We start from the raw sequence: 57,671 nt of genomic DNA on the forward strand, positions 1-57,671 counted from the left end.
ATCGATTCTTCCCCCTTCGTTATTGACGATCCGTCCTTGCCCGCATGACCTTGTTGGCATGCCGTTAATACTGCCAACAACAGCATGACCAGAAGGAACCAGCCCCGGGATACATGATATGTGCGATTCATGTATTACTTGGTTTGCAACTGAATGCCGTCCGCGGAAGCCCAAGCATTCGCCGGCGTTACTGTATAGGGTGTTCCGGATGCTAGTTTTGCGCCATTCTGCAATTCGAACACACCTGTTGCCACCTTGCGAGTCGTTACTTTGTAGGTAGCCGTTATTTTATTACCCGCTTGATCTGCAAGGATCACGCTGCGGCCGGAGAATATCTCATCCTTCGGATCCTGGGCAAGTGTAATGGCAATCGAAGTTTCATTTAACGGTTCCGCTGAAACTACTTTCAATGGCTCCACGGCCTTTGCTGTGAACGTTGCGTTTTCCATCGTAAACCAATCGGAGGCAATCGTGTATTTCATTCCGGGTTGCAGCGACTGTCCCTCCGGCAGTTTGAATTTGGGCGCTTGGCGTCCGTCCGTAGCTTGCGTATACGGAATATAGCTGGCAACGATCGGTTGACCGCCTTCAGGCGTTACCGTAACTTGTCTGGAACGAAGGGAGGAAATAACCTCATAAGCTTTTCCGCCTGCAACGTTATCCTCGTTCAAGCTCATTTCCAAGCCGTTACGATTGCCATAGTAAGCCTCAACAACGTTTCCGTAATCCGTTATGCCCTTCTCTAGAGAAGAACGAACTTCAAATGTATCGAATGCCACTTGTTCCGCATCCTGCATTGGAAGCTTGTTCGTCTTAGCTTCGAATGTACCCGCCGATTTACCTTTATAACTAAGCTCGTAAGTTACTCCCGGTTTCTGAACGGTTACAGGGACAATATAGGTGGAAACCGAGCCGGTTTTTAATTGAGGAACATTGACAATCGTCATCCCTTGGCTAAAAGCGAAATTTTTCGCAGCCTGCGGCAAACTTACATCTTCAGCGGTCAATGGTGCTGAGAACTTAACTTGCAATGTAATGGGATTCAGCGCCTCCATCTTTTCAATCGCCGCATCAGGCGATGCGATATGCGGCTGAGCCAGAATGACCAACCCTGTGGTCAATGCCCGACTAACCGTGGCATCCGCTTTATAACCGCCCGGCATCCAAGTTTGAACTACCGCTGGTTTTTTGCCTAGAACACCGCCCAACATGTTGGTAAAGTACTCTTGCGTTACTTCAGCGCGAGGTTGGAACAGCGTTTCATCTTTCGACAGCACCCCTTTGTTAACTAACGTTTCAACCGCATTGTGATACCACGCATCTGCAGGCACGTCCGTCATCGCGAGATCTCCCGCCGTATTGGTGTCGATCCGGAAAGCCTTAACCATAATTAACGCCAGCTCCGCTCTCGTAATAGCGCGTCCAGGCTTCAGCATCCCCTTCGCATCACCGGTTAAAACTTGCTGTTTCACCAAAGCTGTCATAGCCTCTTGATAAGCGCCGGCCTGTGCCAGATCTGCGAATTTGCCTGCCTGAGCATTCACACTCGCTGTTGTATAAGGTACAATCGCCGCGGAACCAATCGTAGCCGCCACCATCATCTTAAAAACCGTTTTCTTGTTCATCTTGTTATTGCCTCCTCTGAATGGGGTTTCTTTCTACTTCCCTATCATAAGAGGTTGATCTAAACTGCAATGAAACGAAAGATTAAATCTTTATAAACTCCGCTATACAGACAATCGATAGCCTGCTCCCCATACGGTTTCGATATACTGAGGATTGGACGGTTCCGCTTCGATCTTTTCCCGCACTCTGCGAATATGTACGGCCACTGTTGCGATATCACCGAATGATTCCAAGCCCCAGATTCGTTCAAAAAGGTCCTCCTTCGAAAATACCCGGTTCGGATGTTGAGCCAGAAAATGCAGCAAATCGTATTCCTTCGCCGTGAACATCCGTTCCTGTCCGTTCATGTATACCCTTCGTGCCGCCGTATCCACCAGCAAATCACGAATGCTGATCTCGTCTTTCGGAATCGCTTTGCCACCCGTCAGGCGTTCGTACCTCGCCAAGTGGGCTTTCACGCGGGCAACCAGTTCACTCGGTGAGAACGGCTTCGTAATGAAATCATCCGCACCCGCTCCTAATCCCCGGATTTTATCGATCTCCTCTTTTTTGGCGGACACAATTAAGATCGGGACATCCATTGCTTCACGAATTTGCCTGCACAGATCATAACCATTCAGACCAGGCAGCATTAAATCCACAATAATCAGTCCATAAGCTCCCGTTAAAGCTTCCTTCAAGCCTTCATCTCCGCGGGTGGAAATTGTAACATCGTATCCGTTTAGTTCAAAATAATCCTTTTGAAGTTCAGCAATAGCAGGTTCATCTTCAATAATAAGAATGTTCATGATTTTCCCACTTCCTCCTTGCTGTCTGCCATTTGGAGCGAAATCATAACCGATGTACCCTCTCCGGGCTCGCTTTCAGCCCAAATTCTGCCTCCGTGACCTTCTACAATTCGCTTGGCGATCGCCAGTCCCAATCCGCTGCCCCCCGATCGGGAGTTACGGGACACTTCCGCTCTGTAGAAGCGGTCAAAGATCTGAGTCAGAGCCTCCGCCGGAATACCTAGTCCATTATCACGCAGTGTCACAATGGCTTCAGACGGAGTCCGTTTCAGCTCCAACCGGATACGCCGGTCCGATTTGTCTGCAAATTTCACACTGTTGGCAATGATGTTGGACAGGACTCGTTTAAATTGTTCAGGATCCGCTCTAACCATCCACGGTTGAGGGGACTCGTCTATAGCCAGTTCCAGCTGGAACCCCCGATTTTCCAAGTCAAAACGCAGCTCTTCCGCAAAATCTCGTACATACCGTTTAATGTCGATCATCTGGAACGAGAATGGCACCTGGTTGAGATCCAGCTTGGAGTATAGAAACAATTCATCAATGAGCCTGTCCATATCATTCGTTTTGCTATAAATGGTATCTACATACTTGGCCATCTTCTCCGGTGTGTTGGGAACGCCGTCGCGGATTCCTTCGATATACCCTTTAATGGTCGTTAGCGGTGTCTTCAAATCATGCGAAATGTTGGAAAGCAGCTCCTTACGGTTCTCTTCATATTGAAGACGCATCTCTACTGAAGCCTTAAGCTTCAGCCTCATTTCTTCAAAGGACGTATAGAGTTGCCCAATTTCATTCCTTGGTGCGGTACCAATCTGAAAGTCCAATTGCCCCTCTTTAATATGCTCGGCGGAACGGCGCAGCTTCTCAAGAGGTTTGACCACACTCCGGGTTACGAAAGAAAACAGGAGGACGTTCGTCAGTACCAACATAATAAAAAGCAACGAAATCCAGATGGGCAACAGCCTGCGTGAAAGTTCAGCAAACGGGCTAAGTTCCCTAAATACAAACAAACGACCTGGCGTTCCGTCCCTATAAGCAAAATCAAACTTAGCATAAGCATAAAATCGCTTATCCTGCTCGACCGTATTCCGAAGCGTTCCGTTACGTTCGTCGTATGGCGGTAACAAGGCTTGAACAGGCACATCTTCCAACGCATAGGATTTAAATTGGATTTGGTCGTTCTTTAAAACCAACAGAGAAGCTTTTTCCGTACGGAGTCTATTCCCGTAATCTACCATCACATCGGGATTGCCCAGTTCGGAAGGGTCTTTTTTGGCGGCAAACTTCATCTCCAGATACAGATTATCAACTGCGGGGGGTAAAGGATTCAAGGAGAAGTGAATGCGATAAAAGTCCCGGAAGCCTTTGACATCGCCTGTTACAGCTGCGGTAACGAAAAATGCGATCGAGAAAAAAATCAGCAAAGTTACCAGCAAAGTCCATGTATAAGAAAGCAACAGCTTCATGCGGATCGACATTTAAGTAAGTCCTTTCTGACTAGAGCTTTAGGAAATATTCGTAAAAGTCCGTTTCCTTCTTATATCCAAGGGACTCATACAGATGTTGCGCCAAAAAGTTATCCTTCGCTGTCTGGAGCGTAATGCCCTTGGAACCCGTCTCTATGGCGTATAACCGAGACTCTTCCATTAGTGCTCGCCCCACACCACGACTGCGACTATCTTCGGCAATGTATAAATCGTTGAGAATCCATAGCCTTTTGGCGGAGACCGAAGAAAATGAGGGATACAACTGCGTGAACCCTAATAAGGTTCCGTTCGAATCTTTTGCGGCAAAAATGACAGATTCCTGAAGATCATATCGCTCCCGGATAAAAGTCTCGGCCAATTCCAGATTCGTTTCCTGACCATAAAACATACGATAAGCATTGAATAAAATGGCAATAGCTTGTAAATCTTCTTTTTGCGGGCGTATGATGGTGAAATCTGATGCAGTCATTCAGTGATCCTCCTTAAATTATGTTACATTAGATAAATACTCCAATAACCTTTATTCACAAAACCACCTTCTGTGCCTTATCCCGTCTAGTCAGTTATGTATGCTGTTTGCGTCTTGTCCCTTTTAATCAGTTATGTAAGCTGTTTGTGTCTAATCCCGTCCAGTCAGTAATGCAACTGCCTTTACGGTCTTATCCATCCAGTCAGTAATGCAACTGCCCTTTATGGTCTTATCCCATCTAATCAGTTGGAGGTTACCTCTTCATTCCCATGGCTTCTCCATCGAAAGGAATGAGGCTAATTCTTTGGCCTGGGTACGGCGAACTTTACGCATTTCCGCTCGGCTAGCACCGGTTTCATGCAACTTTCTCTCTTCATCTGTTTCCGGAGCAATCGGAGCAACTCGCTGAGGCTGTCCCGCTTCATTCACACTTACAAAAGTCAAAAAAGCGGTAGCCGCAATTTTCCGTTCCCCCGTATTCAAGTCTTCAGCAACCGCCTTCGTAAAAACCTCTATAGAAGTAGTGCCAGTCCAAGTTACGAACGATTCCAAACAAATAGAGTCTGTCGGCCGAATCGGATGCAGAAAATCCACGGAATCCGTTGAAGCCGTAACGACATCGGTTCGACAATGCCTGCGGGCTGCAATCGCAGAGTTCGCATCCATATTGCGCATCAGGATCCCGCCAAACATCGTATTGTGATTATTCGTGTCATTTGGCATAACCAGATCGGTGCGAATAACACGTGTTTCTTTCACTTTTTTGGCCTTCATGAGGCAGCCTCCTGTCTGTAACTATTTGCAAATATTCTATCCGTATTGTATCATATCCCTCCACCACTTCTACAAATTGCAAGTTCGATACCGAACCCTTACGCACCTTATCCCTTTCAGTCAGATATCGGGTTCATTTGAATATTTATCCCCATGAGTCAGTTCCATACCTCTTTTGCCTCTTATCCCCATGAGTCAGTCACTTAGCCTCCTTTGCCTCTTATCCCCTTGAATCAGCTCCATGACCTCTTAGTATCTTATCCCTTTTGGTCAGATCAAACTGAGAAATGGATAATTGAAAATCGAATACTAAACTTAAAAAAAATATACATATTAATCCATAAATTTATTGAAATAAGAACATTTGTTTGGTATAATTTAATTAAGAGATAGATCATAAATGTTGTTGGAGGCGATTGCTGGTGCAGGAAGGGTTCGTAGATTTTAATGAGTTTTGTAGAAAATTTGATACAGAGCATGTTTGTTTTGAAACGCTTTTTGCATATAAGTGGCCTACTGGCTACGCCTGTCCCCGTTGCGACCACCGACACGCTTCCAAAATAACCACGCGGCGAATCCCTCTATATCAATGCCTCAATTGTAACTACCAAGCTTCGCTGATTTGCGACACAGTCATGGAAGGAACTCGAACCAAGTTATATAAATGGTTTCAGGCGATCTTCCTGTTATCCCATCCTGCTGCCAATATTAACGCAACCAAACTCTCACAAATCATCTCCGTCACTTACAAAACAGCATGGCTCATTCTACATAAACTAAGAGATGCGATTCATCAAGCAGATCTACAGATTGTATTGACTCAAGCGGTTAAAGTAAACGCCGGCATTTATAATAAGCCTCTCTTCACAAGCACGCCTTATATTTTGCCTGGAGAACAACCCTTTATTGGAGCCGCTTCGGTTAACCAGCAAGGTGAGATGGCTTACGCAAAATTAAAGCATGTTGTCCATGAGAACAATGAGCTTCAAGAAGTTTCTAGATACGACATAGAACATTACATTAAACAACACGTTCGCACCAACAATGTCATTAATGAGAGCAGAATGTATTTCCGCCATCGCTATCAGCCTCTTTCCCGCCTCTGCAGAAATGCATCCGTTGAAATCAACAGAGTCTATCATGGAGTAAGTCCTAAACATCTACAGGCTTATTTTGATGAGCTTTGCTTTCGAATCAATTATTCTCTATCTAGTAGTCCCGCTACTTCTTTGTCCCAACTTCTACAAATAGCAGCAACGTCAATTACCATTACTTATCGTCAATTGACCTCTCCCACCCGCGATATTTCGACTACTCCATCTAAATTTTCTGCAGCATAATATAAGCACTCGCGATTCTTTCCTTTTCTCTTAAACATGTTATCTAATCCGATCAATAGACCTTCTCTGAAATTTTCACAGTTCATAATAATCGGGTGACCATACAAACTGAGCCTTCGGGATAACATTCATAAGGGATAATAAAATGATGTCCAAAATTAACCTTAAACACCTCCCAATATAAGAAATTATTTGAGCAATGTTTGAGCAATGTTTAAGCATTACTTGAGCAATAACTGAGCTATAACTGAGCAATATCTGAGCAATATCTGAGCAATATCTGAGCAATATCTGAGCAAAAGGGATAACGGCCAAAAGACTTCACTAATGGATTAGGCTAACATCCAGTTCTGACTGACATGTATTTCGGAGATGTAAGGAGCAACAAAAACAAGGTACCCATTGCGAGTACCTTGATTAATCATCGATATTAGGTTTTGCTCATTCAGCGTATATCATTTTCACAGTCATGCCCCCGTCGATGACCAGGTTTTGACCCGTGATGAAGCTTGCGTGTGGTCCTGCTAAATACAGACAAGCATGCGCGATATCGTCCGGGACGCCCACGCGGCCAACCGGATGCTGCAGCCGGTCCTCTTCGGAGTGGTGCGGCGTCTTCGCACGCTCCGAATACTGCCAATCCCCAGTTTCAATCCAACCGGGGGAGATTGCATGGACACGGATGCCGTGGCGACCGAGGCTCACCGCCATCGCGTGTGTCAACGCGAGTATGCCGCCCTTCGAAGCCGCGTAGGCTTCCGTGTCCGGCTCTGACATCAACGCTCGCGTAGACGCGATGTTGATGATTACCCCGCCGCCGCCGGAATCACGCATCCGGCGGGCCGCCTCTTGCGCGCACACAAAGGTGCCGCGCAAATTCACGCCCAGCACGCGGTCAAAGTCGTCCAAGTCTAGCTCCAGCATGGAGCCTCCTCGTCCTATGCCCGCGTTGTTGACAAGCACGTCGACCGTGCCGTATTCCTCGTCGGTGACTTTAAACCAGCGCCGCATCTCCTCGGCGCTCCCCGCGTCACCGCGCAGAAACAAGGCTTGGCCTCCAAGTTTATGTATATGCCGGACGGTTTCCAGTCCGGCCTCTTTGTCGGTATCGCACAAGGACACGCGATAACCTGCTTCCGCAAAACGAAGAGCGGCAGCGCGCCCGATACCTTGCGCGCCCGCGGTAATCATCACCGTCTTCATATCCGGATTCCGCCCTTTCCTCCTGCCTTAATACAGAGACAGCGCCAATGTGTCCGTTTCTTTCGAAGAATACAGAATGGCATCGCTGCCCACAATTTCAATGCTATCCAAAGAATTCAGGAACTTGGTTACTGTACGCTTTCCTGTTTTGATTTTCAGATTAATCACTTCGATTAGTTTATCCAAAGCTTTCTTGCTTTTTTCCTCGAAATATACAGGTACTTTCTTATTTTGAACTTCAATGACGGTTTTCATGTTTAAAGACCTCCATCGGACGACATATTTTTATAAAATCATAACGTACAGAATCTCAATTTGGTTCACTTCTTCACTCTATGAAAATAGTATAAATTACGAATATTAAAATAAACTTAAAAATCTTTTAAGAAAAAACGAACAACACGCATAATTTATCCATATTTTATGAAAAAAATCTCCTAAAACATGTTAATATAATGAAGTTAGGACTAAAGTGCTGTTTCTTAAGCACCATATAAGGAGAGAAGAGTATGCCAAAAGTAATCATTCTAGGTGGCGGAATCGCCGGAATGAGCGCCGCGCACGAACTGGCTGAACGCGGTTTTCAGGTTGAAGTCTATGAAATGAAACATTTACCGGGGGGTAAAGCGCGCAGCATACCCGTTCCGGGAACAGGCATCAACGGACGAAAGGATTTGCCTGGGGAACACGGTTTTCGATTTTTTCCTAAGTTCTATAAACACATTCCCGATACTTTGAAACGGATTCCTTACAAAAATAATAAAAATGGCGTATATGACAATCTCGTCGAAGGTACCCGGCTGGGTTTAGCCCGATACGGAATGGATCCCGTGGAGCTCTGCACCGAATTTCCTTTCTCGCTGTCGGATATTCGGACGATGATCATCTCCATTTTTGATAACAACCTAGGATTGACAGAACATGATGTTGAACAGTATGTCAGTAAGCTCTGGCAGGTTATGACCTCCTGCGATGAACGCCGCTTTCTGGATTTTCAGCGCATTGGCTGGTGGAACTTCATACAGGCGGACAAGCAATCGGAAGCTTATCGCAAAGTATTTACGGGACTAACCCGCATTCTGGTTGCCGCTAAATCCCGCGAGGCCAACGCTTACACCATTGGAGCCGTGTGCGGTCAAATTATGGTAGACATGATTACGCCCGGCAGCGCGGATCGCCTGCTTAACGGTCCGACCAACGAAGTTTGGCTGGAGCCTTGGTTGCGGCATTTGGTCAATATGGGTGTGGAATATCATATGCAAACCAAGGCTCTTTCTATTGAATGTATAGACGGCGTCATTCAAGGCGTATGGATTGAACTTGACGGTCAACCTGTCCGTGTCACAGGTGATTATTACATTGCCGCCGTCCCCGTTGAAGTGATGGCAGGTCTTCTGAATGAGGATCTCTGCAATGCCGATCCCTTGCTGGGCAGATTGCCTGAGCTGGCAGAATCCGTAGATTGGATGAACGGCATTCAATTCTTCCTGAACGAAGACGCACCTATCATTCATGGCCATATGATATACATGGATACCCCGTGGGCTTTGACATCGGTATCCCAAAAGCAATTTTGGCCCAACTCGAATTTATCGGACTATGGAGACGGCTTGGTCCAAGGTGTTCTCTCTGTAGATATTTCAGATTGGTCTACGGAAGGCGTTATTTACGGCAAAAAAGCGATGGATTGCTCTCCAGAACAAATTAAAGAAGAAGTTTGGGAGCAGCTGAAACGCAGTTTGAACCGGGACGGCGAGATCGTATTACGAGATGAACAAGTACATAGCTGGTTTCTTGATGATGATATTCATTATCCGAATCCGGAAGGAGCATGCTCCAACATGGAACCGTTGCTGGTGAACAAAATACATACATGGGACTTACGCCCGAATGCTTACACCCAGATTCCGAATTTCTTCCTGGCGGCTGATTATGTACGCACCAATACGGATTTGGCAACGATGGAAGGGGCTAATGAAGCGGCACGCCGCGCGGTGAACTGCATACTGGAGGCGTCCGGTTCTAAAGAAGATCCATGTAAAGTGTGGGAAATGTATGAACAGACGATGCTTGCCCTGTGGCGAAAACACGATCGGGAGCGATTCCAGCAAGGATTACCATGGAACGGGGCTTTGGCTTGATGTTTATCCTGTAAAAAGGTATGTTATACTAGGTTCGTTAGTTAACTAACTTATTTATAGGAGGTAATGCATATGTCGTACCAACCATCTTCTGAACGTTACGCAACCATGAAATATAACCGTTGCGGTAAATCCGGACTCCGGCTTCCGGCTCTGTCCTTGGGTTTGTGGCACAACTTCGGTGGCGTAGATACATACGAGAATGCTAGAGCCATGATCCGTAAATCTTTTGATCTTGGTATCACCCATTTCGATCTGGCCAATAACTATGGCCCCCCCGCGGGTTCCGCGGAGGAAACGTTCGGCAAAGTGTTGAAGGACGATTTGTCGGCACACCGGGACGAGCTGATCATCTCCAGTAAAGCCGGATATTATATGTGGGAAGGTCCTTATGGCGACTGGGGCTCCAAAAAATACCTGGTGAGCTCGCTCGACCAAAGCTTGAAACGAATGGATCTGGATTATGTCGATATTTTCTATCATCACCGTCCGGACCCGGAAACACCGTTGGAAGAAACCATGGCGGCCTTGGATCTGATCGTGCGTCAAGGTAAAGCTTTATACGTAGGTATCTCCAACTATCAGGCGGACCAGGCAGCAGAAGCCATTCGCATTCTGCGCGAATTAGGCACCCCGCTGTTAATTCACCAGCCTAGCTATTCCATGTTCAATCGCTGGATTGAAAACGGTCTGCAGGATGTTCTGGAAGAAGGCGGCGTAGGCTCCATCGCCTTTACGCCTCTGGCACAAGGGATGCTGACAAATCGTTATCTGGGCGGTATTCCTTCAGACTCCCGAGCAGCCAAGCCTGCTACTTTCCTTCGCGAAGGCGATGTAACCGAACAGAAGGTGGCTAAAGTTCAGCAGCTGAACGTAATTGCCCAAGAGCGCGGTCAGAGCGTTGCTCAACTGGCTTTAGCGTGGGTGCTTCGCGGCGGACGAGTTACAACCGCTCTGATTGGCGCAAGTCGTGTCAGCCAGATTGAGGAGAACGTTGCCGCGTTAAATAACCTTGATTTCACTGCAGAAGAGTTGGATCGGATCGAAGCGATCCTGAGAGACTAAGACGCTGCATTACAATGAGAAAGGCCCTTGAAGTGATTACACTTCAAGGGCCTTTCTTTAGTTGTATGCTTAAGGGCGATAGATTACGTAGCTCGTTGGCGTCTCCCGAACCAACACTTGTAAACAGGTAGCTTTATTCGGGAATTGCTGCAGGTAAGCCTCGACCGTCTCCCATACTTGTCTTGCCAGCACTTCAGTTGTGGGATACCGTTCAGGTTCGGAGCTGCTTTCACCTGTAAACTCTTCATGATCGTTCAATAACGTATGATCGTAACGGCCATGAATTAGTTTCTTCAGATCCGAGAAATTCACAAGAAAGCCCGCTTCATTAAGCTCATTGCCGGCAACAGTAATGTCAGCCACGTACGTATGCCCGTGCATTCTCGCACATTGCCCTGCGGAAGCAGCCGGAATAAAGTGAGCCGCCGAAAAATTCATATCTTTGTGAAGCTCATATTTGTAGTTATGGGCCGGAGCCGGATAGTATTGAAATAACAATGCATGTTCCTCCTGAAAAAGTATAAAGCACTACCCTAGTATAATGTATCCTGAACGTGAATGTAACAAGAATGCTATGAAAAAAAGGGCAATTTGCCGACGAATCAGCAAATTGCACCTTGGTTATAACGCTTTATTTAGAAAGAATAATGCGATGGTGCCAGGACCCGCATGAGCGCCGATCGAAGCACCGATCGAATGAATGACGAAATCCGTGCAACCGAATTTCTCTTGAATCGTGCGTCGCAACGCCTGCGCGGTAGCTTCATCGTCGCCGTGTGAAATGCCGATCGTCTGTGTCTTTAAGTCAGACGCGCCTCGGGCCTCCATTAATTCCGCAAGCCTGCTGAGGGACTTGGAACGTCCGCGCGCTTTCTCCAGCGGCACCAGCTTACCGTCTTCCATATGCAGCACCGGCTTGATATTCAATAAACCGCCGATAAATGCTGAGGTCTTACTGACGCGCCCTCCGCGGTATAAATACTCCAAATTTTCCACTGTGAAAATATGTTCCATATGTAACGCCGCTTCTGCAGCCACCGCCGCCACTTCGGCCGCCGATTTGCCGGCTTGCGCCGCCTGTGCCGCGCGCAACACGACAAGCCCGAAACCGAGCGATGCGCATTTGGTATCGATAATTTCCAATTGGAGCGATGGATGTTCCTCTTTCACCATGTCCCTTACAAGCAACGAGGTTTGATATGTGCCGGATAATCCCGAGGAAAAGGCCACATACACGGCAGGTAGCCCTTTAACCGCTATGGCGCTAAAAGCCTTATGGAACTGTTCGATGGAAACTTGAGCTGTTTTATAAACATGTCCTTCTCGCATACGATCGAATAATTGCTTAGGCAACAACGTTCCTCCGTCGGAATAAATGCCCGCAGCATCGGAAACGCTTAAAGGAACGACCTCAATGCCGTATTGTTCAATCAGGGACCGCGGCAAATCAGCAGCGCTGTCCGTAATAATTTGTACTGTCAAGGTTGACCACCCCGTTATTTTCTCCCCGATGCGTGATTAAAGAGGAAGACAATCCCTACCCTTGTCCCGACTCGGAGGCTCATAGCGTATATTATATCATGTTCATCATGAAACCGATGCTATAATCCTACTGATTTCTTCCTACCCCTGATCCCTAAGCCTTATCCCGCACATGATGATCCACCAGCTTCTCCAAACGGCTCACCTGAAAGCCGTAATCATATATAGCCGAGGCTACGATCGCCAGTCTTAACCGGCCGTCTTTGCGATCCGCGTAGGCATCCATAATTTTACGAAGAAAATCTTCATTATCAGCATCCATCGTATATTGGTCGGCGTGGTCCGGTTTTATTTTGCCATCAAATTTAAGCAGAACGTGCTCGTGGTATTTATTGACTTTCTCGAGAATCTGATCGAAATCCGCATCGGTTTCAATCTCTCTTGAAGCCTGGAAATAGTGTTGCTCCGCCGCTTCCAGAATTTCGTATCCTTTATGCAACGTGTTCAACATCTGCTTGTAAACCACCAGCAATCGGACATCACTGTACTTGCGTTGCTTGAGCTTCTTTTCTTCTTCCTCAAACAGCTTATATTTTCCGTCCAGGGAACGTATAGCTCCTTCCAGCTTATCTTTCTCTTCCTGGAACACGCTTTCCTTGATTTCATTGGAAATGAGCGTACGCAGCAATAATGATAAGTCGATAAACACTTGCTGTACTGTTGCGAAAAATTGTCCCTGCGGTTTGGGCGGCAGAAACAGTATATTGATTAAGAATGAAGAAACGATACCGATAATCGTCAGCGTAAATCGGTTGAGCGCAAATGTCCAATGTCCCGGCGCCTCCATGACTGCAATAACCGTAACCAACGTTAATCCAATTGAATCTTCCATCTTAAGCTGCCTGCAAACGACGATGACCAAAATACATGTTGCTCCGATCGCAATCGGATTGTTCTGAAAGAAATAACCGGCGATTAAAGCCAACGTAGCGCCTATGGTATTCGTTTGAAGCTGTTCAAGGAAATAGCGCCAAGACCGGTATATGGACGGCTGCATGGCGAATAAGGCAGCAACGGCTGCTATGATTGGAGGATTCAAGCCTAGCAAAGTGCTGGCATACAGGGCGAGAGCGACAGCGACTCCCGTTTTGAATACTCTTGCCCCTAACGTCACCATTGATGATCCCCTTTCCATTATATCTATAGTATGGACTAACCCACCTATTCTACATGCAAAACAGACGGAATGCAAAAAAAGAGCGCCCCCAGGGCACTCTCCGTTTAATTAGATGTTACACATGCTTCCATAGCGTACCTTCACCGCTAACGGGACAAACCGGGAAGTAGGCACCCTTCTCGAATGATCTTGTCTCTCCTGCGGAACATATATATTCGCCGGTCTCCGTCACGCGGTCTCCCGTACGATGCTCGTGCTCACTGTGTCTCCAGGTGGTTGGCGTGTCATCCGCAGGACATGCCGGGAACGTAGCTCCCGTTGAAAATTGACTTTTCACGCCGTTCTCGCTGATATAGGTGCCCGCTTCCAGAACGTGCTCTCCGGAACGGTGCAAATGAATTGTGTTTACCATATTGAACACACCCTTTAAATGGATTTGGTCCTCGACCATCTAAAAGTATTAACCACATAAATCACAAATGAAACAATTTAGCGCTGCATCTAAAGAAAAAAGACCGCCAAGGACGGTCTTTCATGATCATATTATGAAATTATCCGATAAATTCCTGTACCCACTCACCTTGATAATAGCCTACACCGATCTTCGTGAAGCCGCTGTTTAAGATGTTCGCGCGGTGTCCCGGGCTGTTCATCCAATCCGTCATCACTTGTTGTGCGCTAGTTTGACCTGTTGCAATATTTTCGCCGGCCGTGTTGTACTGAATTCCGTAAGTTTTCATCATATCAAACGGAGATCCGTACGTCGGAGAATTATGATCGAAATAACGATTGTTTTCCATGTCAACGGCTTTGTCATAAGCCATTTTCGCCAATGGCGCGTCTGAAACTAAAGGACTTAAACCCGCTTTAGCACGCTCTTGGTTCACAAGCGTAACGACTTGCTGTTCCAAAGACCCTTTGTTGGCAGACGGTTGTTGAATGTTCGTGTTCGGTTGTGTAACAGATTGTCCTGTTTGCGGTATGTTAAGCTTCATCCCCGGCCAAATAATGTCCGGATTCGTCACTTGCGGATTCGCTTGAATTAACGCGGTTAAGCTGACACCGTTCCGTTTAGCGATCAGATACATTGTATCTTGTGTTGCCACCGTATAATTCGCGTTTGCAGCCATCGCTGCGCCTGCTCCCAAAATTGGAGTTAAAGCAATAATACCTGTTAAAGCCAGTTTCTTAAAGTCCATAGACTTCATAAAATCCTTCTCCCTTCGAATTGGCCTGCGAGGTTAGCTGTCGGGTTAGGACGAAAAGAGAATGCCCCGCCGCGGAAAGATCGGCTTCACCCCAAATCCAAATACATGGGTTCCCCGTGCTTCATTAAGAGCTTCGGCCTTTATGTTGTGTTCTCGGACAAGAAACAGCTTAACATGACTTCGGAAGCGTTTCATTGGTTAAATAATGGTAATGCGAACAGGTACAAACACCCATCCGCTATAGCCCGCATATCGTATACCATGACTGACTACCGGTAAAGGAGTTATGCACAATGGTAAATTACGATTCTGAATTCTCGCAAGAACGCGGAATAGTTCCGACGCAAGAAACTCAATTCGGCACAACCGGCATCGGCGGCGGCATTATTGGCGGAGGTATATATATACCTGGCTTAGGCTGGTTTCCGGGAGGCGGCGGATTCCCAGGTCCAGGGCCAGGTCCGGGTCCAGGGCCTTTCCCTCCACCGCCGTTTCCGGGTCCGGGTCCAGGACCCGGTCCGTTTCCTCCACCGCCGTTCCCGGGGCAGAACCCCTTTGTAACTGTCGTCATCGACGGCGGTCAGGCCTATCCTTATATTCGGAATAGTTACCGCATTCGGTATTATCCCGGGTTGACTTTGTACCAAGCCCTGCAAAATACCGGCCAGGTACAATTCGGCGTAGGCGGCCGCATCCGGTCCGTATCCGGGGTCCCTATCGGAAGCAGCGTTGCTTATGAACTGCGCGTGAACGGCAGACTCATCTCCGGCAACTCCTTGTTCGTACAGTTGAACCCCAATGATCATGTATCTTTACGTTTAATTCTTGTAGGCGTACCTTATTAAGTCTCACACTGAAATAAAGCTCCCTGTCCCGAACAATCGGGACAGGGAGCTTTATTTCACACTTAATCGTTTAAGATCTGTACATTAAACAGCCTGGCATACGCTCCGTCTTTACGCATCAGCTCCTCATGCGTTCCTTGTTCCGTAATTTCACCATGTTCCACCAGTACAATCTGATCCGCATGCGTAATGGTGGACAAGCGATGAGCTACGATCAACGTGGTTCGGTCACGCGCAAGAGACTCAAGCGAAGCTTGGATCAAATGTTCGGATTCCAGATCCAAGGCGGATGTCGCTTCATCAAGCACAAGAATCCGCGGATCTTTCAGAAAGACCCGCGCTATCGCGATCCGTTGCTTCTGTCCGCCGGAAAGCTTAACGCCTTTCTCGCCGATTTCCGTATTGTACCCCTGCGGTAAGCTAAGAATGAAGTCATGAGCATTGGCCGCTTCGGCCGCCGCGTAAATTTCCTCCTCCGAGGCGCCCGGCCGGCCAAAGAGAATGTTCTCGCGCACAGAACCGCTAAACAACAGATTATCCTGCAACACCATTCCGATTTGGTTTCGAAGACTATGAATCGTGACGGATCGAATATCGTGACCATCGATGGAAATCGTTCCCTCCTGGATATCATAGAAACGCGGAAGCAAGGATATAAGCGAAGATTTTCCGCCGCCGCTCATCCCTACAAAGGCGATCGTCTGCCCTGGCTCAATTCGCAGATTGATTCCCCGAAGCACCCAATCCTCACTGGAATCGTAGCGGAATTTCACCTGTTCGAACGTAATGCCGCCTTTCACCCGCGGCAACGCCAAGGCGCCTTTAACATCCGTGATATCATAAGGCTCATGCAGCAATTCCATCACTCGGTCCAGGGAAGCAGAGGCTTGCGTTAACTCGGTTGAGGCATTTACCAGCCGGCGAAGCGGTGAATACAGCCGATCCAGGAAAGCAAAGAAGGCGACAAAAGAACCCACGGTTAAATTTCCTTGAATGACCTGGTAACCACCGTAGCTTATAACTAGCAACGGGGCTATATCCGTTAAGGTGTTAATGATCGCGTTCGTCATCGCATTCCAACGGGTCAGCGCAACCGCTCGGTCCAGAAACTGTCCGTTCTTGCGGTTAAAATGGTTCTTTTCATGCTCTTCTAGCGTAAAACTCTTGATCACAGGTATTCCATTTACCCGTTCATACAGATAACCTTGCATCTCCGCAAGCGCTTGCGACCGGGAACGCGACAGAAACCTCAGTTGTTTATAAAGCTTCTTCACAGCCAAACCGTAGAAGGGGAACACCGCGATGGATACCAATGTCAGGTCAACATCGAGCGTAAACATAAATGCGATCGCGAACGTTAACGTAAATAAGTCCAGCCAAACATTCATCATACCCGTTTCTACAATGCTCTTCGTCTGTTCAGCATCATTAATCATTCTCGAAATAATCTCGCCGACTTTACGGTTATGATAGTATCGCAGTGACAATTTCTGAATATGGTCATACAGCTTGCTGCGCAGATCATATAGGATTCGGCTGGTTGTCAGCTGTGCGTAATACTGCCGCAAATATTCGATCGGGGCGCGAATGATGACGAACAGCACGAAGGCCCCCGCCATAACGATCGCCAATTTTCTGATTTTCTCAGCAGGGGAGAGATCTCCCAACAAAAGCTCATCGACAACGTATTTCATCATAATGGGCAATGTCAGCGGGATGCCGAACTTCACCATACCAATTAGTACCGTTATAATGACCATGCCTTTATAAGGCTTTACAAAAGTAAGATAAGATTTAAAACTGGACAACTTTGGCCACACCTCCAACCTCAACTATAGACATCGTCATCAGGGAAAGCAAGAATGCAATACATATGAAATAACTTTCTAATTTTAGTGAAATCATACTATGAAGAGTTTGAGACCCGTTATTTCGGTTTAAGTAATATTTGTTCAATTCTATTCATAAACCTAGGAGGTTGAGAAAGATGAGAAAACATATTGTAGGTGCATTCAGTACTAGAGACGAGGCCATTTCGGCGATTGAGGATTTAAAGAGACTGGGTTACAATTCCGACGATATTTCCGTCGTCAGCCGTAACCAGGATCATCTAGAAACCATTACAGAAGAAACAGGTTCCAGAGTACCGGAAGGCATGGCGACAGGAGCTGCTACCGGCGGTGTCATCGGTGGGGTAGCCGGATTGCTCGCAGGCATCGGATTGCTTGCTATTCCGGGCGTCGGCCCCATTCTGGCGGCAGGACCAATCGCTGCCACGTTAACCGGCGCTGCTGTAGGCGCAGGCGCGGGTACGTTGGTGGGCGGATTAATCGGACTTGGTATTCCGGAAGACGAAGCTGAACGCTATAATGAATATGTCGATAACGACAAATTACTTGTTCTCGTTGATGTTGAACCGGAACGTCAAGCCGGAGTTTACGATATTTTCCGTACCCATGGCGCATTGAATGCGGACACCTATAACAACGGTGCGGTAGGTGATGTGAATTCCAATTATGATTCCGATCGCAAATTAACTAAAGATAACGACACGTTCATCCTGTAAATTATATTATAGTAACAGAAGCAGCACGAAACCAAGCGGTTTCGTGCTTTTTTGTTCACTCATATAACCCCTGCCCATGAATAATGGTAAACTCCACTTGAATATCGAATTCCATCTCTTTGATTTTATGGGGCCAATCCTTCGTGTCCCAGCCTTTTTGCCGAAACTTCTCACCGATGCCCAGCACATCCGTACCCTTATCGGTCGTTTCTTTAAGAAGGTTTTGGAGTTCCAACTTAATTTTAGATTCGAATTTCCTCTCAAGCTCTTGTTTATGTATTAAGGGCTTATCTTGTAGCGTATCGAACAAAGTCCCGCGCATTTTATAGTCTAGGTGCACCCGGTTGCGGCCAACCTTCACTTTTTTCTTATAATATTTAATCTCCACACTATCCGTACGTTTATTATCCGAAAATACAATGACATCCGCAGTTCGTTCCCCGACTAGAAGGTTCATGAACCGATTCTGGTCTTTACCCGTTTCCATTGCATAACGATCTCCCCTCAACACCGCCTCACCTTTGAGGAGTAATGCTTTGTCGGAAACATCAATAGAGCTGATCATCGCGCTTTCAATTCCACCGCTGGTCATTCGCGAATACTCTTTCCAAAGCTCTGAAGGAATATAGGTTGGCATGAACAGATGTCCTTTAGTAATGAAATCCAGCAACCGTCCTTTATCATTCTCCATAGCAAATTTAGCGGAGCTGTCAGACATAAATAAGAGAACACGTTGATTGATTTCGTAATGCCTGATCAACATATCTATATGCTTCAGAATTCCGTCATTTAACAATGGTTTCCCTATTACGACATATGCGATTTTATCTAAAGTCAGTTTCTTCTGATACCTTAAGCGCAACTCCCTAAAGCAATATCCAAGGCTCTTTCCCTTTACGGTTAATAAACGCATCTGTTTCATGGCGGACGCCCCCCCGCTTGAAGAATCCCCTGAACCAGCCGATCCTTCGCTTTCTTCTCCTCCTCCTCCTCCCCCATCCGGCATAATTTCCTGAACCGTCAAAACCAATTCATTATTCGGAGCCATATCGATCCCCATACCGACAATGAACGTCTGTGCCCTTAAATCTACAACATCTGTACAACCGCAAAGCAGAATGGAAAGCGATAGCCATATGCTCACCATTTTTTTATAATACGACATCTTATTTCCCCCCAACTTTAAGAAATAGCCACAACATGGTCGGGATGATTTGAAACAAAAGCAAACCGAACGCGGACCAATACACCTGTATGACCTCCCATACCTCGGTAGTAACCGGGAACAAATAGATCAGCCAGGCGATTAATCCCACACCTGCGAGAATTTTATATTCAGACTTGAAACCACTTATTTGCCTAATCCCTTTCATAGAGCAATACAAGGATAGAATCAAGCCCACCATCGTTATCAACAACCACAGAACCGGGGATAGAAAACTGATTTTCTCAATCGGCAGACGTTCAAAAGCAACGGTTTCCAAAGACTCTTGATAGGGAAATGTAAAATGGACAGCCGTCCGGATCCCGAAAATCCCGATGGGGAAAATAATAGCCATTAGCAAATGAACAGCCCCGATGGTGGTAGCCATCAACACAGGCGTTTTCAGACTTTTTCCAGGTTCTTTTTTCACATAAGGATATAAAAAAAAGAGGATCATCACCGGTCTGAACAGAAACAATACGGTCAAGTGCTTTGGATCAAGAATTGAATCGATCGGTCCCCAAAGAGGCAACAATCGATGCACATTCAACATAAAGAACTGAGGAATGTTCACCAATGACAACATCAACAATACCAGCGGGGTAATTATTGTAGCAAACCGGGCCCATGCCTCAATCCCTCTGGATACGGAATAGACGACGACCAATAAGGTAGCGGTGGCCACGATGGCTGAATGCGTTAAAGGTAATTGGGTGTAAGTCGTCAAGTGCCATAGCTTCATAAAGAACTGATAGCCCCAGATCAACATCTCGATCACCAACAACACACCGTAAACAGAACCTATCCAACGACCCAGCAACACCTTTGACCATTGAATAATCGTCTGATCTGGAAATCGTTCACACAAATGAACGCTGATCATTAAAGTGATCATGTTTATTCCATAAGCAATCAAAACTGCCCACCAAGCATAATGACCATAACTTTTCAACAAGGATTGTACATTGCCAATGGGTGTAATACCGATGCTTACCAAGGTCAATATAAGAAAAAATTGCATTCTCGGAATCTGCTGATAACCCATTATGAATCCGGATCTCCCTTCTGCCTGAAGTGATCTTGCGGTTCATAATTCGACATTCTTTTTTTCTGCTTGCTCTTGTCTCTTTCAAAGAAACCCAATAAAGCATAGTCTCTTGGTTGATTCGGGGCGAATGCGGACAAGTAAGGAACACCTAACGATTTAAGCGCGCTAAGATGCATCACAAGCACTACCGTTACCAGGGTAATACCATAAAAGCCCAGCAATGCGGAACCTACAATTAAAGGATACTTCCAAATCCGGAAAGCAAATGAAATTTGATACGAGGCAAAATAGGATCCGATGACCGTCAGGGCTGTCACAATAATCATGACTCGGCTCGTCAACCCCGCTTGCGCCGCGGCTTGTCCGATGACCAAGCTTCCGAACACATTAATGGCCGGACCAATCGTTCCTGGAACGAAGGAGGTTCCTTCCACGAACAGATCTAATATAACCATAAAGATAAATACTTCGAAGAAGGGCCCGTACGGAATATGCGCCTGATCCCTCGCAATGGATAAACCGAACTCTGTCGGTAACACCGTAGTATTGACCGTGACTAAAGCTAAATAAACAGAAGAAGCGTAGAGCGAAAGAACAATAGCGAAATATTTAAGCATGCGCACGAACGTAGGAATGATACTGCCTTGAAAAACATATTCTGACCCAATGAGCATGGAGTTCATGACCGTCGGCAGAAAAGCCATAAACGGAGAGCCTTCGATCGCGATGGCAATTCTGCCATCCGTCAGGTTCTTAGAAGTCCGTGCGGGAATTTCAGACAACTCATAAAGCGGAAACGGTGTATTGTTCCGACCGATAATCAGTTCCATCAGATCTTTTTGAACAGTAACAGCTTCAATATTAATTTTTTTGATGTTCGTCTCAATTTCTTCAACCCATTCCGGTTTGCAAATGTCTTTAACGTATATGAGACCTACTCGTGTTTTGGAACGTTCGCCGACTTCGAAATAATGAATGACGAGATTGGGATCCCGATTGCGGTGACGAAGGAGCGCGATGTTTGTATTTAAGTCCTCAACAAAGGAATCTTTCGGCCCCAGAATAAACTTTTCTATTTTCGGTTCGGATATAGCCCTTTTCGGCAAATCGGACAACGGTATGGCAATGACTATTGCAGTGTCTGTCCGCTGTGTCATTAAAACTACGTGACCGTCCAATAAAGCATGAATCAACTGCGCCATATCTTGCGGGGATTTAGCTTGGGGATAAATTCGTTTCCACTGCTCAGGCTCTTTAAGCCACAAATTCAACCTAGTTACAATCTCTTGCTCGTAGCGGGTCATATCCAACATAGTGTCCAGATAGATGCAGCACAGGTCCTCCTGTAAGGGGAAACAGGCCAAATCGTCCGTTGTTAAAATCCGCTTGACTTCGTTCATAATTTCTTGTGATGAAGAACTAAGCGGCGCTTTCATTTGACTGCTATCCAGCGTAGGTTGCGCCTGACTTTCCGGATGTTGTTTTCGTTTAAATGCGAAAGGGTGTTTCTTACGCGGATCCTTCATCGCTCGATCCCTCCGATCAACCTGTTTATCATAGGTTTCCAACAAAGGAAGGATTTATCCACCTTAAGGTGTGAAGGACGGCAACATGGAATCGGCAGGAAGCAGATCAGACACCTTTACAAAGTCGGCATCAGGGAAACGTTCGATGGATGCTAACAACTGTCGGGATGTAATTAATCCCGGGGAACCGACATGTCCGATGGTAATGCAGGTATCATGTGTATTCAAGTAGGTCCTTAATTTCACAATCTGTTTAGATACATGAGCGGTCGTATAGACATCATCCAAGAACACGGAGTTTAAACGGAAGGGTACACCCAACTCCCTTGCAAGAGCGGGAATGACGCTTTTACTATTCGTTCGGCTGTCCAGAAAAAACAGGCCCTTCTCTTTGCAAACTTCTAATACAATGCGCATAATACGAGGATCCGCGGTAACTTTGGAGCCCATATGATTGTTCATCCCTACGGCGTAAGGGATACTCTCTATAGCTTTAAGTACGCGATCCCGAATTTCCGCTTTGGATAAATCGGCTGTAATTGCCCCTGGACCCAGCCAACTTCGCTTCCCGCGAATCGGTTCCATTGGCATATGAATAATCACTTCTTTTCCCATGCGGTGTGCTTTCTCAGCATCGGATCGGGATGAAGGAAGGAACGGCATGATCGCTACAGTGATGGGGATCGGCAATGCCAACATTTCGGAAGTTCCCTTCATGTTGTTGCCAAAGTCATCAATAACGACAGCTATCTTCTTAGTTGACGTGTTCTGAGGTATGTTGGCTGACACCGTTGCGCTAGAAACTGATAACACTCCACTAATGCAAGTTATAATAAGCGCCATAACTATAGCAAGCAACCTTTGATTTTTAATTGGGTTTCGTTTCAAGGTGTAATCCTCCTAATAGTCGAGATGTGCCTATAGGATTACCTATAAAGGAAACATTATCAACATGAAAAAGCAGCCTCCCTCTTAGGAAGACTGCCCATAGAAATATTATTGCTCAGAAAAATGTAATTAACATCACAATAAAGGCAACTACAGCTACGCCGAGACTTAGAAATCCCTGTTGTTTGCGTTTCTGAAACAATCGCAGAATACCAAAGCTGAAGGAAGATCCGATCAATAATATGAAGAATGCGGCTAAGATAAAAAACTGCGGCGTTACTTCCGAAATATCCACTAAACCCATGAATCAACATCCTTATCTCTTCGTAATGAATCTGTCCTCCATTATAACCCAATCCGAACAGGCTAACAATTGACAGGTTTATGACAAACTTCGAAGGAAAGAGCGCGTACGGGTATTCGTAGATTGTTCAAAAATATAAGAGGGTGTCCCTTCCTCCACAATACTACCCTGGTCCATAATGACGACCTTATCCGCGACCTCGCGCGCAAATTTCATTTCATGGGTTACCACGACCATCGTTATGCCTTCTGAAGCAACCTCTTTCATAACTTTAAGCACTTCACCGACCAACTCCGGATCCAGTGCGGATGTGGGCTCATCAAACAGAACAACCTCAGGCTCCATAGCGAGAGCTCTCGCTATGCCCACTCGCTGCTGCTGTCCGCCGGATAGTTGATGAGGGTATTGATGGGCTTTCTCCGACAAACCCACTTTCTTAAGCAATTCTTCTGCTATAACCGAGGCTTCCGCTTTCGAGCGTTTCAACACCGTCAGCGGTCCTTCCATGACATTCTGCATAACCGTCATATGCGGGAATAAATTATAATTCTGAAATACCATACCCGTTTGTCTGCGAACCGATAAGATGGCTTGCTTGCTCGGCTGTTGATCCGTTGAAAATACTAACCGGGATGCTCCGACTTCCACAATACCTTCGGTTGGCATTTCCAGCAGATTAACACAACGCAGAAGTGTAGTCTTTCCCGACCCCGAGGGGCCGATAATGACAACTGTACTGCCTTTGTCCACCTGAAGATTCACGTCGTTCAGCACTTCAAGCTCCCCGAAGGACTTATGCAATTGAGTCAGTTGAATCATGGCGTAAGCCTCCTAATGTGAAACATAGCGGTCATATCGTCTTTCCAGGTAACCCTGCAATGTCGACAGAACCGTACTGAAAATTAAATAGATTAAAGCAACTTCTATATACAGCCAAAGACCCTCATACTTTACAGCATTAATGCGCTGTGTAACTTGAAGCATTTCCGGAACGGTGATAATAGCGGCCAAAGAGGTGTCTTTGACCAATCCAATGAACGAATTACTTAATGGAGGAACGGCAACACGAACGGCCTGAGGCACGATAATCCTTCTTAACGCTTGACGTCTTGTCATGCCGATGGAATCCGCCGCTTCCCATTGTCCTTTCGGTATGGACTGCAGAGCAGCCCTTATAATCTCTGAATTATAGGCACCTACATTGAGAGTGAATCCGATGACAGCAGCCGGAAAACCATCCAACGTGACACCTACGCTCGGTAATCCGAAGAAAATAATGAATAACTGAACCAAAAGCGGCGTCCCGCGGATGATCCACACATAAAACCGCGCAGGCCATGAGAATAACTTAAACTTGGACATACGCGCAAGCGCCGTAAAGAAAGCAAGGATAAGTCCCAATACAAACGAAATAAGAGCAAGCGGGATGGTAAATTCCAGTCCCGCTTGCAGTATCGGCCAAAAAGATTCAACTAACGTCTCTATAATCTGTTCCGTTCTTTCACTCATATGAATCACCTATTTCGATACGTCTTCTCCGAACCATTTGTTTGAAATTTCCAGGTATGTTCCATCGGATTTCATTTCCGCCAAGGCCTTATTTACAGCCTCCACAAGCTCTGGATTACCTTTGTTCATCAGCAGTGCACTTTCAGAAGCATTATCTGTTTCATCCACAACGATGACAGGCACATCCGGACGTTGTTTCTTGAAGTCCAGGTAAGACAAGGAGTCGTTAATCGTAGCATCAATACGCTTCGAAATCAACAGCTCCATCGCTTGATTAAATCCGTCAACCGGAACGATTTCCGCACCATGACTCTTGGCGATTTCGCCCAAGTCGCTGGTCAAGGATTGACCTGACTTCTTGCCTTTCAGATCATCGAGTTTCTGAATTTCTTTATTATCCTCGCGAACCATCAAGACAGCCTTGGACACAATATACGGATTCGAGAAATCGTACTTCTTCTTCCGGTCATCATTAATGGAAACTTGATTCGCAACAAGATCAAAGCGTTTAGCGTCCAGTCCGGCAAACATGCCGTCCCATTTGGTTTCGATAAATTCCGCCTTAACACCCAGGCGTTTCGCAACTTCCTCGGCAATTTCCACATCAAAGCCGGTTAGCTTCCCGTTTTGATCATGGAAAGTAAATGGTGCATAAGTACCTTCCGTCCCTACGCGAAGGGTGCCGCTGGATTTAATATCTTCAAGCAAATTACCAGTTGCGGCCGCATTGCCGCCGTTATTTGGAGCGGAGTCGCCTCCGTTACTTTCATTACCGTTGTTGCCGCAAGCCGATAATAGTAAAGCGAGTACAAGTAAAACCGATGTGTAAACAAAACCCTTTTTCATGAAAAAACCCCCTGATGTCTTAATCCCTATTGGGATAGTATGAATTATAGTGTATTTCGACAAATTTCGTCAACCCTTCATTTTACATAAGATTAGATTTCCATAAATCCCCTGAAATATACAGCTCATGAAACAAGCCCTATGCTATTTAAGCACAGAGCTTGGTATTGAAACGGCAACCCCTATTAATTTCGTGAGCTTAAATGAGTTGGGTCAGATAACGTTGCTGAATAATGTTCATATGATGCTTCTCATGTCCGGCAATAATATAGGCCAAAGCTCGAGCACTTGTCTGGCTTCCATTCGCGATTCCTAAGCGTATAAACGCCTCTTCGCTTATGGTATCCAGCAACGTGAACGTGGACTGACGCACGACCGCCAGATTGGATGCAAGCTGCGCAAGGGGAATCTCGGCGAATGAAGAAGCTGCTACGAAAGCATCTTCGTCAAACCCTGGCAATTCAGCTGATCCGTTGCGAGCAATCCATAACAATCGGTAACTCAAAATACGCTCTGTGTCCCCCATATGTCCAAGCAACTCTTTAATGCTCCATTTGTTTTCCGCATATCTGTAGTTGCCTTGCTCCTCGTTTAACCCGGCAATCAGAGCTTGGGTGTTGTCCCCGCCTTCACGAAGAAGGTCTCTGATGTCTCCCTCGCCAATCTTACCTATATACGTCTCATAAAATGAATGATATTCATCCTTCAACGGTCTATTCAACATATGCATACTTCCCCTCTCATCCCTAGAATAATCTACAGTTTCTAGGTTTGAGATTCAAATTCCTTTATTTGAAAAAGCTGTAATCTTACATATGCAGAAATAAAGAGGTCCGTCCTACAAATTGCGGGAGGGTCCTCTTTGATTTAATAGTCCTTTCAACGTTAACAGTTGAATCGCGGCTTTCACATGAAATTCACTGAACCCGCTTCTCTTGGATAACTGGTCATGATTCTTGGGGTCAAGCTGAAACTTGGTCAACAGGTCATAAATCCGTTTCTCGGCAACACTTAAATCTTCGTAATTGTATTTCATATCTGCCTCAATTCCTATGATTTGTGATATTTTTATTTACCCCATATCGGAATGTAGGAAACAGGAAATATTTATAAAGCAAGACTCAGTGTTTCGACAAATGCTTCAAGTTCTTTCTGCTCTTCTGCTGAGAACCGGTTTTCCACGGGGCTGTCGATATCCAATACCCCCACTAAACGGCCATCCTTCATTACAGGAATAACGATCTCCGACAAAGACGCGGCGTCGCAAGCAATATGTCCGGGAAATTCGTGCACATTCGCTATGCGCAATGTTTCCTGACGGGCTGCCGAGGTACCGCAAACTCCTTTACCCAGCGGGATCCGAACACAAGCCGGCAGTCCTTGAAACGGCCCTAATACCAATTCATTCTTCGCTTCTTCAATCAGATAAAAGCCTACCCAATTAATATCAGGCATGAATTGATTTAATAAAGCCGCCGCGTTGGATAGATTAGCGATCAGGTTCGTTTCATCTTCGACTAAGGCGGATAATTGCTTTCTTAGAAGACTATAATTATGTTCTAAATCCTGGGAATATTCGGTTTGTTGAAACATGGCAAAGGCCCCTTTCGATCGGTAATTCCCCTACTATATCATGTTTCGAACCAGGGTTGTATCTATCTCTTGAGGTGTTTATGCGCTTCAAACTCTGGGTAGATAGGATAGGTGCTATTCGGATACCAAAATCATACGGAGGAAGTTGTCAGTAAGATGACTTCTTTGTATAATGTAACCTTCATGCAGCACACTACGACTATAAGGAGGATCTGTTTATGAACACAACAATGAATGCAACACCCTCAGGCTCCAAACATCCTCCCGGTTTGTACCTGTTATTTTTTACGGAAATGTGGGAGAGGTTCAGTTTCTACGGCATGCGTGCTTTATTAACACTATACCTGACTACGGCCTTAATCAGCGGAGGTCTTGGATTTAATGAAGCAACCGCTCTAAGCATTTACGGGTTTTATACCGGGGCTTCTTATTTTACGCCGATGATCGGGGGGTATCTCTCTGACCGCTTCATCGGACAGCGCTTTGCTGTTACGCTAGGCGGTATTCTGATGGCGCTTGGGAATTTTGCCTTATTCGCCATGCATTCCCAGACGGGACTGTATCTCGGGCTGGCATTATTGATCGCGGGTAACGGGTTCTTTAAACCGAACATTTCGACCTTGGTAGGCGAATTGTATGGCGAGAAGGATGACCGCCGGGACTCCGCCTTTACAATTTTTTATATGGGAATCAACATTGGCGCCTTTTTGGCACCGTTAGTTTGTGGATTTTTGGCAGAAGATATGTTCAAGACAACGGTAGACGGCGTGGTTCATTTCGGCTTCAGATACGGCTTCTTGGCTGCATCGCTCGGGATGGTTATCGGACAAATTATATTCAATACGTTAGGTAATCGATATCTTGGGGATATAGGTAAGAAGAAGGTAAAAGCCGTAAACATTGCGGGCACTGAGAAATCCAGAGCGCCTCTTACACCTGCAGAGAAGAAAAGAACAGCGGTTATTCTGATCATTACTTGTTTCGTCGTCTTCTTCTGGGCAGGATTTGAACAAGCCGGTTCTTCCTTGACTTTATATACGGATAAATTCGTGGATCGCGATCTCATGGGATGGACAGTGCCAACCTCTTGGTTCCAATCGGTTAACCCCCTGTTCATTATCTTGTTTGCTCCCCTCATCTCGTTGTTATGGGTTAAGCTTGGCCGCTCCCGCAAAGGGGATTTACCTATACCTACGAAGATGGCCTTGGGAATGATTATGCTGGGTTTAGGTTACATGGTTCTGCTCATGGCTGTTATGAAGACGGGAGGCAATGAACAGGAAATTACGTATAGAGCGAATATGCTGTTTATTGTGTTCACTTACTTCCTGCACACGATGGGCGAATTATTCCTTTCCCCCGTCGGACTTTCCATGGTTAGTCGTCTGGCTCCGATTAAGATCGCTTCCTTGCTCATGGGTGTATGGTTCGCCAGCACAGGTGTAGCGAATATTCTTGGCGGTCAACTAGCGGCTGTCACCCAATCGCTAGGCTACTTTGATGTATTTCTAATCATTGGCGCGGCGGCAATCTTCATGGGAATCGTGCTTCTGGCATTGTCCAAAAGACTTGTGTTGATGTCAGGCTGCAAGGTTTAATATATGAGTAGTTAATACTAATGAAGAAACCTCGATTTCTTTCCCTTCCGGGGGAAGAAGTCGAGGTTTCTTTCATTCATTCGTTTGCTGCTTACATCCGCAATCCTATTCCTCGTCGTCCACAATCCGAACTTGCACAGGATCCGATGTAACAGTCCGGTTTACACGGCGGCCGTCCGGCAACAAGAAATTCAATGATGCACTGGCTACATTCAGAGTTACCGGGTTGGCCGGTTCAAACGCGGCTCTTGCTTGGAAAGTTACGGTTTTTGAAGCTCTAGGTCCCAGGGAACCCACTTGAATTCCAGTTGCCGGATTCGCGGATGGACTTGCCACACCGTCTACGACCACGCTCCCCGTTACAAAGATAAATCCTTCCGGCAGCAGATCCGTTACAACGATATTATCCAAGGAGAATACCGTCGGATTCGTTACACTTACGGAGAACGTTACGACACCTCCCACACCGATTTCACGGACATTGGACGTCTTCGTCAATGTAGGCAGCGCGAGTATTGGGATCGTAACCGGATTGGTAAGTACGGATTGCTGCAACAAACTTCCATCGGCCAGAATGAAGTCAAATACCATGTTCCCTTGATTCGTAATGACTCCGGTAGGCGGGTAGGATACAACCTTGAATTTAAAGGTTACTCTTGAAGTTGCATTAGCCGGAATCGTTCCTAGCACAAGCCCCGTAAACAGGTTCGCACCCGGGACAGGAGTTCCGTTTAATGCAAAGCTGTTCTCTACAAATATCGTACCTTCAGGCAGAATATCAAACCAAGTGGAAACGGCATTTAAGTTACCCGCATTCACGATCTCGGTAGCATAATTTATCGTATCTCCTACAAAAGCAAAGGATTGTAACGCACTCTTCGTTGCGGTTAAGGAAGGAATAAAGACTTCTACCCCCACGACTGTAGACTCGGCAATTCGGACAGTTCCTGGAATAGGTACCGGATTCGGTCCGGGTCCCAGGGTGGCCTCCACAAATTGAACCCTTGCGATGTCGGTTTGGAAACTGTTTCCGGCGGGTACGGATTGAACCGTTCCGCGGAATGTAACAATGACCTGCCCCCCTGCGGGAATCGTTCCTACATTGACCCCTTCCAGAATGTTAGCCCCGGGGATCAACAGACCGTCTACTGCCACACTGTTAGGAACGAACGCGATTCCCGGAGATGTTTCGTCGGTAACAATGGTGTTCAATGAAGGGAATGCCCCGGTGTTAATCACAACAATGGTGAAGTTTACCTGAGTGCCTACGAAAGCGCCGATGCTTCCCGCCGTTTTCTGGATATTAATCGGGAATGAAGCATTCTGTACCCTTACAATATTGGACAAAACGTTGCCTGATCCCGGGTTACCGCCCGGTGGCTGGAACGTAAATGAAGCATTCGACTGGTTCTCAAAAAACTGTGTGGGAGGCGCGCTTACTGCCGTAACATCGAAGGTAACAAAGATGAAATCATCCGGTTGTAACACGCCAATAGGTATCCCTGTCAAAGGGGAAGCCGCCGGAATCGGAACGCCCGATACGGTGACGGAGCCCGGCACGAAAGAGATAAACGGATTCAGCGGATCCGATACTGTAACATCCAGCGCAATGTCACCTGTATTTTGTGCCCTTACGGAATAGGTATAGGTCTGACCGATACTCACTACTGTTGTTCCGGTGCCTTTCAAAAGTTGGAGAGCAGGTGTGAACACCGGGATCTCCACCAAGTTGGATACGGACACCCCTGTAAATGTACCTGATGTGAATGTAACGGTTCCGCGGTTGCTCAAGATTGGAGGTTGCGGCACAGTAGTGACGGTGACCTGAAAGGTAACGGGAACGGTCACGCCTCCGGCAATCGTACCCAGCTGAATTCCCGTACTCGGATCGGCTGTCGGCGCCGGCAAACCATTAACAGTCACTGTACCGGCAATGAAAGTGCTGCCGAACGGAACGGCATCCGATAACACCGTACTATTTACCGGGGTAGGATTGTTATTTACTACATTTAAGGTGTAAGTAACAGTATCCCCTACGAAGGTTCCCGCTGTACTGGCTGACTTGGTAACGGTAACATCCGGTGCTGAGACCGGAATGATTACTTCATTGGATGTTGCATTACCTTGCAAAGTACGGTTATCCGGCAGCGTGAACGTAAACGCGGTAACGGATGTATTTCTTACCACTCCTGAAGCTGGAAGAGAAGTAATCACCACTCTGAAGACAACCGTGACTTGACCGCCGGGAGCAATGGTCCCGACATTCACACCCGCTGTAATATTGTCGGCTGGACGTGGTGTTCCGTTCACCGTGACACTCCCCGGCACGAAGGATACATCGGTGGATAAAGGGTCGGTAACGGTATTGGATGTACTGATATTACCTGTATTCCTTACGATTAACGTGTAAGTGACCGTGTCACCGACTAAAGCGTTCGTACGATCCGCGCTTTTCTCAATCGTAACAATGGGATGAAATGCAGGGATTGTAATAATGTTTGACGGGACAAAGGTGGAGATGGGTTTCGAATCCGGTGTCGGCTGGAACGTGAAGGATACAAGGCTCTGGTTCTGAATTTCGGACGGTACCGGAAAGGAGATGAGTCTTACCCTGAAACTTACGGTTACGGTTCCGCCCGGCGGAATCGTACCTAACGTAACCCCTAAAGTCGGGTCAGCCAAAGGTTGCGGCGTCCCGTTTACAACTACGCTTTGGGGGACGAAAACGGTGTTCTCCTCGATATTATCAAAAAGTTCCACGGCCGTGGCATTAACAGCCCCCGTATTTTCCACTAAGACCGTGTAGGTAAATACATCGTCTACGACCAAGCTGGTCGCATTGGTACTTTTCGTAACGCGAAGAAGAGGCACGGCAATATCGATTTGTAAACCTATGGCATTGACGAGGTAACCGTCACCGTTTGTAATCAAGCCGAATTGGGCGGATGTCTGGCCGTTAAGCAGCGTTGCTGAAATGTCTACATTGGTAATATCCCAACCTTGCCTTCCCCCTACAATATTCGAACCCGGCTGACCATTCGTTTGATTACGCGTGCCAAAAGTGCCCGTTGTATCCAAAGCGCCGCTGTCGTTATTAATTTGGGAAGCAAAAAAGTTGTTAGCGAAATTGTTGGGTCCTGATAGTACAGACAAACTGTTAATATTCGGGCCGAATTGGGCGCGATCCCCCGTCTTATTCGCGTCTCCTTCTTGGGCGCTTACCGCTGCCCTGCCATTCAATGGACCTTGAAACGGTGTAGCAAACCCGTTAATTAAAGTGTTTACAGGACCTTGTGTGGCTCGGATCACATTGATTCCAACCCGTAAAGAAAGGTTTCGCAAGGGGGATGCCGGGTTTCTGTAATAAACAGCGAGCGTCCATCCGGCGTTATTCGATGTCGGTTCCGGTATAATGATGGTTCCCACAATTCTGCCGGCCGCGTAAGTTCCTGCTCCTCCCGCCGCTACAAGGGATGTAACATTTGCGGAGCGCACGAAAACTGCTGTCGGATTATTCTGGAGGCTACCGGACAGAAATCCTTCCATTGCGGTATCGGGGTCCGGATTTACGCTGATCAAACCCGCCGGGGTGGTAAAGTTTACAGGATCGTTGATAAACGCGCTGAAATCCACCCCGCCGTTCAGATAGGTACCGCCCCATATCAATTCTGCATAAAGGATCGTGCTGCCCTGCGGTAATACAAGCTGGGCTGCCGAATTGTTCTGCCGGAAATCACCAACCGTTCCCGGCGGATACGTACCGAACTGTTGAGTTGTGTCTGTGGTAATAAAAGCTCCGATTGCGTCTTCAACCCCGGGTACGCCTACTATATTGGAACGGCTCAGGCCAAGCGTATTCCCCGTAAAGGTAAGCCCTCCATTCTCATTCAGGAAAAAACGGTTTACAAATGCCATTGACTTCTCTCCCATCTTTCACTTCAAATGTTATTAACTTATGCCGGGAGAGTGCAGGGTAGAAGTCCGTTTTCAAGTTATATTCTGTATTGTGATGCTCGCCAGACAAGACAAGCGCTTATAAAGTTTGGTATGCTGATACATATCGTAAAGGCTGAAAGGATGGATGATCCCCAGATGACAGTACGCACTTTAATTGCTTTACATGGCTTTACACCGCAACAAGAAGATCAAATTCGCAATGCGGCCCCAGGCTGGAAGACGCTGTTCGGTCGTCCGAAAGACTTTTCGGCAGATCAATTGGCGGAGGCGGAAGTATTATGCGGCTGGCATGCTTCCTTCCGGGAGATCCTCTTGGAACAGCCATCCAAGCTGCGATGGGTTCAGCTTTACTCGTCCGGCGCGGATTATATGCCGTTTGATCTGCTCCAAGAGCGCGGCATCGTGCTTACCGATGCCATGCAAGTGCATCCCGTTCCCGTAGCGGAGACCGTGATGGCGATGCTGCTGGCGTTCTCGAGGAAGCTGCACTTCGCGGTACGCAGCCAATCGGCCGCCGCGTGGGAAGTGCAGAACGACTTCACCGAGCTGCGCGGAAAGACCCTGGGCGTCGTGGGTGCGGGCGCGATCGGCACTGAAGTTGCCCGGCTTGCCGGGGCATTCGGGATGCGCACCTTGGGCGTCCGCCGCTCCGGCGCCCCGGTCCCGCATTTCGACGCCGTCGTCCCGTTGGCGCAGCTCGATGAAGTGCTGGCGGACAGCGACGTTGTCGTGAACGTGCTGCCGCTGACGGCGGAGACGACCGGGCTGTACGATCAGGCCCGGTTCGCCGCCATGAAGCCCACGTCATGGTTCATTAACGTGGGCAGAGGAAAGAGCGTCCACACGGAGTCGCTGGTGGACGCTTTGCGCACAGGCGGTATCGCAGCCGCCGGCTTGGATGTGTTTGAGCAGGAGCCGCTGCCCGCGGATCATCCGCTATGGTCGATGCCGAATGTCATCATGACCCCGCACATAGCCGGCAACAGCGATCAGCTGAAAGAACGGGTAACCGAGCTGTTTACCGCTAATTTACTCGGGTTTATAGAGTCAGGTCGTCCCGCCCATAATGTAATAGATTATCGTTTGCGTTACTAGACTTAGAGGTAATCGGCAAAAGTGATGAAGACTCCTGCAATAAACACGCCTACATAGATGATGATTCCCCAACGAATCCATTTACGCATCGGAGAAGGGTAATCTTGCAGCTGTTTAGGTACTTGGTGACCGTTAATGGAATCCGCGTGTTGAAGGACATCGTTGAAGCCTTCGCGGTTTAGCAGTTCGGATTCTTTCGTCGAAACGGTTTGGTGCAGCTTCTGGTCCCGGAACGGATTATATGGTTGTTTGTCGTTCATCTTTCATCAACCTCTCATGTTGAATTGTTAGTCCCTGCTTCTTCCAAAAATGTGTAATTCAATTATATCCCAAAAAGAGTATACCCGCACGTGATCACACGTAAAGGTATACTCTTTATTGGTTATCGTCCCGTCACATTTACACTAAACTTACCTGACCAAAGCCTCCGCACGCGCTTCTTCCTCAGGCTGCTGTTGCGTGGTGCTTTGCGTTGTTAGCATCCGGTATAACTCGGCAGCCGCGGTGTCTTTGTTATCCAGAATCTCCAAGGCCAGCTTTTTCATCTTAATTTCCATTTCCAACAGGTCATTCCTTAACTCTTTCTCCCGGACAGACTCCGCTTGTAAGTTTCTGGAATAATCATCCAAAGCTTCCCCTTGACCCAACAGCGCCTCAACGACAATCCCTTCCGTTCGCAGCACATTGCGGTTTGCCGCCAGAATGATGCCCGGAACTTCAATGGCAGTGCCTGACGCCTCATCCACATATTCGGTTACATAGTCTTTCTTCACACGCAGATAATGGGATAATGGAATGTCCTGGCCGTTCCGGTCCTTGAAAGGCTCTTCCTCAACAAAAGCGTGGTGGCGGTCCTGATAATCAAACACATTCAACAATTGGTACAAAATCGCGTTCCGCACCTCTACCCGCTTCTCCGGGATGATTGTATCCTTGATTAGCGCATCCAACTGCGGTAGGGTAACTTCACGATATTTATTTTCCCCCACTACAAACGTTTCAAAGAAGCCGATCCGCACATCCACCAGATGCAGAAATGTAAGAAACTCCTGATTCATCTGCCGAAATACGAAGTTTAACGTGCGTGAAACGTTAATGTTCTCAATTTCGCGAACGATAGAGCTTTCTTCCGAGGTTGTATTCTTCTCTTCATATGTCGTGTTAATCTGAACATCCCTGCGTGCCGAAGCTTTGGACACATGCTTCTGGGTGTTGTTCACCACGTTCTTCGCAAATTGCTCCCGGGCGGAATTCGTGCCTCCGCTCGTGCTTGCGCTTAAAGATGCGCTGCCCCAGCCCCAAGAAACGCCTGCGGTCGCTTCAAGCTTATAATCGTTGCTTTCACTATAGTTTTTCTTGTCGGATTGCTCTTTGGCAATGGAGTTTTCGAATTCAATCGAGATATCATCCGTAACCGAATCCAGGATGGTGGAAGCGCTTTTCATCGTTGTCTCATTTTGCGAATAGGATTTGATGCTGATTTTACTTTTTTCGCCAGGCAACAGGGAGAAGGTTTTTATCGTCCGGCCTGCGCCATAATTGGCCAAATACGAAGTTAACCTGTAGGATTCCACCAGAATGATTCGCTTTAAGCGCGAGTTCACTTCCGGGATGATGCTTACATTAACTTCGATCGTTTTCTCATTGAAATTCCCTGCTTTATCGTAAGCTTTGGCTGTAATGAATACCTTCTCGGTAGCGTTAAAGCTTAAGGTCGCTTTCCATTTGGACCAGTCCCCTGTCGCATTCTCGGAAGCACGAATCGGCACCGGATTACCTGAAGTTGTAATTTCCACGCGTTCAATACCGCTGGCGTCCGTTGCCGTACCCAGAATCTCAACCATGGCGCCTTGGGATTGCGTTCCCGCAATTTGGACCGCGTTAACCGGAGAGGTGATGCCGATGGCCGGAATCGTGGTATCAATCAGCAGCGTCTTACTGGCCGTGCCTTTATTGCCCGCAGCGTCATAAGCGTTAACGACAAGTGAGTTACTGCCTTGTGGAATCGTGATCGTCTTCTTCCAATTCTGGAAGTTATTCGTTGACTCCGCCTGAACCGGTGTGCCATTGTTCACAATCAGCTCTACTTTACTGATCCCCCGATCATCGCTTGCCGTACCCTCAATCGTTACATTCGCTGAAACCGCGCCGTCTTTGGAAGCGATGGAGCTGGAAGCGGGTGAGGTGATGTTTACCGTTGGTATGGTTACATCCGGTGCTTGAGCCAGTTGCACAGTTACAACAATTTGGCGTGCTGCGCTGTTCTTGCCATTCGTGTGCATAGCTTTCACGTATATGTTGGTTTGACCCGGATTAGCAAGCACAACCCCGCTTAATACCCAGTCCCCGTTTGCGGACAGCGAGGCTGTCTTCGCCGCACTCGTCCCAATGGTGACAGAGACATATTTAATCGATCCTAAACCGCTGTCCACGAAGGCCGTACCGCGTATATCAACTACGGCTCCGGTATGAATACCCTGAATTACAGCATTGGCTGCAGGTGAAGAAATACTGACAGATACGCTAATCGGATCTTCTTCCGGAAACGGATCCTCCGTATCCCTTGGAGGCAGCATCTGCGCCATACCGCCATCATTAGATCCGTTTGGCTCTTGCGGCGCACGGAAAATCGGCAGATGTTCTTCAGCAGGTCCTGACGTGAATACGGGCTCGGTTTGCGTGTCTCTCGCTATGAAATTGTGAGCAAGCGCGCCTGTCATGGTTCGCACGATGTTCAGCTTTTCGCCGGTTTCCTCTTTGCGCAGCACCTCTTCAGCCGTTAAGTTGGCTAACCCCGTAGTCAGTCGCTCACCGGATTCCTGTGCGAATCTCAGTGTCTCCACCGCGCTTGGCAAAATTTCTGTACTAGGGGATTGGGCTCCATTCGATATCCCATTTACAGTCACTTCCTGTTTCTTCTGCAAAAAATATCCGTCAGGCAGTTGCAAATCGATGAAATTCCGCCCGCTATAGGTAGTGGGTTCCGGGACATTGTAAGAAATAACCGGGGCGGTTCCCCCTTGTTGCATCTTGATCATAGGTTCTTGATTTTGGTTGGCGCGCCTTGACATTACTGACACTTCTCCTTCACTTTTTTGAATTGGCCTGTGCCGTTCGCATCATGCTGACGAAAGTTATTTTTCCATATTTTGCATAGGCATGCCAGTGACAGGGGACCTTGATTTTGAAGAAAAATAATAACGCGGTTCCGTGACTTCCCGCTTACATCTACGTGTCGAATTATGGCATTTTCGCTTAAAATGTAGCCATAAAGAACTGTATTTACGACATTCCCATAAGTAACCAATGTCATCTCAAATGTAATATGACAACTCGGATGACGAAGGATGACAATGTCATTGGTAGACCGAATCGTGTAATAGCCCTTAAAAAAAAGGCCAACCGTAAAGACCGGCTGACCTATTCTACACTTTCATTTCGTATCCCCAGCGGCGTCGGAATCCCGTCCATGCTTATGGCGTTCTTGGTCGCTCGATAAGTGTTCAGTTTCGATTCGCCCATCTGGGCAGCCCAATCGATCAGCTTGTTCCGCTCTCCCTCATAATGAAAGAAAGGAATGCTGAAACCGCAGGAAGTCTTTACCTTATGGATGTTAGATACAATGATTTGCCTAGCTCCCGGTAACAAGTTAAAATGACCAGACATCGCATCCCAAGCAGGTGTTTCCGGCAAAATCACTTCTCCGTCGCCATACAATCTCATGATCAGCGGATCTCCTTCAAACGAAACAAACATAAACGTCAGCCGGGAGCATCGAGTCAGATGCGCGCTCGTTTCATTCCCGCTGCCCGTTAAATCCAGGTAAGCCACTTGGTTAGGCGAAAGAATGCGAAACACATCATGCCCTTTAGGCGAAATATTCACTTCACCGTCTGCTGCGGCGCTTCCGACGAAGAACATGTTTTGCTTGCGGATGAAATCTTCATGTTGCGGTGTGATGGATGTGAATTCTTTACCCACGGGACTCACCTCTTTATATTAATTATTTATTCAAAATACAAATGATAATGATGCCTGCAACCGGGATTAAATGAAGCAGCACATTGGGGACAGCGATACTCACACTGTAAGTACTGGGTAATGGTCAACTCCGAGTTACATTGTCCGCATAATACCGCTCTTGCCTCTCGTTCATCGATCGGCCAAGTTTCAGGCGCGTGATCTGCCAGCTCCTCATGGCAATAGAAACAACCATAATACATGTCACAGCATTTAAACTTGATTGCGATAATATCGGTTGACCCGTGGTAATGCGTACATCGGGTGTGTGAGTCTATGGCTCCAGCTACTTGGGTTGATGAGATTGTCATAGAACTGATTCCTTCATTTGCTTCTGTTCCCCCATAACTGTATAGCTCAAATCTTCAAGATCAAGAATGACAGACCTCGTGTCGTTTTTCCTGATGAAGATACTTTCCCCATCCGCATTTATGGCATAAGCAATCGGTATTGAGACATCGCCGCCACCGAAAGAACCATCCGCATGACTTGTTCCGATGATGATCGTATGGTGTGCCATAGCTAACTCCTTAGCTGCTTGAATCCATACATCGAATTGATTTTCACTGAACATGCCTACACCGATCGGATGAGCTACGAAATCCACCTTGTCGTTGTCCCGCTCCCCTAATCCCTGAAGCACCAACTCATCGCACAAAAGGTGACCCATCCTCAGCCCTTCTTGCTCAATGTAAACAGCTGGTTCATATTTGGCTTTATCCAGCACGACTTGTCCCATGTGATTGATCATGATGGCTCTGTCCTTAGGTTTTTTGTAACCTGATATGATCATCGTGCCGCATTTGCGTGCCCACTCACAGGCTTCAGCGACGTTTTCATTTAGGTATCCCTCTGGGTAAATCATGATGTCCACTTCCGGATATGCTTGAATTTCATTGATTAGTTGCAAAATCGTTTTTTCCAGTTTCGGTTGACCGATCAAGATTTTCACAGTTAACTCTCCTCCAAACCTAGATTTGTCCGTTCTTCCTTTAACAAACCATAAACGAAATGATCATGGTAGACACCATTGAGAAGTTGATACTGCCGCAGGATGCCTTCTTGCGTAAAGCCCAGCCTTTGCGGAATCGTCTGGCTTTTGACATTCCCGGCACATGCCTGAATATGGATTTTATTCAGATCCAGTTCATCAAATATATAGTTGTGGATGGCCTTGTTTGCCTTGGTCATGATGCCTTTGCCTTGAAAATCTTCCCCCAACCAATAACCAATGGAAACATGACGATCGTTCCAGTTGATAGGGTGAATCCCAATACAACCGCAAAACTGATTTTCGATAAAAATTCCGCTTGTAAATCCGTTGTTTTTGGCAAATCTGTGGAGCTCCGTCTCGATAAAACCTTCCATATGTTCTACCTTTGTTGTGGTTTCCGCCCAAGGCAGCCACTCGGCAAGATAGGATCTGTTCTTCTCAATCATATTCAAAACTTCTTGCGCATGGCGCTTTTCTAATATTTGCAAGTGAAGTCCCGGTTCAATGATGTGTTTAAACATGCGCTGATCCTCCTTTTTGCTCATAACAAACCAAGCTCGTTTCGTACGTACCGAATCGCTCAATCTTCTCATTAATCATCCGGAACCCCATCTTTTCATAAAACATTCGGCCAGAGGAATTAGCTGCCTCAACCCATGCGGTCAAAGTGTCCATATCGTTTATCCGACTTCGGAACTCCGTAATAAAAGCTCTGCCGATTCCGTTTCCTTGATGGGTAGTCAGAATATAGATTCTGGCTAACTCGTGGGTTTTGTTTTCACCCAATGTCACCTGAGCATATCCAACTATATTTCCTGTGGAATCTTCAGCAACCAAAAACTGCCTCTCAGAGCGTTCCAGGTCACGCTTTACAGCTTGCTCCAGTCTCTCGGTCGAATATGCTCTCCCCAAAAAGTCCATAATGAACTCCAACGGATAACTCTCCTTATAGGTGTTCATCCAACTCTCACGAGCCACCAGCTGAATTCCGCTAACGTCATCCATCTCCACAGGTCTGATCCACATTAAAGACTATCACTCCAACCTCATTTTCCTATATACTATTAATTCGCTATGTGAACCACGTTCCCTTTTTATCCCAAAAGTGAAACTATTCACGACTAACCGCCGTAACTTTAACCGAGGTGAAACGAGATATGAAAGAAATCAATTGCCAACACTGTTTACTGCCTATTCAAGACCGTGAAGATTTAGTTGTCTCTTTTAGCTTACTTTCGCTCAGACCCTACCACTCGAGTTGCTACTCTCAGGTGCTCAAGGGTTTTGGCAATCTGATCACCAACAATCAGCCGGTGAACGGCCCATACAGCGCGTTTGTGATAGGCTTCTCGGTCATTTTCGCGATTATTCTCGCCGTCATTCAACCGGGCTTGATCTTGTTATCTTTGCTTTTGATCGCATACACCTTTGGGCCGAGGCTTCTCTCCTACTACCGTTATGAGCAACACTTGCCAAAGTGAGGATTGCTCTGAACCTCAGGCTTATGGTATATTGGAAATCCTTTGTAAGTAAAAGGGAAATCTGATCACACATGGAGGTAACTGATCTTGGAAGGAAAGACTCAAAGTGCCTTTGCCGAAGAGCGGCTGCAGCTCACGAAAACCGCAGCGGTGATGGAAGAACAACTGGAGCTGCTGGAGCAGATGCATCGGTATACCGGCCATGACTTCACGGAGCAACTGTTGGAAGAAACCCGTGAGATCCGGCGGCAGAATCTGAAGAGTTCGCGGCAGGAGCCTTATTTTGCGAGACTGGATTTCGAGGAAAATGGCACCACTGCAACCGGACCGCTCTACATTGGCAAAAAAGGTATCGAACACGAGGCGACAAACAAGCCCCTTGTCATTGACTGGAGGGCACCGGTAGCCAGCTTGTTCTACTCTTTCACCGGCGGTGACGCGCCCGCGACCTACGAATGCCCCGAAGGAACCATTGAGGGCAAGGTCCATCTCAAACGCAACATCGTCATTCGCAAGCAAGAGCTCGAACGTGTCGTAGACACCTACTCCGACGAGGATGAAGGGGCGGCGGCCACGGACGAGTTCTTGTTGTATCGATTGGGCGAGAACAAGGATAACAAGCTTCGGGATATCGTTTCGACCATCCAGGCGGAACAGGATCGGATTATCCGTTCGCCGCGGGATAAAGCGCTGATTATTCAAGGGGTAGCCGGATCCGGTAAAACCACGGTAGCGCTCCACCGCCTTGCTTTTCTCTTATATCAATACAGGGAGCAGATGCGGGCGGAACGTATGATCATTTTTGCGCCTAACCGTATGTTTCTGGATTATATCTCTGGCGTACTGCCGGAGCTTGGCGTAGGCGATATTCAACAAACGACGTTCAACGACTGGGCTCTTGAGGTGTTGGAGAACGAAGTGAAGCTGGTCGATGCCAGCAAGGAACTGGAGCATTGGTTCGCCGTGAAGGATGAAAGCTGGGATGAGCAGGCATTGACGCCCGGCCGGTTCAAAGGTTCGGTCGCTTTTATGCAGTATTTAGAGGCTTGCCTGGCCGGTTTGGCTGATCATGTGTTGCCTGATACGGATTATGAGGCATGGGAAATGGCGATTCTCCCGGCTGCGACCATTCGGGAATGGTTCGATAAAGAATATGCGCATTATCCGCTGATGAAGCGCAAGGAACGCGTGACGGCAAGGATTGAGCGCTGGTTGACGATGGAATTGGAACAGGTCCGGGATCCGAATCGGCGTAAGGAATTCAAGAAGAAAGCGAACGCCCGGCTGAAAGCGTATCTGAAGACTTGGGCGGAGACAAGAACTTATGAGGTTTATCTGGAAATTACCGCGCGGGCGAAAGAAAGCGACTTGGTTCCCGCCGAGCTGAAGGAATTCGTGCCCGCGCAGTTTGCCCAAGAACTGACAGATGGCGCCAAATCCCGCAAAGTTCGCGAGGAAGACCTCCCTGCGCTCGCTTACCTACGATATATTTTGTACGGGGATGAGGGACGGACGCGGTTTGATCATGTCGTGATCGATGAAGCGCAGGATTTTTCCCCGTTTCAGGTGGCGTTACTGCGGAAGTTTACGAGGGAAGGCTCCTTCTCCATCCTCGGTGATCTGTCCCAAGGCATTCACGCTTATAAGGGGATTCGCCAGTGGCAAGAATTTACGAGTCTGTTCGGCGAGAACGAAACCGGCTACTTTCAGCTCGAGCAGAGCTATCGTTCGACGATGGAAATCATCGAATTCGCGAACGAAGTGCTCGTGCGCGGAGGCGGGGCGCCGCTGCTGGCCGTTCCGGTCTTCCGGAGCGGCCGGCAGGTCGGCGTCTACCCCGCCGAGCGCCAATCCGCGGAGATTGCCCGCATTCTCCGCGGATTGGATCCGGCGGCGGTGAAGACAACCGCCGTCATCGGCCGCACGGCGGCCTCTTGCCGCGAGCTGGCGCGCGAGCTCGCGAAGGAAGGCATCGAGGCGTCGCTCCTCGATGCGAAGCAGGCCACGTACGGCGGCGGATTGTCCGTCGTACCGGCGTACTTGGCCAAGGGGCTGGAGTTCGACGCGGTCATCGTCGCAGACGCGGACGCGCGGAGCTATCGGGCCGCCCCGGCCGAGGCGAAGCTGCTCTATGTCGCGTGTACGCGCGCGCTGCATGAGCTGCACTTGGTTTACAGCGGCGGCGAGGTTTCGCCGTTGGTCCGGTTGTAAGGCACAAAGGAGCCATCCGGGTGTTCACCCGGTTTGGCTCCTTTTTATCTCTTACGTCGGTTATCCCGTTCGCTCAGCAAACGTAATCATTCCTGACGTTGCTGCGAGTCTCGGTTCACTTCCCATATTCATCCTTGGCCATCTGGATAAAAGCCGCCAACGCCGGTGAAAGCCACTTATCTTTATGTGTGACGATCTGCGTTAAGACGGGAAAATCGCAGCCTTTCCATTGAAGCTCCCTAACTTTGCCCTGCTCTAAATCCTGAAGTACGGACATGGTAGGCAACACCCCGATCCCCATATTGGATATGACACATTGTTTAATGGCTTCCAGACTTGTAAATTCATTCAAGCTTACCGGCACAACGCCAACCGATGTAAGCGAATCTTCGAATATACTGCGGTAACTGCAGCCTTCATTCGTCAAGAGTAAAGATTCTTGAGTGAGGTCCGCGGCCAGGACCGCAACTTTCCCGGCTAAGGGGTGCGATGGGTGCGCAATAACACTCACAGGTTCCTCTATCAATGGTTCAATTAACAATGTATCTGAGGTCCACAGGCGATCCAGGATAAATGCGGCGTCCAGCGTGCCGTTAGCCAGCAGAGGCCGTACACCCGGATCGGAGTTAACCGGATAGAACCGGAGCTGCACTTTAGGATAGCTTTCTTTAAATTTGGTCAAAATGCGCGGCAATCTGTACGTACATAAGCTCTCCGCGGCGCCGATCACCAAGATGCCTCCTGGTTCTTCCCCGCCTTGAACGACTGACTTCGCTTCCTCTGCCAACATAAGAATTTGGTCAGCGTACACCTGGAATTTCGTCCCGGCTTCAGTCAGACGCAATCGCTTACCGATTCGTTCAAACAACGGAACTTTTAATTCTGCCTCAAGCGCTTGTATATGACTGGTCACACTGGACTGCGCGTAGTTCAAATCTTCTGCCGTTCGGGAAAAATTCAACGTTTGCGCCGCCATCCGGAACGTGTGGAGCTGCTTTAATTCCAACCCGTCACCCCCTAATCAATACTTCCGATGATTTGGTTCTGTACGATCATTTATAAGAATAATTAAGTTCATTATATGATGAGAGAATCTGAATTCACAACAGCAAATCAACATCATGCAAGGTCATGTCTCCACGAATACTTGAAATTTACGGTTGAACACACATCCTCCTAAATTTCAGCATTGTCACCCTTTGATCCTCATGTTAGAATACTAAAGCCAAATTGGTTTTTCAGAGGGGAAAGGGGCATAATGGCTGTGATTGTTGTAGGCGGTATGATTGGATTAGGCAAGACGTCCGTAGCTCAGTTACTTGGGCAAAGGTTGGGTTCGGATGTGTTTTTTGAGGAGGTAGACGATAACCCGATACTTCCGTTGTTCTACACGGCCTCACCTGAAGAAATTGAGAGAAAGAGATATCCGTTTCTTCTGCAGTTATATTTTCTGGACAAGCGATTTCGCGCGATTAAACAGGCGTTAGTCAGCCCCCGCAACGTGTTGGATCGGAGTATTTACGAAGACTGGTATTTTGCCAAAATCAATCAGAATCTCGGTCGCATCAGCGATCTTGAATTTTCTGTATATGAGAGTCTCGCGGATAACATGATGGCTGAACTTCAGGAATTGCCGAAGAAATCGCCGGATTTGATGGTATATCTGAAAGCTTCGTTCGACACCGTTATTTACCGAATCGGTCTTCGTGGACGTGAGTTTGAACAAGATGAGCAACTGCTGGATTATTATCACAAGTTGTGGTCGGGTTACGATGACTGGGTGTTAAACCACTACAAGGCATCCGATGTGCTGATTGTGGATATGGATCAAACCGATATTGTCAACAATCCGGAAGACGCGGAGTTGTTGGTCACGGAAATTCAAGCGAAGTTACTCGAGATGGGCTTGGAATCATAAGAGAATTTAACAGGAAAGGAGCTTCCACGGCCGTGGAAGCTCCTTTCTTTTGATGGGGACATATTTTAGGTATTCAATATTGTGGGGGAAAACTGAAATGGATGGAGCCCCCCTTTATAAGCAAATGAAGTATGACCGGTTTCCTCGGATACGACCAAAATCAGCGCATCGCTGGCCTCTGATAAACCGATTGCCGCCCTGTGCCTGGTGCCTAACTTTGTATCCAAGGAACCCTTCTGTGAAACGGGAAGAATATTGGCTGCAGACACAATGATGTCCGCATCTATCAACACGGCTCCATCATGGAGTGGATTTCCTGGATAGAAGATGGACTCCAACAAAGGAGAAGTAAGCATTGCCATTACCTCAATACCTGAATGAAGTATGTTACCGACGTGCTGCTCCCTTTTAATTACGATAAGACCGCCATGTCGGCGCTCGGAGAGATGTTTAACTGTTAAGGCCAGATCGCCCACACGTGAGGAATAACCAGATAAATAACACTGCAGGTAAAAGGAAGATGCAAGGGCCACGACTTTATTCATAGCACCCGTCATCTGATCGAGTTCACTCATAATGCAGTGATCTTCATTATGTAGATTCTGGATGCTTTTTTCAATTGTGCTTTGAATCGTTTGAAGGTGAATTTTTATTGTTTCGTTTAAAGGAAATTCATCACAAACAATGTCGTTCACAACCTACACCTCCAGCGTTTATTGTATATTCCGTCCATTTATTCTTCGTAACCTAATATCGCTTTCGGTTCGACATGTTCTTCCAGACCGTATATGCCGGAATCCCTGCCGATACCGGATTGTTTAAATCCACCGAATGGCGCATATGGATCATCGTGTACACCTTTGTTGATAAGAACTCTGCCCGCTACAAGCTTTGAAGCAACGTTCCTAGCCCTCTCTAAGTTAGTAGAGCTAATGTATGCGGCTAATCCGTATATGCTGTCGTTGGCTATCTCTACCGCCTCATCTTCCGTTTTATAGCTAATAACGGCTAGAACAGGACCAAATATTTCTTGTTGAGCAATTGACATATCGTTCGTGACATTGGCGAAAACAGTTGGTTTTGCAAAATAACCATTTTCAAACCCTTCCGGATGTCCTAACCCTCCGGTGATCAATTCTCCACCCTCTTGAAGCCCTAATTGAATGTAGTGCTGGACGGTATCGTATTGCTTTTGATTCACCAACGGACCCAGTACAGTATCCATTTCCATTGGATTACCTAGTTTGGTTGCTGCGACTGTATCTTTAATTATTTTCTTTACCTCTGCTAACCGTTTCTCCGGAACGATTAATCTTGTTCCGGCATGGCAGGCTTGTCCCGTATTACTGAAAGCGATCATGACAGCCATCGGAATGGCTTTATCAAAATCCGCATCTTCAAGAATAACATTTGGCGATTTGCCTCCAAGTTCAAGAGCCAATCTCTTTAAGGTATCGGCAGCCCCTTTACTAATAAGCTTGCCAACAGTGGTGGAGCCCGTAAATGAGATTTTCGCCACATCAGGATGACGGGTAATTTCAGCGCCAACGACCGCTCCGGTTCCGTTCACAATATTAATAACACCGTTGGGAACACCTGCTTCGTGAAAGCATTCAATTAACAATTTCGTCTGAAGCGCGCTAATCTCGCTTGGTTTGACAACGATTGTGCAACCGGTTGCGATAGCTGGAGCTATTTTTCCGCAGATATGCGTGTAATTTGCATTCCATGGTGTGATAGCCCCGATAACGCCCAATGGTTCCATAACAATTTTGGTTTTTCCTTGTTGGCTTTCAAACTTAAAGCTTTTCAAAGCTTCTTTCGCGTGCAAAAACGTTTGCGCCGCGAATACGGCACGTCCCCTCGATGGACCTATAGGCGATCCGTACTCCTCCGCAGAAGCACTTGCTAAGAGATCAACTTTAGCCAAGACGGAATCATGAAGCCGTTGGAGCAATTGACTGCGTTCTTCCACTGTCGTCTTCGAGAATGTAACGAATGCGTTTTTGGCTGCTGAAATAGCTCTTTGCGTATCCGATTCGGTACTAAGCGTAACATGGCCTATTAGTTGTTTTGTAGTGGGATTAATCAATTCTTGCGTTTCAGTTCCGCTGGATTTTACATATTCGCCGTTAATGTAGTTTTGATCGATTTTGATCATGTTAGAAGATAACCCCCAATTTAGTATAGCTCTGTGTATTTTGATAAATTAAGCACTTTTTCATTCACTGTATGGTTTTTAAAAGTTCTAACCTCTTAACCCTACTGGTATGAACAATGGAGATAAGCAAGCATATACCGATTAAAATCATGAATACGATAAATACGGATCGAATGGATTCCAAGTGCAATAAAGATTGAATACCGTTTGTAATTAATGGAGATATAAATTGACCCATATTCGCGAATGCGGTCATCAGCATGATTGCCAACGTCATATGCTCCATCGGAGCCACCTCCGCCATCTTGTTTAAAAGAAACGGATAAGCCAAACCGAAGCCATAACCGACTAAGCCAACCCCTAATGCAATCATCCATAACCCATTCGCTTGGCTCATGAGAAGTAAAGCCATTCCCAGCAGTAATAAAATAAAAGAAACGATACTTTTTTTGAAAACATGCCTCATTTTTGTACCTGTAATGCCAGCAACAAACACAAATATAAATGATAATGAGGTCAGATATCCCGCCATAGCCGAGTTGCCAAACCCGTTATCAACGACAAAGGAGGCTAGATTTGTTGGAATCAAGTAGTACAAAACCATGAGTCCCGTTGTCATCAAACCAATCCAATATACTCTAAAAGGTATTTTCTTGTTAGAAATAGGCATGTCATTCTTCACGACAGAAATTGGTTTATCGCGCGGGACAAACAGGAGTACTAGGATTAGCAATACAATTCCAAAGGAGTATGTCCAAAAAACGCCTCTCCACCCCAATACGGTAATCGCTCCGCCGATGAAGAGGAAGAAGGCACCGCCCAGACCATTAACGCCGACTGTTAGTCCGTTCATTTTAGATCGCTCATCCCCCTTGTAATTCTCTGCAACTAGTGCATTCATAAGTGGCGTAATAAAACCGATACCGATCCCAAGAATGGCACGCATGACAAGAATTCCGGCGATGGAATTCATAAATGCAGGCCCAACACCTCCTATAACATATAGAATTAACCCCAGCGTTATTATGGATTTCTTGGATACCCTTTTGGACAAAAAACTTCCGATTAACAAACTAGGTAAAATAAAAAATGAAGAGAAAGTTACAACTAGCTGTATAAGTACTGGATTCGTATCCTTGAAATCAAGCATGAGCAACTTGACGGCAGGCGCAGCCAGCATGGGTGCTAAAGTCGATGTGATTGCCAATGCCAGTAAGGTCATCTTAAAACTCGCTCTCATGATCCGCCTCCTATTAAAGCGGCCGAGCCTGACTCCAGGCTGCGGCCGCAGATAAGCTTTCTGTTATTTTTCAGGTGAACCATTTTGTCAATTACAACGACAATCCTTGGATTACTATTCTGCTCCTCGTTCCTTAAAATATCCTGTATCGACTCGGGCTGTTCATTGTTACAGAACGACGTCGTGACCCAGGATGGTTTTTGGCTCTACATACTCTTGCAGTCCGTATGCTCCAAATTCCCTGCCGATTCCGGATTGTTTGAACCCTCCAAACGGAGCTGTCGGCTCGTCGTGCAATCCATTGATCAACACACGACCCGAGACAATTTTCGAAGCAACCCGATTAGCTGCTTCTAAGTTCGAAGAACTGACATAAGCGGATAGGCCATAGATCGTATTGTTCGCGATTTCGATGGCTTCCTCTTCGGTTTTAAATGTAAGAATGGACAATACCGGTCCGAATATTTCTTCTATGGCGATTGTCATATCCATAGTTACATTGACAAATACGGTAGGTTTAACAAAATAGCCTTGTTCTAACCCTTCCGGATGCCCCTCACCCCCAACGATTATTTCAGCACCTTCGTCAACGCCTAGTTTAATATAACGCTGAACCGTCTCATATTGCTTTTGATTAACCATTGGTCCAATATAAACACCGGTCTCTCTCGGGCTTCCTACTTTGATTCCATCAACCGTCGTTATCACAAGCCGTTTCACTTCTTCCAATCGATGTTCTGGCACGATCAACCGGGAACCGACATGGCAAGCTTGTCCGCTGTTGCTGAACGCGGTCATCACGGACAATGGGATTGCTTTGTTAAAATCGGCATCGTCAAGAATGACGTTAGGCGATTTGCCGCCAAGCTCCAGCACCAATCTCTTCATTGTGTTGGCGGCATCTCTACCGATGATTCTTCCTACTTGGGTAGAACCCGTGAATGAAATCATCGCGACATCCGGGTGACGGGTTAATTCTGCTCCGACCACATCGCCTCTGCCATTGACGAAGTTGATAACACCGTCAGGAATACCGGCTTCATGGAAGCATTCCGTAATAACTTGCGTTTGTATAGCACTAAGCTCACTTGCCTTAATGACGACAGTACATCCAGCGGCAATTGCAGGTGCTAATTTCGTTGAGATATGCGTATAGTTCGCGTTCCAGGGAGTAATCAGTCCGATGACGCCAAGAGGTTCAAGGACGACCTTTGCTTTACCAATACGTTTTTCGAATTGAAATTCAGCCATAGCTACTTTATTATGAAGAAAGTTTTTTGCGGCATACTGAGTACGTGCGGCTGTCGCGCCTTCTGGTGCCCCATATTCGTCTACGGCTGCTTGATTGAGGGCTTCGAAATTGTCCATCATTACGTCATGCAACCTTTGGAGCATCTCACTACGTTCCTCGACGGTTGTTTTTGAAAATGTTTTGAAAGCTTCTTTCGCTGCCGCGATGGCATCGCGTGTATCCTGCTCATTTCCTAAAGTCACGCTTCCGATGATTTCTTTTGTCGAGGGATTGATCAAGTCATGAACTTCGGTCCCGTTAGGTTTGACGAACCGGCCATTGATATAAATTTGATTTATCTTTTTCATTTAATATTCTCTCCCTTGCAATGGTGTTATTGTGTTACTTCTGCTACTTCTGCTACTTCTACACCTTAAACCTTAAAGTGCACTTTAAGTCAAGTAGTTAAAAAATTGAAAAAATAGGGCGATAAGGCATTTTTTGAGGAAATCGGTAATGATACTATATGGTGTCTTTCAGAGGCTGAAATGTGAAACAAGGCTACCGAAGCCGGTAGCCTTGTTTCACATATTAAATCCCCAATTACTGGAGCTTGCCCTCGTCCATTCCTAAGTCTCGGCCTGGAACGACTGTACCTTTCTGTATTCCATCATATATAGACAATTTATGATTGACCGCATAGAAGGCTTCATTCAATTCAAGTTGCTGCCTATGGAGCTCTTTTTGATGTTCCTCGAGAATGGCTCTTCTCTGCGGAATCGTCGAATCTCCTTGCATGGCGAGATCCACGATCTGTTTCAATGCGGCCACTTTCATTCCCGTGCGTCTAAAGCAGGTCATAAGCTTAATCCAGTTCAAATCCTTTTGTTCAAAAATACGGTTTCCATGCTCGTCTCGCGTGATATTCGGTAGTAATCCCTCTTTTTCGTAATAACGAATAGTGTGCGCAGGACATCCGAGCTTATCTGAAGCCTGCTTGATAGAGAATGGCATGATTTCAACTCCTTGCAAAGTTTAAACTTATCTTAAGCATTAAAGTATACTTTAAGTCAAATGTAAATTTCCTCAAGCTGATTTTATTCATATACATTTAATTATCACTTTTTGGTTACTATATAACATAAAAGTGGGTACTTTTCATTTCATTGCAGTTAACCCATAATAACACTTGTGGAATCCATATATTCAAGAAATAAAATTACAGAATAAGTTTTCCATAAATAAAACTTAAGGGGTGTAAGACAATGTCCACTAATCAAGTTATTCTAAACATTCGCTTCAAAATAAAACCGGGTATGAAAGAGAGTTTCCGCGACAGTCTCTTTGCAATGATAGATAATTTCCGAGAAGAGCCTACCTTCGTAACTGCCATTGTCTCTGATGATATCGATAGTCCGAATGATCTAGTCATTTATGAAATTTGGCAAGGTACTAGAGACAGCTGGGTACAGGAGGAGTTTCCAAAGCCTTATCGCAAAGAATATGAGGAGACACTTGCAAACTTAATTGATGACAGAATTGTAAGCTGGCTTGAACCAATTGGAGAATGGGGAAGCCAACTAACGAATGTAACTCGCTAAAATGTTACGATAACATTTCACAACCCGCCAACAGATATGGCGGGTTAAATCTGTCTCTATTCGTCGAGATAAATGCATTGGCAGAGCGAATACCAGATCAATTATCGGATAAGTCTAATTTAAAAATAAGTGAATCCCTGTCAGGGTAATCATATTGTATTGGCAAATCCTCTTTAGCAATTTCTTTAAAACCAACCTTTTTGTAAAAGTTGTGTGACCTGCTGGCTATGGATGGAGTATCCAGAATCAACTTAGAAAACCCATGCTTTTGCGCAAAATCAAGCGAAGCTTCGTAAAGTCCTCTTCCTATCGCAAGCTCTTTACCACGATACTCGTTGTAAACAAAAAATTTCTTTAGTATGGCAACCTCGTCAGTTTGTTTTTGCAAACCGATAGAACCTACAACCTCACCGTTATCATTTAACGCTACCCAAAAATTACCCCCATCCTGAATATAATTCGAATGAATATCTAGTATATCTGGTTGTTCCTTGACACTAATTCCTACACCATATTCAACATTCTGTACATGCAATATTAGTTTGATGATTTCTTCTTTATATTTTTCAGTATATATCGTAATCATTTTAATCTCCTTCTGGCTATTCTTTATCATGCAGTCGATTAATAAATTTGTTAAATTCATATGATCTTAAATTTAACATATATTTATATAATATTCTGTTGGCCATGCGCTTATCTTAGGGAGATGATATCGTGCAATACAAGACAATGAATGTGGATGGATTGAGCATTTTCTATCGAGAAGCTGGCTGCCCAAGCAACCCGACTATAATCCTTCTACATGGATTCCCCAGCTCATCTCACATGTTTAGAGAGTTGATACCGCTTTTAAGCGATTGCTATTATGTCATCGCACCAGATTATCCCGGGTATGGGTACAGCAGTATGCCTTCAACAACAGAATATATATATTCATTCGAGAACTTGTCATTAATTGTAGAGAAACTAATTAATCAATTAGGAATCTCTATGTTCATTCTTTATGTCCACGATTATGGAGGTCCAATTGGGCTCCGAATTGCCATACGGAATCCAAACCGAATTCTCGGATTTGTCATTCAGAATGCAGTAGCGAGTGTGGAAGGTTTAGGGGAACCGTTTGACCTTTTCAAGGCATTATGGTTACAGCGTAATTCTGCGACAGAGTCTGCATTTGCTGAGCTTGTTACCTTTGACTTTACCAAGAAGCAGTATCTCTATGGTGCCTGTCAGCCCTATTCCATAAACCCCGATGCATATATTTTTGACCAATTGTTCCTAGATCGTCCCGGTAACAATAACATTCAATTGGAATTAGGTTACGATTACCGTAACAATGTAGATCAATATCCGCTCTGGCAGCAATATCTTAGAACTTACCAACCTCCCGTACTTATCACTTGGGGCAAAAATGATTTTATATTCACCATACAAGGAGCCATTGATATCGCAAGCCAGTTAAACTGTGTGGAAATCTATTGGTTGTGCGGCGGGCATTTTGTATTGGAGGAACAAAGTGTGCAAGTATCCCTTCTCATCAAAAATTTCTTTGGACGTGTATATCCTGAGATGCCTTGGTACCAATGCTAAGGCTTTATTCCCTATAAGCACAGGTTGACATGCGAAAAATATGCTTCCGCAATTAAAAAGGCCGCCTTGAAGGCGGCTTTTTTAGCATATATTCTTTGGCACTCCACTAGTTATCCATTTTTCTTGACGAGGTTCACATGGTCTAGACCTGTTCCGCACGTACCATTGAAAATAAACTCAAGCTTGTAATTACCTCGGATATAAGTGATTTTTTTCTGCACCATCTCACCGGACTTGATTAGAACGGAATCTTTCGGTGCTCCCCAGTGCTGAATGAGCATGCGTGTGGAAATACCGCCGAGGTTCGTCTGACGCTCGACGTTTGTTCCGAGGTAACGCATCTCCCGAATTTTATCTAACTTATAATTAATTGCGTATCCGGGATGTCCCATCTCCGCATGATAAACATCAAATCCATCGGCGTCTGTAGCAGGAGAATACGCTTTGCCAATGGTGTTAATGACAGTCTTATGGGAAGTTGAACCAATTGTGAAATTATGAAAATTAGGAAACTGGCCTTTAAGAGATGGTTTGTAGAAGCTCATAAGAGTCTGATAAGCCTTCTGATGTGCGTCGACAGATGCAATGGCTGTGGTGGCAACTACATTATTTGGAATGAGACTTGCCGCAGAAATGGCCAAGATTCCGGCCACTAAGACGTATACCGCCTTTTTTTTCATGGATGTGTAAAAATTCATGTATACTTCCTCCTTATGGTTTTAGTTAACCTGATATAAATACTACCTGTCTTTTGACGAAGGTAATCCGGTATTTGCAGAATTGTTGTCCCAAAAACAATTATAATTATTATTGTTTCAAAGATCTGTAATCTACATTACAAACCATTCAGCTAGAAAAACTTACGCAGTTGCCTTCTTTGACTTTATTCTTTTGAATAGAAATGCAGTCAACAGGGAGAAAGGAACGAGAATTATGAATGGTATGGAATAATACATCCAAATTTCTTTAATGAAGGCGATAAGATCGAGTTGATTGGGGTGAATAAACAACGATAGCTGTATAATCAATAAGCTTAATGGAATTAAGAAGAACCGATAATTCCTGCTTCCTAATGTCTGCGATAATGCAAGTGCCGTTGTAAGGTGGATTACCGTCAGCTTTAAGAACTCCTCGAAAATCCAAATCACAAAGAAGAGGGGTTCTATTCTCTCAAAGAAGTCGCCGATTGAAATATACATCACAGCAGTATAGGAAGGGAAGACCTGTTGACTCGTAATTTCCCCAAGTACAAAAATATCTGTCAGAAAAGTAATCATAATTAGAACACCGGATACAGCAATAGCTGTTGTTACGGTTTTTATTACGGGTGCAGTTCGATTCAAAAAAGGAATAAGCATGGCAAACAGCATTGTTTCCCCGAACTGGATTGTAGCAATTTGCCCTGCACCTTCAAGAACAGGAGTCCATCCACTCTCCATAATCGGTAATATATTCTCCACCTCCATGTTCGGAACCAAAAGTAAAGTGGCTAGTACCCAAGACAATAATGCAAACGGTAGCAAAAAAAACGCACATCTGCAAATAACTTCAATTCCGCACCACGCTGTCCAAGCGACAATGCCTATAAGAACCGTCCCTACAACAATGGTCGGGGTGCGTGGAAGTAAGGCGGTATTAGTGAAGTCTGTAAAATTCCGTAGTACATAGGATTCTAGAGTCAAACCATACCAGACGTACATGAGTCCAATGGTTTTACCAAGCCAAGAACCAAGGAGCATATGGGCAATTTCAATTATGGATTTATGAGGGTATTGGCGACACAGATATGCGTAGACTGCGTTTAGCCCTATACCCGCGAACGTACCTAATACGGGGGAGAGCCAAGAATCATGTCCGGCATCGAATCCAATAGGTAGCGTATAGATGCTACCCATAATATATAAGAACATGAGGACAAAAAGCCCAGTGTTTGAAATTTCTCCATTATTCTGAAAACTTTTCATTAGAATTCTCCTTTATTTCACGCTTGGAATGATGAATTCAATCCATTTTCGTACCCAAGCAGCGGGACCAATGAGAGGGAACTCCCAGATAAGCAATATCCCAAGTACGGTTGAAACGCATAGCATGAATGCTACACATATTCGCTCTGATAAATTCGTCTTCTCGCGCATGAAATGGAAATGGACTCCCGTCAGCAGGGACATCCCCGTTAGGAACAGTGTAGTATAGATAATCATGTCACCTTTTGTCTGCCTCTCTGATTGAATTCGATACGACTCCCGCTCTCTTCAAATGGATTTTTACGTTTACTATAATTTCGGCATTCGCATAAATATCATCCCAATTTGCCTCGATTCGTTTCCATGTTTCATAGTTGTGCCGGTGCAACTGCAACCCAATACCGAATACATCGGATTTCAATTGAGATTGAGTTTTTCTAACAGTACGAAATGTCTCATCTTTTAGGAAATGCCCAAGCTCTTTCTCGATGATTCCAATAGTGTTCCGGCTTATGTTCATGTCGACATTGGCCTCATGCAGGACACCACTCGCATCCAGATCAATTCGTACAGTTGCTTTATTGCCCTTGATGTTGGTGACAAATTTGCTTTTCATATCGTTCAGAATCACGCCGACATTACCGCCTATATGAGGAAGTGTCGTTCCTATAAATTCCTGTTTGGTTTCTTCCTTTATCCACCTCAAGCTTCTGGTTTCGTTGTTGTTCAAGTATCCGACCAGCTTATAATCTTTAAAAACAGCCGTCGATGAAAGGCTGAAAACGGTAAAGTTCGACTGGCCGGTCGGAGGCACCAATTCAATAGCACCCGTTACGGGCACGATGCCTTCCTCGGCTTGCATCATCATGAAGTCACGCATTGTGACGGATGTTCCGACTCCGGCACGCTCCAACTCACGGACTTCCTCGGAGGGTATACGCTCAATTGGATGGTCAGTCTTGAGGAGTTTGGAAGCTTCATTGCCTTTGGCCACGACGATAAAAGTCCTTAGTCTGCTTCCCGGATCACGAGCGTAATAATCAAGAATATCCTTGATGCCTTTTCGGGCCAGACCTTCGCCAATGAATACAACTCGCCGATGACCTTTGAAGAAGTGTCTCGACATCTTTTCCTGCACTTTTCTTTCGGTATCATGAAGGTTTGTTCCGGTTGCAGAAAAGACGACATAGGTTTTTCCAAGTGTTCCGTTGGTTGAGGTACTGCTGCTCTCGCCTCCTCCTGCTCCAGCGGCAATAGGGACGAGAATGGACGTCTTAAGCTCACCCTTATTCGTCAAATCAAGCGCGGAAGCCATAAAAAAAGCCATATCGTTCATCTCAATTCGATCCCAGCATCCACTTAGCAGCATAAGTCCAATAAACAGAAAGAACATCTTTTTCATTTGCTTCCCTCCTTGCGCAGGGTCCTTTTGTTTGGCTGGGATGTAAAGAATAGAGTCCATAAAGGGGCACGGAAAAATGTATCTTTAAGAACGCGGAAGCTGTAAGGAGCTGTAGGAAACAAATACGGAACACCGAAAGAGCTGAGTCCGCTTAGATGAACGAGAATTATTAACAATCCAACGGCAATGCCATAAAGCCCGAACATACCCGCGAATAGAATTAAAGGAAATCTGAGTAATCGAAATGCAAGACCGAAGTTGTAACGAGGAATAGTAAATGAAGCAATACCTGTCAAGGAAACGACAATAACCATAGGAGCTGAAACAATCCCCGCTTCTACGGCTGCTTGACCGACCACGAGTCCACCTACGATACTGACTGCCTGCCCGATTTGTTTAGGCAATCTTTCTCCGGCCTCTCGTAACCCCTCGAAAGTAATTTCCATAATAATGGCTTCTACCAAAGCAGGAAAAGGAACTCCCTCCCGTGCAGCAGCAATGCTCAGTAAGAGATTAGTCGGTATCATCTGTTGATGAAACGTGGTGAGTGCAACGTAAAGGGAAGGCAACAAGAGTGAAATCATGGCGAACAAAAGTCGAATTAATCGGATAAAGTTAGCATACACGACGCGTTCATAATAATCTTCGCCAGTTTGGAGGAATCCCCAGAACGTCATCGGAGCACAGATGACAAAGGGAGAACCGTCTGTCACGATGGCTACTTGACCTTGTAATAGGCCCGAGACAACATAATCGGGTCTCTCCGTTACAAGAAATTGGGGAAAGGGGGAGAAGGTTCTCTCTTCAATAAGTTGTTCAATATAGCCCGATTCGAGGATTGCTTCCGTCTTAATCTTTTCGATTCTCATTTTTATTTCTTGCAGAGTAAACTCATCCACGATACCACTGATATAAGCGATTGCGACATCGGTTTGAGCCAAGTCGCCTACTGTGGTCATATCAAATTTTAGACGGGATGACCTAATTCTTCTGCGTATCAGGCTCGTATTTGTCCGAAGAATCTCGGTAAATGAATCCCTAGCTCCACGGACCGTATTCTCGGTAGATGGTTGTTCGACGGATCGGGTTTTCCCTCCCGATACTCCTACAAGCAGGGCATCTTTTTGACCCTCAATGCAGATGGCGGCATGTCCTTTCAATATTGTTTGCTCCAACTTGCTGAATTCGGCAGCGCTATTCACTTGACCGTTGGCAATCAATTGATTTTTAAGAAAATCGAGTATATTTTCTTTGCTAGTTTGGTGGGAAGGAAGGCAAGCCATTAATGGTTTTATCACACATTCGTCTAGCATAATATCATCGACCAGACCATCGATATAGATTAAGAGGGCTTTTTCCCTGCCTCCGATTTCCAAAGGGCGGAATACAACGTCCGAGCAGCCAGCGAAAATTATTCGTAAGAGATGATCGTTTTTTTGCAGGTCCATATGAAGTTTTTCGGCCGGCAAAGCAGGGTGTTTATCCTGGATGATTTTTTCTGCTTTAGTTTTGCTCCAATATCGATTCCTTAGCATCCGCTTACCTCCTTTGAACATTAATACGACCTTAATTGTTTTCGTAGTTTGACCGTAAGAACGGCTTAATATTCCAAAAGGTGGTTAGCTGAACTTCCCTTCCATGCATTTTTCGACCTGTTCGAGGTGAATCATAATTTCCTTTCTTCCCGTGCGGATCAGCCCAAGGTTAATCATTCGTTTCAGAACAATGGTCACAGCCTCGCGAGTCGCTGCGACCATATTCGCGACGTCTTGGTGCGTGATGTGAATATCAATGAGTACAAACCCTTCTTCCTTAGGTATCCCGTATTTCACAGCCAATTTCAGCAATAGATATAGGATCCGATCTTGAAGGCTACCGAGAGCTAGCGCCTCCAACATTTCATCCCGTTCCTTTATTCTTGCGCTGAGTTCCTTTAGAAATTTCATTCCCAGTTCTGGTCGCTGTATTAAGAATTGCTCAAATGGCTCTTTTTTTACGCCACATATGAATGTATCAATCATCGTCTCCATATATAAATTGTCTGTATTAAAAGAGAGCATATTTAGTGACCCATACATACTCCCATTGCCCAAGATTCCGATAGTGTACTGCT

General features: G+C 46.2%; 57 protein-coding genes and 1 riboswitch (2 of these 58 cut by a window edge). Of the genes, 12 read left to right on the forward strand and 45 right to left on the reverse strand.

The annotated features are described in order from the left end of the window. From SY83_RS19595 to SY83_RS19620, 6 genes are all read right to left on the reverse strand, one after another. Positions 1–131, reverse strand: the 5' end (the start) of a protein-coding gene (locus SY83_RS19595; RefSeq protein WP_231891304.1) for an ankyrin repeat domain-containing protein. 592 nt of this gene lie to the left of the window's left edge; the window shows 131 of its 723 coding nt (coding positions 1–131); its start codon is at positions 129–131; its stop codon lies beyond the left edge, outside the window. A gap of 3 nt (positions 132–134) precedes the next feature. Then, positions 135–1,625: an S-layer homology domain-containing protein gene (locus SY83_RS19600; RefSeq protein ID WP_068609610.1), complete on the reverse strand. Its 1,491-nt coding sequence runs from the start codon at positions 1,623–1,625 to the stop codon at positions 135–137. Between the two features lie 102 nt (positions 1,626–1,727). Next, on the reverse strand, positions 1,728–2,414 hold the full coding sequence (locus tag SY83_RS19605; RefSeq protein ID WP_068609612.1) for a response regulator transcription factor: 687 nt from the start codon (positions 2,412–2,414) through the stop codon (positions 1,728–1,730). Continuing rightward, positions 2,411–3,883, reverse strand: a complete 1,473-nt coding sequence (locus SY83_RS19610; protein WP_231891305.1) for a sensor histidine kinase — start codon at positions 3,881–3,883, stop codon at positions 2,411–2,413. Before SY83_RS19610 ends, SY83_RS19605 begins: the two co-directional genes overlap by 4 nt. A 31-nt stretch (positions 3,884–3,914) precedes the next feature. Continuing rightward, positions 3,915–4,373 carry a GNAT family N-acetyltransferase gene (locus SY83_RS19615; RefSeq protein WP_068609616.1) on the reverse strand — a complete coding sequence of 153 codons (459 nt, stop codon included), beginning with the start codon at positions 4,371–4,373 and terminating at the stop codon, positions 3,915–3,917. Positions 4,374–4,634: 261 nt separating this feature from the next. Continuing rightward, positions 4,635–5,147, reverse strand: coding sequence for an acyl-CoA thioesterase (locus SY83_RS19620; RefSeq protein WP_068609618.1), 513 nt, complete (start codon positions 5,145–5,147; stop codon positions 4,635–4,637). Between the two features lie 422 nt (positions 5,148–5,569). On the opposite strand from SY83_RS19620, the gene SY83_RS19625 reads away from it, so the two are divergent. Beyond that, positions 5,570–6,487 (forward strand): transposase, encoded by a 918-nt coding sequence (locus SY83_RS19625; protein WP_068609620.1) that lies wholly within the window; start codon positions 5,570–5,572, stop codon positions 6,485–6,487. Between the two features lie 441 nt (positions 6,488–6,928). Here SY83_RS19625 and SY83_RS19630 read toward each other — a convergent pair whose 3' ends face one another. Continuing rightward, positions 6,929–7,690: an SDR family NAD(P)-dependent oxidoreductase gene (locus SY83_RS19630; protein ID WP_068609622.1), complete on the reverse strand. Its 762-nt coding sequence runs from the start codon at positions 7,688–7,690 to the stop codon at positions 6,929–6,931. Between the two features lie 27 nt (positions 7,691–7,717). Then, complete coding sequence (locus tag SY83_RS19635) at positions 7,718–7,945, reverse strand: hypothetical protein (RefSeq protein ID WP_068609624.1); 228 nt, start codon at positions 7,943–7,945, stop codon at positions 7,718–7,720. 254 nt (positions 7,946–8,199) lie between these two features. Between SY83_RS19635 and SY83_RS19640 the strand changes: the two genes are divergently transcribed. Both SY83_RS19640 and mgrA read left to right on the forward strand, forming a co-directional pair. Beyond that, a complete protein-coding gene (locus tag SY83_RS19640; RefSeq protein ID WP_068609626.1) occupies positions 8,200–9,831 on the forward strand; it encodes a hydroxysqualene dehydroxylase in 1,632 nt (543 codons plus the stop codon). Between the two features lie 72 nt (positions 9,832–9,903). Continuing rightward, the gene (mgrA, locus tag SY83_RS19645; RefSeq protein WP_068609628.1) at positions 9,904–10,896 is read left to right on the forward strand and encodes an L-glyceraldehyde 3-phosphate reductase; all 993 of its coding nucleotides are present in this window, start codon (positions 9,904–9,906) and stop codon (positions 10,894–10,896) included. A 69-nt stretch (positions 10,897–10,965) separates the two neighbouring features. Here mgrA and SY83_RS19650 read toward each other — a convergent pair whose 3' ends face one another. From SY83_RS19650 to SY83_RS19670, 5 genes are all read right to left on the reverse strand, one after another. Next, on the reverse strand, positions 10,966–11,394 hold the full coding sequence (locus tag SY83_RS19650) for a 6-pyruvoyl trahydropterin synthase family protein (RefSeq protein WP_068609631.1): 429 nt from the start codon (positions 11,392–11,394) through the stop codon (positions 10,966–10,968). Between the two features lie 123 nt (positions 11,395–11,517). Next, entirely contained in the window at positions 11,518–12,378 is an 861-nt protein-coding gene (locus SY83_RS19655) for a DegV family protein (protein ID WP_068609633.1), read from the reverse strand. A 154-nt stretch (positions 12,379–12,532) separates the two neighbouring features. Then, on the reverse strand, positions 12,533–13,552 hold the full coding sequence (locus SY83_RS19660) for an FUSC family protein (RefSeq protein ID WP_157279959.1): 1,020 nt from the start codon (positions 13,550–13,552) through the stop codon (positions 12,533–12,535). A 118-nt stretch (positions 13,553–13,670) separates the two neighbouring features. Continuing rightward, on the reverse strand, positions 13,671–13,967 hold the full coding sequence (locus SY83_RS19665; RefSeq protein WP_068609637.1) for a hypothetical protein: 297 nt from the start codon (positions 13,965–13,967) through the stop codon (positions 13,671–13,673). Between the two features lie 139 nt (positions 13,968–14,106). Beyond that, positions 14,107–14,754 (reverse strand): CAP domain-containing protein, encoded by a 648-nt coding sequence (locus tag SY83_RS19670; protein ID WP_331709960.1) that lies wholly within the window; start codon positions 14,752–14,754, stop codon positions 14,107–14,109. Between the two features lie 16 nt (positions 14,755–14,770). Continuing rightward, positions 14,771–14,912, reverse strand: a riboswitch (cyclic di-AMP (ydaO/yuaA leader). 144 nt (positions 14,913–15,056) lie between these two features. Between SY83_RS19670 and SY83_RS23390 the strand changes: the two genes are divergently transcribed. Further along, positions 15,057–15,608: a hypothetical protein gene (locus SY83_RS23390; RefSeq protein ID WP_068609641.1), complete on the forward strand. Its 552-nt coding sequence runs from the start codon at positions 15,057–15,059 to the stop codon at positions 15,606–15,608. 62 nt (positions 15,609–15,670) lie between these two features. Here the strand turns inward: SY83_RS23390 and SY83_RS19680 are convergent, their stop codons facing one another. After that, positions 15,671–17,416 carry an ABC transporter ATP-binding protein gene (locus SY83_RS19680; RefSeq protein WP_068609642.1) on the reverse strand — a complete coding sequence of 582 codons (1,746 nt, stop codon included), beginning with the start codon at positions 17,414–17,416 and terminating at the stop codon, positions 15,671–15,673. 179 nt (positions 17,417–17,595) lie between these two features. Here SY83_RS19680 and SY83_RS19685 point away from each other — a divergent pair, with 179 nt between their 5' ends. Continuing rightward, the gene (locus SY83_RS19685) at positions 17,596–18,174 is read left to right on the forward strand and encodes a YflT domain-containing protein (protein ID WP_068609644.1); all 579 of its coding nucleotides are present in this window, start codon (positions 17,596–17,598) and stop codon (positions 18,172–18,174) included. A 55-nt stretch (positions 18,175–18,229) separates the two neighbouring features. Here the strand turns inward: SY83_RS19685 and SY83_RS19690 are convergent, their stop codons facing one another. The 11 genes from SY83_RS19690 to SY83_RS19740 all read right to left on the reverse strand — a co-directional run bounded on the left by SY83_RS19690 (position 18,230) and on the right by SY83_RS19740 (position 27,092). Continuing rightward, complete coding sequence (locus tag SY83_RS19690) at positions 18,230–19,339, reverse strand: Ger(x)C family spore germination protein (protein WP_068609647.1); 1,110 nt, start codon at positions 19,337–19,339, stop codon at positions 18,230–18,232. Position 19,340: 1 nt separating this feature from the next. Next, the gene (locus SY83_RS19695; RefSeq protein WP_068609649.1) at positions 19,341–20,423 is read right to left on the reverse strand and encodes a GerAB/ArcD/ProY family transporter; all 1,083 of its coding nucleotides are present in this window, start codon (positions 20,421–20,423) and stop codon (positions 19,341–19,343) included. Further along, complete coding sequence (locus SY83_RS19700; RefSeq protein WP_068609651.1) at positions 20,423–21,952, reverse strand: spore germination protein; 1,530 nt, start codon at positions 21,950–21,952, stop codon at positions 20,423–20,425. The genes SY83_RS19695 and SY83_RS19700 overlap by 1 nt, the downstream gene beginning before the upstream one ends. A 63-nt stretch (positions 21,953–22,015) precedes the next feature. Beyond that, the gene (locus SY83_RS19705; RefSeq protein ID WP_068611228.1) at positions 22,016–22,741 is read right to left on the reverse strand and encodes a divergent polysaccharide deacetylase family protein; all 726 of its coding nucleotides are present in this window, start codon (positions 22,739–22,741) and stop codon (positions 22,016–22,018) included. Positions 22,742–22,955: 214 nt separating this feature from the next. After that, on the reverse strand, positions 22,956–23,144 hold the full coding sequence (locus SY83_RS19710) for a hypothetical protein (protein WP_068609653.1): 189 nt from the start codon (positions 23,142–23,144) through the stop codon (positions 22,956–22,958). Positions 23,145–23,222: 78 nt separating this feature from the next. Further along, positions 23,223–23,963 (reverse strand): amino acid ABC transporter ATP-binding protein, encoded by a 741-nt coding sequence (locus SY83_RS19715; RefSeq protein WP_068609655.1) that lies wholly within the window; start codon positions 23,961–23,963, stop codon positions 23,223–23,225. 12 nt (positions 23,964–23,975) lie between these two features. Then, complete coding sequence (locus SY83_RS19720; RefSeq protein ID WP_068609657.1) at positions 23,976–24,653, reverse strand: amino acid ABC transporter permease; 678 nt, start codon at positions 24,651–24,653, stop codon at positions 23,976–23,978. A 9-nt stretch (positions 24,654–24,662) separates the two neighbouring features. Beyond that, positions 24,663–25,499, reverse strand: coding sequence for an amino acid ABC transporter substrate-binding protein (locus SY83_RS19725; RefSeq protein WP_068609659.1), 837 nt, complete (start codon positions 25,497–25,499; stop codon positions 24,663–24,665). A gap of 199 nt (positions 25,500–25,698) precedes the next feature. Continuing rightward, the gene (locus SY83_RS19730) at positions 25,699–26,223 is read right to left on the reverse strand and encodes a DinB family protein (RefSeq protein ID WP_068609661.1); all 525 of its coding nucleotides are present in this window, start codon (positions 26,221–26,223) and stop codon (positions 25,699–25,701) included. Between the two features lie 114 nt (positions 26,224–26,337). Further along, entirely contained in the window at positions 26,338–26,535 is a 198-nt protein-coding gene (locus SY83_RS19735) for a hypothetical protein (RefSeq protein ID WP_068609663.1), read from the reverse strand. A 71-nt stretch (positions 26,536–26,606) separates the two neighbouring features. Further along, a complete protein-coding gene (locus SY83_RS19740) occupies positions 26,607–27,092 on the reverse strand; it encodes a GAF domain-containing protein (protein ID WP_068609665.1) in 486 nt (161 codons plus the stop codon). Positions 27,093–27,310: 218 nt separating this feature from the next. On the opposite strand from SY83_RS19740, the gene SY83_RS19745 reads away from it, so the two are divergent. Continuing rightward, positions 27,311–28,690 carry a peptide MFS transporter gene (locus SY83_RS19745; RefSeq protein ID WP_068609666.1) on the forward strand — a complete coding sequence of 460 codons (1,380 nt, stop codon included), beginning with the start codon at positions 27,311–27,313 and terminating at the stop codon, positions 28,688–28,690. Positions 28,691–28,795: 105 nt separating this feature from the next. Here SY83_RS19745 and SY83_RS19750 read toward each other — a convergent pair whose 3' ends face one another. After that, the gene (locus SY83_RS19750; protein ID WP_068609668.1) at positions 28,796–32,605 is read right to left on the reverse strand and encodes a DUF11 domain-containing protein; all 3,810 of its coding nucleotides are present in this window, start codon (positions 32,603–32,605) and stop codon (positions 28,796–28,798) included. Positions 32,606–32,782: 177 nt separating this feature from the next. On the opposite strand from SY83_RS19750, the gene SY83_RS19755 reads away from it, so the two are divergent. Then, positions 32,783–33,742 (forward strand): D-2-hydroxyacid dehydrogenase, encoded by a 960-nt coding sequence (locus tag SY83_RS19755; RefSeq protein ID WP_068609670.1) that lies wholly within the window; start codon positions 32,783–32,785, stop codon positions 33,740–33,742. A gap of 2 nt (positions 33,743–33,744) precedes the next feature. Here the strand turns inward: SY83_RS19755 and SY83_RS19760 are convergent, their stop codons facing one another. The 7 genes from SY83_RS19760 to SY83_RS19785 all read right to left on the reverse strand — a co-directional run bounded on the left by SY83_RS19760 (position 33,745) and on the right by SY83_RS19785 (position 39,782). Then, positions 33,745–34,002, reverse strand: a complete 258-nt coding sequence (locus SY83_RS19760) for a hypothetical protein (protein ID WP_068609672.1) — start codon at positions 34,000–34,002, stop codon at positions 33,745–33,747. A 150-nt stretch (positions 34,003–34,152) separates the two neighbouring features. Continuing rightward, entirely contained in the window at positions 34,153–36,780 is a 2,628-nt protein-coding gene (locus SY83_RS19765) for an Ig-like domain-containing protein (RefSeq protein ID WP_197479904.1), read from the reverse strand. 382 nt (positions 36,781–37,162) lie between these two features. Beyond that, a complete protein-coding gene (locus SY83_RS19770) occupies positions 37,163–37,723 on the reverse strand; it encodes a pyridoxamine 5'-phosphate oxidase family protein (RefSeq protein ID WP_068609676.1) in 561 nt (186 codons plus the stop codon). Between the two features lie 26 nt (positions 37,724–37,749). After that, positions 37,750–38,073, reverse strand: a complete 324-nt coding sequence (locus tag SY83_RS22900) for a CHY zinc finger protein (protein WP_082882641.1) — start codon at positions 38,071–38,073, stop codon at positions 37,750–37,752. Beyond that, entirely contained in the window at positions 38,070–38,714 is a 645-nt protein-coding gene (locus SY83_RS19775; RefSeq protein ID WP_068609678.1) for a hypothetical protein, read from the reverse strand. Before SY83_RS19775 ends, SY83_RS22900 begins: the two co-directional genes overlap by 4 nt. A 2-nt stretch (positions 38,715–38,716) precedes the next feature. Next, complete coding sequence (locus SY83_RS19780; protein WP_068609680.1) at positions 38,717–39,277, reverse strand: GNAT family N-acetyltransferase; 561 nt, start codon at positions 39,275–39,277, stop codon at positions 38,717–38,719. Beyond that, the gene (locus SY83_RS19785; RefSeq protein ID WP_068609685.1) at positions 39,270–39,782 is read right to left on the reverse strand and encodes a GNAT family N-acetyltransferase; all 513 of its coding nucleotides are present in this window, start codon (positions 39,780–39,782) and stop codon (positions 39,270–39,272) included. Before SY83_RS19785 ends, SY83_RS19780 begins: the two co-directional genes overlap by 8 nt. A 131-nt stretch (positions 39,783–39,913) precedes the next feature. Here SY83_RS19785 and SY83_RS19790 point away from each other — a divergent pair, with 131 nt between their 5' ends. Continuing rightward, complete coding sequence (locus tag SY83_RS19790; RefSeq protein WP_068609687.1) at positions 39,914–40,237, forward strand: hypothetical protein; 324 nt, start codon at positions 39,914–39,916, stop codon at positions 40,235–40,237. 87 nt (positions 40,238–40,324) lie between these two features. After that, entirely contained in the window at positions 40,325–42,448 is a 2,124-nt protein-coding gene (locus tag SY83_RS19795) for a HelD family protein (protein ID WP_068609689.1), read from the forward strand. Between the two features lie 115 nt (positions 42,449–42,563). Here SY83_RS19795 and SY83_RS19800 read toward each other — a convergent pair whose 3' ends face one another. Next, the gene (locus SY83_RS19800; protein WP_068609691.1) at positions 42,564–43,454 is read right to left on the reverse strand and encodes a LysR family transcriptional regulator; all 891 of its coding nucleotides are present in this window, start codon (positions 43,452–43,454) and stop codon (positions 42,564–42,566) included. A gap of 252 nt (positions 43,455–43,706) precedes the next feature. Between SY83_RS19800 and SY83_RS19805 the strand changes: the two genes are divergently transcribed. Then, complete coding sequence (locus SY83_RS19805; protein ID WP_068609692.1) at positions 43,707–44,366, forward strand: deoxynucleoside kinase; 660 nt, start codon at positions 43,707–43,709, stop codon at positions 44,364–44,366. 65 nt (positions 44,367–44,431) lie between these two features. On the opposite strand, the gene cdaS is transcribed toward SY83_RS19805, so the two are convergent. The 5 genes from cdaS to SY83_RS19830 all read right to left on the reverse strand — a co-directional run bounded on the left by cdaS (position 44,432) and on the right by SY83_RS19830 (position 50,012). After that, entirely contained in the window at positions 44,432–45,061 is a 630-nt protein-coding gene (cdaS, locus tag SY83_RS19810) for a sporulation-specific diadenylate cyclase CdaS (RefSeq protein ID WP_068609693.1), read from the reverse strand. Between the two features lie 38 nt (positions 45,062–45,099). Beyond that, positions 45,100–46,527, reverse strand: coding sequence for an aldehyde dehydrogenase family protein (locus tag SY83_RS19815; RefSeq protein ID WP_068609696.1), 1,428 nt, complete (start codon positions 46,525–46,527; stop codon positions 45,100–45,102). 64 nt (positions 46,528–46,591) lie between these two features. Further along, positions 46,592–47,767, reverse strand: a complete 1,176-nt coding sequence (locus tag SY83_RS19820) for an MFS transporter (RefSeq protein WP_068609698.1) — start codon at positions 47,765–47,767, stop codon at positions 46,592–46,594. A gap of 168 nt (positions 47,768–47,935) precedes the next feature. Then, positions 47,936–49,366, reverse strand: a complete 1,431-nt coding sequence (locus SY83_RS19825; RefSeq protein ID WP_068609700.1) for an aldehyde dehydrogenase family protein — start codon at positions 49,364–49,366, stop codon at positions 47,936–47,938. A gap of 235 nt (positions 49,367–49,601) precedes the next feature. Then, the gene (locus SY83_RS19830) at positions 49,602–50,012 is read right to left on the reverse strand and encodes a MerR family transcriptional regulator (RefSeq protein WP_068609703.1); all 411 of its coding nucleotides are present in this window, start codon (positions 50,010–50,012) and stop codon (positions 49,602–49,604) included. Between the two features lie 251 nt (positions 50,013–50,263). Here SY83_RS19830 and SY83_RS19835 point away from each other — a divergent pair, with 251 nt between their 5' ends. Next, complete coding sequence (locus SY83_RS19835; RefSeq protein ID WP_068609705.1) at positions 50,264–50,599, forward strand: putative quinol monooxygenase; 336 nt, start codon at positions 50,264–50,266, stop codon at positions 50,597–50,599. A 97-nt stretch (positions 50,600–50,696) separates the two neighbouring features. On the opposite strand, the gene SY83_RS19840 is transcribed toward SY83_RS19835, so the two are convergent. Continuing rightward, entirely contained in the window at positions 50,697–51,185 is a 489-nt protein-coding gene (locus tag SY83_RS19840) for a GNAT family N-acetyltransferase (RefSeq protein ID WP_068609707.1), read from the reverse strand. Between the two features lie 131 nt (positions 51,186–51,316). On the opposite strand from SY83_RS19840, the gene SY83_RS19845 reads away from it, so the two are divergent. Beyond that, positions 51,317–52,192 carry an alpha/beta fold hydrolase gene (locus SY83_RS19845; RefSeq protein WP_231891306.1) on the forward strand — a complete coding sequence of 292 codons (876 nt, stop codon included), beginning with the start codon at positions 51,317–51,319 and terminating at the stop codon, positions 52,190–52,192. 110 nt (positions 52,193–52,302) lie between these two features. On the opposite strand, the gene SY83_RS19850 is transcribed toward SY83_RS19845, so the two are convergent. The 5 genes from SY83_RS19850 to SY83_RS19875 form a co-directional block, all read right to left on the reverse strand. Then, positions 52,303–52,890, reverse strand: coding sequence for a YjgB family protein (locus SY83_RS19850; RefSeq protein ID WP_068609708.1), 588 nt, complete (start codon positions 52,888–52,890; stop codon positions 52,303–52,305). A 162-nt stretch (positions 52,891–53,052) separates the two neighbouring features. Continuing rightward, a complete protein-coding gene (locus tag SY83_RS19855) occupies positions 53,053–54,156 on the reverse strand; it encodes a GerAB/ArcD/ProY family transporter (RefSeq protein ID WP_068609709.1) in 1,104 nt (367 codons plus the stop codon). Positions 54,157–54,394: 238 nt separating this feature from the next. Beyond that, positions 54,395–55,558, reverse strand: coding sequence for a Ger(x)C family spore germination protein (locus SY83_RS19865; protein WP_068609711.1), 1,164 nt, complete (start codon positions 55,556–55,558; stop codon positions 54,395–54,397). After that, on the reverse strand, positions 55,555–57,093 hold the full coding sequence (locus SY83_RS19870) for a spore germination protein (protein ID WP_068609716.1): 1,539 nt from the start codon (positions 57,091–57,093) through the stop codon (positions 55,555–55,557). The genes SY83_RS19865 and SY83_RS19870 overlap by 4 nt, the downstream gene beginning before the upstream one ends. Before the next feature lie 84 nt (positions 57,094–57,177). Then, positions 57,178–57,671: the 3' portion of a Crp/Fnr family transcriptional regulator gene (locus tag SY83_RS19875; RefSeq protein ID WP_068609718.1), read on the reverse strand. 214 nt of this gene lie beyond the right edge of the window; only the last 494 of its 708 coding nucleotides appear in the window; its start codon lies beyond the right edge, outside the window; the stop codon is at positions 57,178–57,180.

The organism is Paenibacillus swuensis, from assembly GCF_001644605.1.
GTDB lineage: Bacteria > Bacillota > Bacilli > Paenibacillales > DY6 > Paenibacillus_N > Paenibacillus_N swuensis.

Coding starts and splice junctions, on each gene's coding strand:
- SY83_RS19600 (WP_068609610.1), bottom strand. CDS start 1,625: ATGAACAAGAAAACGGTTTTTAAGATGATGGTGGCGGCTACGATTGGT.
- SY83_RS19605 (WP_068609612.1), bottom strand. CDS start 2,414: ATGAACATTCTTATTATTGAAGATGAACCTGCTATTGCTGAACTTCAA.
- SY83_RS19610 (WP_231891305.1), bottom strand. CDS start 3,883: ATGAAGCTGTTGCTTTCTTATACATGGACTTTGCTGGTAACTTTGCTG.
- SY83_RS19615 (WP_068609616.1), bottom strand. CDS start 4,373: ATGACTGCATCAGATTTCACCATCATACGCCCGCAAAAAGAAGATTTA.
- SY83_RS19620 (WP_068609618.1), bottom strand. CDS start 5,147: ATGAAGGCCAAAAAAGTGAAAGAAACACGTGTTATTCGCACCGATCTG.
- SY83_RS19630 (WP_068609622.1), bottom strand. CDS start 7,690: ATGAAGACGGTGATGATTACCGCGGGCGCGCAAGGTATCGGGCGCGCT.
- SY83_RS19635 (WP_068609624.1), bottom strand. CDS start 7,945: ATGAAAACCGTCATTGAAGTTCAAAATAAGAAAGTACCTGTATATTTC.
- SY83_RS19640 (WP_068609626.1), top strand. CDS start 8,200: ATGCCAAAAGTAATCATTCTAGGTGGCGGAATCGCCGGAATGAGCGCC.
- mgrA (WP_068609628.1), top strand. CDS start 9,904: ATGTCGTACCAACCATCTTCTGAACGTTACGCAACCATGAAATATAAC.
- SY83_RS19665 (WP_068609637.1), bottom strand. CDS start 13,967: ATGGTAAACACAATTCATTTGCACCGTTCCGGAGAGCACGTTCTGGAA.
- SY83_RS19670 (WP_331709960.1), bottom strand. CDS start 14,754: ATGGACTTTAAGAAACTGGCTTTAACAGGTATTATTGCTTTAACTCCA.
- SY83_RS23390 (WP_068609641.1), top strand. CDS start 15,057: ATGGTAAATTACGATTCTGAATTCTCGCAAGAACGCGGAATAGTTCCG.
- SY83_RS19685 (WP_068609644.1), top strand. CDS start 17,596: ATGAGAAAACATATTGTAGGTGCATTCAGTACTAGAGACGAGGCCATT.
- SY83_RS19690 (WP_068609647.1), bottom strand. CDS start 19,339: ATGTCGTATTATAAAAAAATGGTGAGCATATGGCTATCGCTTTCCATT.
- SY83_RS19695 (WP_068609649.1), bottom strand. CDS start 20,423: ATGGGTTATCAGCAGATTCCGAGAATGCAATTTTTTCTTATATTGACC.
- SY83_RS19700 (WP_068609651.1), bottom strand. CDS start 21,952: ATGAAGGATCCGCGTAAGAAACACCCTTTCGCATTTAAACGAAAACAA.
- SY83_RS19710 (WP_068609653.1), bottom strand. CDS start 23,144: ATGGGTTTAGTGGATATTTCGGAAGTAACGCCGCAGTTTTTTATCTTA.
- SY83_RS19715 (WP_068609655.1), bottom strand. CDS start 23,963: ATGATTCAACTGACTCAATTGCATAAGTCCTTCGGGGAGCTTGAAGTG.
- SY83_RS19720 (WP_068609657.1), bottom strand. CDS start 24,653: ATGAGTGAAAGAACGGAACAGATTATAGAGACGTTAGTTGAATCTTTT.
- SY83_RS19725 (WP_068609659.1), bottom strand. CDS start 25,499: ATGAAAAAGGGTTTTGTTTACACATCGGTTTTACTTGTACTCGCTTTA.
- SY83_RS19730 (WP_068609661.1), bottom strand. CDS start 26,223: ATGTTGAATAGACCGTTGAAGGATGAATATCATTCATTTTATGAGACG.
- SY83_RS19735 (WP_068609663.1), bottom strand. CDS start 26,535: ATGAAATACAATTACGAAGATTTAAGTGTTGCCGAGAAACGGATTTAT.
- SY83_RS19740 (WP_068609665.1), bottom strand. CDS start 27,092: ATGTTTCAACAAACCGAATATTCCCAGGATTTAGAACATAATTATAGT.
- SY83_RS19745 (WP_068609666.1), top strand. CDS start 27,311: ATGAACACAACAATGAATGCAACACCCTCAGGCTCCAAACATCCTCCC.
- SY83_RS19750 (WP_068609668.1), bottom strand. CDS start 32,605: ATGGCATTTGTAAACCGTTTTTTCCTGAATGAGAATGGAGGGCTTACC.
- SY83_RS19755 (WP_068609670.1), top strand. CDS start 32,783: ATGACAGTACGCACTTTAATTGCTTTACATGGCTTTACACCGCAACAA.
- SY83_RS19760 (WP_068609672.1), bottom strand. CDS start 34,002: ATGAACGACAAACAACCATATAATCCGTTCCGGGACCAGAAGCTGCAC.
- SY83_RS19765 (WP_197479904.1), bottom strand. CDS start 36,780: ATGATCAAGATGCAACAAGGGGGAACCGCCCCGGTTATTTCTTACAAT.
- SY83_RS22900 (WP_082882641.1), bottom strand. CDS start 38,073: ATGACAATCTCATCAACCCAAGTAGCTGGAGCCATAGACTCACACACC.
- SY83_RS19780 (WP_068609680.1), bottom strand. CDS start 39,277: ATGTTTAAACACATCATTGAACCGGGACTTCACTTGCAAATATTAGAA.
- SY83_RS19785 (WP_068609685.1), bottom strand. CDS start 39,782: ATGTGGATCAGACCTGTGGAGATGGATGACGTTAGCGGAATTCAGCTG.
- SY83_RS19790 (WP_068609687.1), top strand. CDS start 39,914: ATGAAAGAAATCAATTGCCAACACTGTTTACTGCCTATTCAAGACCGT.
- SY83_RS19805 (WP_068609692.1), top strand. CDS start 43,707: ATGGCTGTGATTGTTGTAGGCGGTATGATTGGATTAGGCAAGACGTCC.
- SY83_RS19815 (WP_068609696.1), bottom strand. CDS start 46,527: ATGATCAAAATCGATCAAAACTACATTAACGGCGAATATGTAAAATCC.
- SY83_RS19820 (WP_068609698.1), bottom strand. CDS start 47,767: ATGAGAGCGAGTTTTAAGATGACCTTACTGGCATTGGCAATCACATCG.
- SY83_RS19825 (WP_068609700.1), bottom strand. CDS start 49,366: ATGAAAAAGATAAATCAAATTTATATCAATGGCCGGTTCGTCAAACCT.
- SY83_RS19830 (WP_068609703.1), bottom strand. CDS start 50,012: ATGCCATTCTCTATCAAGCAGGCTTCAGATAAGCTCGGATGTCCTGCG.
- SY83_RS19835 (WP_068609705.1), top strand. CDS start 50,264: ATGTCCACTAATCAAGTTATTCTAAACATTCGCTTCAAAATAAAACCG.
- SY83_RS19840 (WP_068609707.1), bottom strand. CDS start 51,185: ATGATTACGATATATACTGAAAAATATAAAGAAGAAATCATCAAACTA.
- SY83_RS19850 (WP_068609708.1), bottom strand. CDS start 52,890: ATGAATTTTTACACATCCATGAAAAAAAAGGCGGTATACGTCTTAGTG.
- SY83_RS19855 (WP_068609709.1), bottom strand. CDS start 54,156: ATGAAAAGTTTTCAGAATAATGGAGAAATTTCAAACACTGGGCTTTTT.
- SY83_RS19865 (WP_068609711.1), bottom strand. CDS start 55,558: ATGAAAAAGATGTTCTTTCTGTTTATTGGACTTATGCTGCTAAGTGGA.
- SY83_RS19870 (WP_068609716.1), bottom strand. CDS start 57,093: ATGCTAAGGAATCGATATTGGAGCAAAACTAAAGCAGAAAAAATCATC.